Annotated in this window: 47 protein-coding genes (1 of these 47 running past the window's edge); 12 read left to right on the forward strand and 35 right to left on the reverse strand. The window is 40.2% G+C overall.

Annotated elements, in window-relative coordinates; genetic code table 11:
* Positions 1-14: 14 nt before the first annotated feature.
* The 4 genes from AN391_RS13955 to AN391_RS13970 all read right to left on the reverse strand — a co-directional run bounded on the left by AN391_RS13955 (position 15) and on the right by AN391_RS13970 (position 4,233).
* Positions 15-1,295 (reverse strand): hypothetical protein, encoded by a 1,281-nt coding sequence (locus AN391_RS13955; protein WP_152967904.1) that lies wholly within the window; start codon positions 1,293-1,295, stop codon positions 15-17.
* A 139-nt stretch (positions 1,296-1,434) separates the two neighbouring features.
* Positions 1,435-2,643 carry an ABC transporter permease gene (locus AN391_RS13960; protein WP_055015965.1) on the reverse strand — a complete coding sequence of 403 codons (1,209 nt, stop codon included), beginning with the start codon at positions 2,641-2,643 and terminating at the stop codon, positions 1,435-1,437.
* Complete coding sequence (locus AN391_RS13965; RefSeq protein ID WP_055015966.1) at positions 2,636-3,424, reverse strand: ABC transporter ATP-binding protein; 789 nt, start codon at positions 3,422-3,424, stop codon at positions 2,636-2,638. The genes AN391_RS13960 and AN391_RS13965 overlap by 8 nt, the downstream gene beginning before the upstream one ends.
* A complete protein-coding gene (locus tag AN391_RS13970; protein ID WP_055015967.1) occupies positions 3,424-4,233 on the reverse strand; it encodes a DUF3025 domain-containing protein in 810 nt (269 codons plus the stop codon). Before AN391_RS13970 ends, AN391_RS13965 begins: the two co-directional genes overlap by 1 nt.
* Positions 4,234-4,346: 113 nt before the next feature.
* Here AN391_RS13970 and AN391_RS13975 point away from each other — a divergent pair, with 113 nt between their 5' ends.
* A complete protein-coding gene (locus AN391_RS13975; RefSeq protein WP_055015968.1) occupies positions 4,347-5,972 on the forward strand; it encodes a M28 family metallopeptidase in 1,626 nt (541 codons plus the stop codon).
* A gap of 148 nt (positions 5,973-6,120) precedes the next feature.
* Complete coding sequence (locus AN391_RS13980; RefSeq protein WP_055015969.1) at positions 6,121-7,290, forward strand: putative manganese transporter; 1,170 nt, start codon at positions 6,121-6,123, stop codon at positions 7,288-7,290.
* Between the two features lie 68 nt (positions 7,291-7,358).
* On the opposite strand, the gene AN391_RS13985 is transcribed toward AN391_RS13980, so the two are convergent.
* From AN391_RS13985 to seqA, 7 genes are all read right to left on the reverse strand, one after another.
* A complete protein-coding gene (locus tag AN391_RS13985) occupies positions 7,359-7,724 on the reverse strand; it encodes a DUF805 domain-containing protein (protein ID WP_055015970.1) in 366 nt (121 codons plus the stop codon).
* Between the two features lie 139 nt (positions 7,725-7,863).
* Positions 7,864-9,450 carry a dihydrolipoyllysine-residue acetyltransferase gene (locus AN391_RS13990; protein ID WP_055015971.1) on the reverse strand — a complete coding sequence of 529 codons (1,587 nt, stop codon included), beginning with the start codon at positions 9,448-9,450 and terminating at the stop codon, positions 7,864-7,866.
* Between the two features lie 8 nt (positions 9,451-9,458).
* On the reverse strand, positions 9,459-10,436 hold the full coding sequence (locus AN391_RS13995) for an alpha-ketoacid dehydrogenase subunit beta (RefSeq protein ID WP_055015972.1): 978 nt from the start codon (positions 10,434-10,436) through the stop codon (positions 9,459-9,461).
* Positions 10,436-11,650: a thiamine pyrophosphate-dependent dehydrogenase E1 component subunit alpha gene (locus AN391_RS14000; protein WP_055015973.1), complete on the reverse strand. Its 1,215-nt coding sequence runs from the start codon at positions 11,648-11,650 to the stop codon at positions 10,436-10,438. The genes AN391_RS13995 and AN391_RS14000 overlap by 1 nt, the downstream gene beginning before the upstream one ends.
* A 265-nt stretch (positions 11,651-11,915) precedes the next feature.
* On the reverse strand, positions 11,916-12,968 hold the full coding sequence (gene astE / locus AN391_RS14005) for a succinylglutamate desuccinylase (RefSeq protein ID WP_055015974.1): 1,053 nt from the start codon (positions 12,966-12,968) through the stop codon (positions 11,916-11,918).
* Between the two features lie 79 nt (positions 12,969-13,047).
* Positions 13,048-14,685: a phosphoglucomutase (alpha-D-glucose-1,6-bisphosphate-dependent) gene (gene pgm, locus AN391_RS14010; RefSeq protein ID WP_055015975.1), complete on the reverse strand. Its 1,638-nt coding sequence runs from the start codon at positions 14,683-14,685 to the stop codon at positions 13,048-13,050.
* A 10-nt stretch (positions 14,686-14,695) separates the two neighbouring features.
* Positions 14,696-15,271, reverse strand: a complete 576-nt coding sequence (seqA, locus tag AN391_RS14015; RefSeq protein WP_055015976.1) for a replication initiation negative regulator SeqA — start codon at positions 15,269-15,271, stop codon at positions 14,696-14,698.
* 352 nt (positions 15,272-15,623) lie between these two features.
* Between seqA and AN391_RS14020 the strand changes: the two genes are divergently transcribed.
* The 5 genes from AN391_RS14020 (at position 15,624) to fur (ending at position 18,163) form a co-directional block, all read left to right on the forward strand.
* Positions 15,624-16,391, forward strand: coding sequence for an alpha/beta fold hydrolase (locus AN391_RS14020; protein ID WP_055015977.1), 768 nt, complete (start codon positions 15,624-15,626; stop codon positions 16,389-16,391).
* Between the two features lie 95 nt (positions 16,392-16,486).
* The gene (locus AN391_RS14025) at positions 16,487-16,708 is read left to right on the forward strand and encodes a DUF2788 domain-containing protein (protein ID WP_004586672.1); all 222 of its coding nucleotides are present in this window, start codon (positions 16,487-16,489) and stop codon (positions 16,706-16,708) included.
* A 2-nt stretch (positions 16,709-16,710) separates the two neighbouring features.
* Positions 16,711-16,989, forward strand: a complete 279-nt coding sequence (gene ybfE / locus AN391_RS14030) for a LexA regulated protein (RefSeq protein ID WP_004586673.1) — start codon at positions 16,711-16,713, stop codon at positions 16,987-16,989.
* Between the two features lie 14 nt (positions 16,990-17,003).
* The gene (gene fldA / locus AN391_RS14035; protein ID WP_055015978.1) at positions 17,004-17,531 is read left to right on the forward strand and encodes a flavodoxin FldA; all 528 of its coding nucleotides are present in this window, start codon (positions 17,004-17,006) and stop codon (positions 17,529-17,531) included.
* A 188-nt stretch (positions 17,532-17,719) separates the two neighbouring features.
* Positions 17,720-18,163: a ferric iron uptake transcriptional regulator gene (fur, locus tag AN391_RS14040; protein WP_055015979.1), complete on the forward strand. Its 444-nt coding sequence runs from the start codon at positions 17,720-17,722 to the stop codon at positions 18,161-18,163.
* A 131-nt stretch (positions 18,164-18,294) separates the two neighbouring features.
* Here fur and glnS read toward each other — a convergent pair whose 3' ends face one another.
* On the reverse strand, positions 18,295-19,959 hold the full coding sequence (glnS, locus tag AN391_RS14045) for a glutamine--tRNA ligase (protein ID WP_055015980.1): 1,665 nt from the start codon (positions 19,957-19,959) through the stop codon (positions 18,295-18,297).
* Between the two features lie 208 nt (positions 19,960-20,167).
* On the opposite strand from glnS, the gene AN391_RS14050 reads away from it, so the two are divergent.
* On the forward strand, positions 20,168-21,238 hold the full coding sequence (locus AN391_RS14050) for a DUF3083 family protein (RefSeq protein ID WP_055015981.1): 1,071 nt from the start codon (positions 20,168-20,170) through the stop codon (positions 21,236-21,238).
* A gap of 63 nt (positions 21,239-21,301) precedes the next feature.
* Here the strand turns inward: AN391_RS14050 and sucD are convergent, their stop codons facing one another.
* The 8 genes from sucD to sdhC all read right to left on the reverse strand — a co-directional run bounded on the left by sucD (position 21,302) and on the right by sdhC (position 31,169).
* Positions 21,302-22,174 (reverse strand): succinate--CoA ligase subunit alpha, encoded by an 873-nt coding sequence (gene sucD, locus AN391_RS14055; RefSeq protein ID WP_004586678.1) that lies wholly within the window; start codon positions 22,172-22,174, stop codon positions 21,302-21,304.
* Complete coding sequence (gene sucC / locus AN391_RS14060; protein ID WP_004586679.1) at positions 22,174-23,340, reverse strand: ADP-forming succinate--CoA ligase subunit beta; 1,167 nt, start codon at positions 23,338-23,340, stop codon at positions 22,174-22,176. The genes sucD and sucC overlap by 1 nt, the downstream gene beginning before the upstream one ends.
* Positions 23,341-23,517: 177 nt before the next feature.
* The gene (odhB, locus tag AN391_RS14065) at positions 23,518-25,041 is read right to left on the reverse strand and encodes a 2-oxoglutarate dehydrogenase complex dihydrolipoyllysine-residue succinyltransferase (RefSeq protein WP_055015982.1); all 1,524 of its coding nucleotides are present in this window, start codon (positions 25,039-25,041) and stop codon (positions 23,518-23,520) included.
* Between the two features lie 3 nt (positions 25,042-25,044).
* A complete protein-coding gene (gene sucA, locus AN391_RS14070; protein ID WP_055015983.1) occupies positions 25,045-27,864 on the reverse strand; it encodes a 2-oxoglutarate dehydrogenase E1 component in 2,820 nt (939 codons plus the stop codon).
* A gap of 89 nt (positions 27,865-27,953) precedes the next feature.
* Positions 27,954-28,670, reverse strand: a complete 717-nt coding sequence (locus tag AN391_RS14075; protein WP_004586682.1) for a succinate dehydrogenase iron-sulfur subunit — start codon at positions 28,668-28,670, stop codon at positions 27,954-27,956.
* Positions 28,671-28,680: 10 nt separating this feature from the next.
* Entirely contained in the window at positions 28,681-30,453 is a 1,773-nt protein-coding gene (gene sdhA / locus AN391_RS14080) for a succinate dehydrogenase flavoprotein subunit (protein WP_055015984.1), read from the reverse strand.
* A complete protein-coding gene (gene sdhD, locus AN391_RS14085) occupies positions 30,454-30,801 on the reverse strand; it encodes a succinate dehydrogenase, hydrophobic membrane anchor protein (RefSeq protein ID WP_055015985.1) in 348 nt (115 codons plus the stop codon).
* Positions 30,792-31,169, reverse strand: a complete 378-nt coding sequence (sdhC, locus tag AN391_RS14090) for a succinate dehydrogenase, cytochrome b556 subunit (RefSeq protein ID WP_082429331.1) — start codon at positions 31,167-31,169, stop codon at positions 30,792-30,794. Before sdhC ends, sdhD begins: the two co-directional genes overlap by 10 nt.
* A gap of 416 nt (positions 31,170-31,585) precedes the next feature.
* On the opposite strand from sdhC, the gene AN391_RS14095 reads away from it, so the two are divergent.
* The 3 genes from AN391_RS14095 to AN391_RS14105 all read left to right on the forward strand — a co-directional run bounded on the left by AN391_RS14095 (position 31,586) and on the right by AN391_RS14105 (position 34,639).
* Positions 31,586-32,872, forward strand: coding sequence for a citrate synthase (locus tag AN391_RS14095; RefSeq protein ID WP_055015987.1), 1,287 nt, complete (start codon positions 31,586-31,588; stop codon positions 32,870-32,872).
* Positions 32,873-32,982: 110 nt separating this feature from the next.
* On the forward strand, positions 32,983-34,209 hold the full coding sequence (locus tag AN391_RS14100; protein WP_055015988.1) for an aminotransferase class V-fold PLP-dependent enzyme: 1,227 nt from the start codon (positions 32,983-32,985) through the stop codon (positions 34,207-34,209).
* A gap of 13 nt (positions 34,210-34,222) precedes the next feature.
* A complete protein-coding gene (locus AN391_RS14105; protein ID WP_055015989.1) occupies positions 34,223-34,639 on the forward strand; it encodes a SufE family protein in 417 nt (138 codons plus the stop codon).
* 1 nt (position 34,640) lies between these two features.
* Here the strand turns inward: AN391_RS14105 and tcdA are convergent, their stop codons facing one another.
* The 7 genes from tcdA to AN391_RS14140 are packed head-to-tail and all read right to left on the reverse strand — an operon-like array spanning position 34,641 to position 42,102.
* The gene (gene tcdA, locus AN391_RS14110; protein WP_055015990.1) at positions 34,641-35,444 is read right to left on the reverse strand and encodes a tRNA cyclic N6-threonylcarbamoyladenosine(37) synthase TcdA; all 804 of its coding nucleotides are present in this window, start codon (positions 35,442-35,444) and stop codon (positions 34,641-34,643) included.
* The gene (locus AN391_RS14115; protein WP_055015991.1) at positions 35,445-36,116 is read right to left on the reverse strand and encodes a TIGR01621 family pseudouridine synthase; all 672 of its coding nucleotides are present in this window, start codon (positions 36,114-36,116) and stop codon (positions 35,445-35,447) included.
* 2 nt (positions 36,117-36,118) lie between these two features.
* Entirely contained in the window at positions 36,119-36,880 is a 762-nt protein-coding gene (gene kdsB, locus AN391_RS14120) for a 3-deoxy-manno-octulosonate cytidylyltransferase (protein WP_055015992.1), read from the reverse strand.
* Positions 36,868-37,065 (reverse strand): Trm112 family protein, encoded by a 198-nt coding sequence (locus AN391_RS14125; RefSeq protein ID WP_055015993.1) that lies wholly within the window; start codon positions 37,063-37,065, stop codon positions 36,868-36,870. The genes kdsB and AN391_RS14125 overlap by 13 nt, the downstream gene beginning before the upstream one ends.
* Complete coding sequence (gene lpxK / locus AN391_RS14130; protein WP_055015994.1) at positions 37,055-38,035, reverse strand: tetraacyldisaccharide 4'-kinase; 981 nt, start codon at positions 38,033-38,035, stop codon at positions 37,055-37,057. The genes AN391_RS14125 and lpxK overlap by 11 nt, the downstream gene beginning before the upstream one ends.
* Positions 38,032-39,777 (reverse strand): lipid A export permease/ATP-binding protein MsbA, encoded by a 1,746-nt coding sequence (gene msbA / locus AN391_RS14135; protein WP_055015995.1) that lies wholly within the window; start codon positions 39,775-39,777, stop codon positions 38,032-38,034. The genes lpxK and msbA overlap by 4 nt, the downstream gene beginning before the upstream one ends.
* Before the next feature lie 60 nt (positions 39,778-39,837).
* A complete protein-coding gene (locus AN391_RS14140; RefSeq protein WP_055015996.1) occupies positions 39,838-42,102 on the reverse strand; it encodes a DNA internalization-related competence protein ComEC/Rec2 in 2,265 nt (754 codons plus the stop codon).
* Here AN391_RS14140 and AN391_RS14145 point away from each other — a divergent pair.
* Positions 42,082-42,588 (forward strand): DUF2062 domain-containing protein, encoded by a 507-nt coding sequence (locus tag AN391_RS14145; RefSeq protein ID WP_055016018.1) that lies wholly within the window; start codon positions 42,082-42,084, stop codon positions 42,586-42,588. The two genes, AN391_RS14140 and AN391_RS14145, sit on opposite strands and share 21 nt — an antisense overlap.
* Positions 42,589-42,645: 57 nt before the next feature.
* On the opposite strand, the gene AN391_RS14150 is transcribed toward AN391_RS14145, so the two are convergent.
* From AN391_RS14150 to AN391_RS14185, 8 genes are all read right to left on the reverse strand, one after another.
* The gene (locus tag AN391_RS14150) at positions 42,646-44,382 is read right to left on the reverse strand and encodes a DUF3466 family protein (protein ID WP_055015997.1); all 1,737 of its coding nucleotides are present in this window, start codon (positions 44,380-44,382) and stop codon (positions 42,646-42,648) included.
* Between the two features lie 11 nt (positions 44,383-44,393).
* Complete coding sequence (locus tag AN391_RS14155; RefSeq protein WP_055015998.1) at positions 44,394-46,304, reverse strand: ABC transporter ATP-binding protein; 1,911 nt, start codon at positions 46,302-46,304, stop codon at positions 44,394-44,396.
* 13 nt (positions 46,305-46,317) lie between these two features.
* A complete protein-coding gene (locus AN391_RS14160; protein WP_055015999.1) occupies positions 46,318-46,554 on the reverse strand; it encodes a glutaredoxin family protein in 237 nt (78 codons plus the stop codon).
* Complete coding sequence (gene rlmKL, locus AN391_RS14165) at positions 46,547-48,664, reverse strand: bifunctional 23S rRNA (guanine(2069)-N(7))-methyltransferase RlmK/23S rRNA (guanine(2445)-N(2))-methyltransferase RlmL (RefSeq protein WP_055016000.1); 2,118 nt, start codon at positions 48,662-48,664, stop codon at positions 46,547-46,549. The genes AN391_RS14160 and rlmKL overlap by 8 nt, the downstream gene beginning before the upstream one ends.
* Before the next feature lie 89 nt (positions 48,665-48,753).
* On the reverse strand, positions 48,754-49,284 hold the full coding sequence (locus AN391_RS14170) for a cell division protein ZapC (protein WP_055016001.1): 531 nt from the start codon (positions 49,282-49,284) through the stop codon (positions 48,754-48,756).
* 130 nt (positions 49,285-49,414) lie between these two features.
* The gene (gene pyrD, locus AN391_RS14175; RefSeq protein ID WP_055016002.1) at positions 49,415-50,425 is read right to left on the reverse strand and encodes a quinone-dependent dihydroorotate dehydrogenase; all 1,011 of its coding nucleotides are present in this window, start codon (positions 50,423-50,425) and stop codon (positions 49,415-49,417) included.
* 117 nt (positions 50,426-50,542) lie between these two features.
* A complete protein-coding gene (locus AN391_RS14180; RefSeq protein ID WP_055016003.1) occupies positions 50,543-55,384 on the reverse strand; it encodes an NAD-glutamate dehydrogenase in 4,842 nt (1,613 codons plus the stop codon).
* 213 nt (positions 55,385-55,597) lie between these two features.
* Positions 55,598-57,671 carry the 3' portion of an RND family transporter gene (locus AN391_RS14185; RefSeq protein WP_055016004.1) on the reverse strand. Its footprint extends 248 nt past the window's final position, so 2,074 of the gene's 2,322 nt are visible here — the last part of the coding sequence; its start codon lies beyond the right edge, outside the window — the gene reads right to left on this strand; its stop codon occupies positions 55,598-55,600.

The raw sequence follows: 57,671 nt of genomic DNA on the forward strand, positions 1-57,671 counted from the left end.
AAGACTGCACTCAGCTAATAATGATCAGTCACCAGTAGAGTATGAAAATTCTTTAGGAAAAGTGTCCGGCTGGAGTTGACCAGAACAGGCAGTACAAAGGGGACACTTTGCATTGATGATACATTTTTATTTATTGGCGGTAAGTTTTTGGCCCTTTTGAATACGAGTATACCCTCGGTATCAAGCCCTTTACCCTTTACTTTGTGCGTCCCATTCTCTACAAAAAGCCCATTATACGACTGGCCCTTAAAAATATAATCTACAGTACTTATTTCTTTATAATCAGCTTCGCCAGGGAAAGTTGAATCGACTGTTTTTAATGGTTCAGAGTCATTTTCATCAAGTAACCCGTCGTTATCGTCATCAACATCGGCATAATTTGGTACTCTGTCTCCGTCAGTATCGGCAAGGAAAGAAGTAAGGATATCTTTAACTTCATTTTTATCTATATTTCCATTGCCGTCTGAGTCAAGGTCTACAAAATTACCCAAACCATCTTGATCTTGATCTGAAATGCCTTCGACTTTATCCGGTATGCCATCTGCATCACTATCATCATCGAGCCAATTAGGAATACCATCAGAGTCAACATCGTGTGAATATGTTTTACCATCTAAATAAACATAAAATTCTGTACCGTCAAAAATTCTATCTCTATCTGAGTCTATATTGTCCACAATTAAACCAAAAGCAGGCTCTAGACAATCATCTATGTAATCTATATCTACATCAAAAAAGAGTTTTGCTTTATATGAAAAATCCGTATTTCCTCGTGCATCATCATCCGTAATAGCTAAGTAATAAGTATCTGCAGCAGGAAGTGTAAAATTAGCTGCCGCTCCAATATTTCCAATAGCAGTAAAGTTTGATTTAATTTTTTCTACCGATGAACCATCTGAATTGAGTATAAAAATGTTTGGTCTAAAAATTGTGTTTGTCGTGTTTAGTACAACAGATACGCGCTCAGCCTTATTTGTTGTGAATTTAAATAAGTCTAAATCAGCTGTATTCTGCACTACACCTGAAACAAAGTATGGGATCTCTGAAGTCAGGCTTTCTGCTTTGGCTAAATTGTCGTTTAACTCCGTTTCTTGATAGTACTTCGCTTTAGCTAAGTTTGCATCAAACGGATAATCGTCCTTTTCGTCAACCACACCATCGCCGTCTTCATCTGTGTTTTGCCACGTGCCTACAGGTGATGGCGATTGGATTGCTTTTGCCGGAGTTGTATAACTTAACAAGCTGAAAGCGCTGCTTACGCTCAATAGAGAGAAGTAAATAAGGGGTATTTTCAAGAATCCATCCTTGTTATTTTAATCCGTAGTTCAGCTCATAAATCTAAACTATTTAATGACTTAATACAAACTGCTTTGAAACAAATAGCTTAGAAACAAAAAAGCACCACTACAGCGGTGCTTTTTATAATTAACAATTTTATCTAAAAAGAACGTCTTCTCTATTAAACCATTTAACACAAAATGCCAGTAGCGCACCTGCAATGAGTGCGGTAGCTAAAAATATTAGCCCTACAAAAGTGTAATCAACGGTGCCTTTTACTATTTCTTTTATAGCCAGTGCTACGTTAGTGACAGGTATAAATGCTGTTTTGGCTGTAAGCTCCATATTAGGTAATATTGAAATTATAATAGGAAAGAACACACCCATACTAAGCGGTGCCATATAATTTTGAGCTTCTTTAAACGTACGTGCATAGATAGATATAGCCAATGCTAATGATGAAAATATTGCAGCCAAAGGTAGCAGCAATACAAATATCATTAGTAAATCTGTTACTGCTAAAGAACTAAAAGCCGTTTTAATCACATCTAAATCTGCAAATGCTAATGCCACTGCAACCCAACAGCCCATACTGAGTACTGTTATAGTTGTGGACGCTATAGAAGTCGTTAACAACGTTATAAATTTACCAAGTACTAACTCAGTACGAGTAATAGGAGTGAGCAATAAGGTTTCTAATGTACCGCGCTCTTTTTCACCTGCACCTAAATCTATTGCTGGGTACGTAGCGCCCATAAGAACTATAGGAATAAGTAGGTAGGGCAAAAAGCCTCCTAGTTTTTCACCTAAGTTTTCACGTTTATCGGCGGTATCAACCTTTACTACTTCAATAGGGGTTAAAAGTGCTAAATGAGCTTCTTTTTCAATACCAAAACTTATTAATTTTTCTGTTTGTAATGCATCGCTATACTCTTTGGCGAGCTCTTTTACACGCTGAAATAAAAAGTTGATAGATTTAGCATCATTAAATACCACTTCCCACTTACTTTGCTGGGCATCATTTAAGGCTTGTTTAGCGTTAGTGGGTAAATATATACCCATGTCTATATCACCTGCGATTACCCCTTCTTTAAGCTCTTCAATGCTATTAAAGGTTTTAGCACCTTTATAAAGTTCAAAGCTTTTATGATAAAACACTTTTTCGGTAAACTCTGGCGCGTAGTCGCCATTAATAATGGCGTAGGTATGTACCTTTTGTTCAGCATCGAGTGCCGCTTGAGAGCTAATAAACGCCATAACGGCAAATAATAAGGGAAACACCGCAACGGGTAGAGCGACTACAAACAACAAGGTTTTTTTATCTCGTAGGAGTTCTGTTAGTTCCTTTTTAAAAACTTCAAACATCGTGTTTCTCCGTTAATATGTTCATAAACGCTTGGTTTAGCTCTTCACTATTACCTGCCTGTTTGAATTCAGCAAGCGTGCCATCAAAGCAGCTAATTCCTTCATTAATTACCGCAACACGGTCACATAAAAGGGCCACTTCACCTAAATGGTGCGTTGAAAAAATAACAGGCGTGCCTTGCGCCTTTAAGCCTTTTATAAAGTTGATCACTGTTTGCGTGGTCATGATATCAAGGCCTGTTGTTGGCTCATCGAGTACCACCACTTCTGGGTGATGTACCACAGCACGGGCAATATTAGCTTTTTGCTTCATGCCGGTAGATAAGTTTTCTGCACGTTTATCAATAAATTTATGCATGTCGAGCAAAGTAAAAAGCTCTTCACAACGAGCCGCTATTTGCTCTTTGTTCATGCGATGAAGCTTTGCAAAGTATTCAATATTTTCTTTAACGGTCAGGCGACCATACAAACCAGTTGAACCGGATAAAAAACCAATAGACTTGCGCCCTACTAACGGCTTTTTAATTATGTCGTTACCGGCAATAGTTATTGTGCCTTCATCGGGCTTAAGTGCAGTTGAGAGCATACGCAATGTAGTAGTTTTACCCGCGCCATTAGGGCCAAGTAACCCTAACACTTCACCTTTTGCACATTGAAAGCTGACATCTCTTACAGAATGAAAAAAATCTTTATCTTCACGCGGGTCTATATCATCAACTTTATTTTTTTTATGATCCTTGGTTAACTTAAACTTTTTTTTAAGCCCTGCGACTTCTATCATTATCGTATCCTTCGTTTAGCTCTAAAGTAATCGGTATTATCATAGAACGATTCATTCACATTTGCGTCATGCCATCCTGGTACACCTAATAATGGCAATGGAGAAAGCTGTTTGTTATCGGCTAAGCAATGCTCTATTTTTATCTTCTCATAAAGTACTTGGTCTAGGTACTGATATTGAGTAACTAAATCTTTACAAAATATTTCATCCGGTACACTTACAAATAACGCTTTACCCGTTAAACCAATATATGGCTTTGTCATCATTTCATAATTAGCGTGGCCAAACATAAAAGGTTGTATTGTTTTGCCCCACTCTTCTCGGTGAGTTATAAATGCAGTTTTCCATTGGTGGTCTGTTAAAAGTGTTTGCCACTTAGTATCACTAATAGCAAGCACCACGCCGCACTCATCAAATAATGTGAGTGCATTACGATGTTTAGTACGTTGCTTTAAGCCATGCTGCGCTATTTCTTGTACGTGGCGATGATTAATAAGCGCCTTCGTTTTTGGAAACAAACACCAAATAAAGCCACCAAATAGGTCGTGCCAATTTTCTGCGCGTGTTGGTACAACGCCAGTTTCAAAAATGACTTGTTCATAATAACGCTCAGCAAAATCTACTTTGGCATCATCTTCAAATACAATTGGAATATTATTGGCGTTAATGGCAGTTAAATAAGGTGAAAACCAATCAGGGCTTGGCCAATCTGTTTGCTTATCAATATTGAACAGTGTTCGTAAGTGCTCAAACGCACCGCTTTTTAAACTACTAACTTGCCATTGCTCGGGCGGAGTAAAGCGCTTCATTTATACCTTTAACAATTTATGCTGTTAATTTGCGGGCAGTTTACCGCAAAAACTGGTTCTAATTAATAGAAGTTAATATACTAATCAGATCTTAGAACAAGAATAGAGCGACTATGAAACGTTATTTTTCTCTCACACTGATTGCCGGCGCTGTATTAGCTGGCTGTGCAACAACAAGTATTACACCTACCGATGTAACAAATGGTTACAACAGTATTAAAGCCAATGAGCTTGCTAAACACATTAAGGTATTAGCTTCTGACGAATTTGGCGGCCGAGCGCCTTCATCTGAAGGGGAAAAGTTAACGCTTGATTACCTAACTACGCAATTTAAAGCATTAGGGTTTGAACCCGGTAATGGTGATAGCTTTTTACAAGAAGTACCGCTTGTTTCGTTAGAAGCTGATTCAAATATGGTATTAAGTATTGGTGGTAAAGACTATCAATATAAAAAAGATATGGTTATGGGCAGTAGCCGTATCAGTGAACAAGAAGGCATAGAAAATTCAGAGCTTGTATTTGTTGGTTACGGTGTAAATGCCCCTGAATATAACTGGAACGATTACGAAGGCCTAGACGTAAAAGGCAAAACTGTTGTAATGCTTGTTAACGATCCGGGTTTTGCTACAAAAGATCCTGCGTTATTTACCGGCGATGCAATGACCTACTACGGCCGTTGGACTTATAAATATGAAGAAGCGAGTCGTCAAGGTGCAGCCGGTGCTATTATCATTCACGAAACCGCCCCTGCGTCATACCCGTGGTCAGTTGTTGAAAACTCATGGAGCGGTGAGCAGTTTGGTTTTCAAAAAGAGAACAACAATATGGACCGCGTTGCGGTTGAAGGCTGGGTGACCACTGATGTAGCTAAAGAGTTATTTGCTAAAGCGGGTCTTGATTTTGAGACTGCAAAAGCCAATGCAGCTAAAGGTGCGTATAACGTTGACATGGGCGATTTAACTGCATCGGTTAATGTTAAAAATACAATTAAAAAATCGGTGTCGTATAACTTTATTGCCACGTTGCCGGGTAGCGAAAAAGCGGATGAACATGTTATTTATTCAGCGCATTGGGATCACTTAGGTACAGATACAACCCGTAAGGGCGACCAAATTTATAATGGGGCACACGATAACGCCACAGGCACTGCGGGGCTAATTGAGGTTGCAGAGGCATTTACTAAGCTGCCAAAGCACCCTACTCGCTCAATGACATTTTTAGCTGTTACGGCTGAAGAGCAAGGCTTACTTGGATCTAAATACTACGCTGCAAACCCAGTTATTGCGGCTGATAAAACTGTCGCCAATATAAACATGGATAGCCTAAACTTATTAGGTAAAGTAAAAGACATGAACGTAGTAGGTTTAGGAAAGTCGCAAATGGACGACCTACTAGCAAAAGCCGTAAAAGAGCAAGGTAGAACAATAGCGGGCGACCCTAAACCATCATCAGGTGGTTATTACCGCTCTGATCACTTTGCATTTGCAAACATGGGCATTCCGGCTATGTATGCAGGCGGCGGAACTGTTGCCGCTGATGAGGATACAGCAAATTATCGTAAACGTATGAGCTTAGTGCTACGTGGTTGCTACCATCAACCCTGTGACAGATACCGCGATGAGTGGGATTTATCGGGTGCGGTGCAAGACTTACAATTGTTTTATAAAGTAGGCTTTGATATTTCTGAGCAAGCACAATGGCCAGCATGGTACGAAAACTCAGAGTTTCAACGCAAATAATGTAATTCGCCTGAGCGCCTGAGCGTAGGTTATTTACCATCGAAAAACTCAAACTGAGCTATCGATTTAAATAGATACAAATGATATTGATTATCATTTGCAAAAATTATACAGTGTGTCCTAGTTAAACTAAAACTGGGGCACACTTATGATTTTACTCTCTCAAATAGGATTTATTACGCCAGCTTCCAAACGGTTTGTTAGCCAAAATAAACGCTTACTCCTACCACTTTTTTTATTGGTATGTTTAGCTGTTCCTAGTCTTCGCGAAATAACCATTACTGCTCTCAGTGATGCGTTTTTTCAGGTTAGTGTATTTGTAGCGGCTACGTTACTTATTTACTACTACGCAATAGAACATATCCCTCAGTTAGAAATGAGCTACTTAAGCGCTAAATCTAAGTCGCTTGAAGTGCTGTTTGCATCCGTCCTTGGCGCTTTACCCGGCTGTGGTGGTGCAATTATTGTGGTTACTCAATACACTAAAGGCCAAGCAAGCTTTGGGGCTATTGTTGCTGTACTTACCGCCACAATGGGCGATGCTGCTTTTTTACTGCTTGCTACGCGCCCTACTGAAGGCTTAACAATAATGGCTATAGGTTTAGTGGTAGGCACACTGTGTGGATTAATAGTTAATGCAATTCACAAACCTGATTTTTTACGCCCAAGCGCACAAGAGCAAAAACACCAAGTTAAAGTTTTGCCCACAAAAATAATAAAAATTAGCAAACCTGTGTGGATGTTTGCCATTATTCCAAGTTTAATCATTGCGCTTTTAATTGCATTTAATGTTGATTTTAGCCAATTTGGTCAGTATACCAGCACCGGAATTAGCTTATTTGGTGCAGCAATGGCCCTGTTTACGGTTGTTATTTGGGCCTACTCTTCTAAAGGTGAAACCTATAAAGAGATCACCTCAGAGGAGGATGAATGTAATCCGCCTTCAAAGCTTATAAAAGTACTTCAAGATACGCATTTTGTTACTGCGTGGGTGGTTGCTTCGTTCATGCTGTTTGAAATATTAGTCAGTGTGGTAGGCCTTGATTTAAAAACGTGGTTTATGCACTACGCCTATTTAGCACCATTGATTGCAGTCATCATTGGTTTTTTACCTGGCTGTGGGCCACAAATAATCGTAACCACACTTTATATACAAGGCATTATTCCTTTTAGTGCATTAGCTGCTAATGCAATTTCAAACGATGGCGATGCACTATTTCCGGCAATTGCAATGGCACCAAAAGCGGCTGTAATTGCTACCTTGTATACCTCTATACCTGCTTTAGTTGTTGGTTACGGACTCTACTTTTTAAGTTAACAGTTTTAAAAATCATAAGTACAAAAAAGCTCAGCAATTGCTGAGCTTTTTTAATACTCGCGTGTTATTTATACCGAAGCAGGTTCAGCCGATAACTCTTTAGGATTTGGACCAAAATCATTCTCACCTTCATGTGAGTCTTGCGCAAGGAACACAATTAAGACAATCCAACCAATAATTGGCACTAACCAAAGTAGCTGCCACCAGCCAGAACGGCCAGTATCGTGTAAACGGCGTGCGCCAGCGCTCAAACCTGGTATTAATAGCGCTAAACTATAAATAGAGCCAATAAACATAGTACCTAGTGCGCTATCAATCACATTGCAGATGATTGAAAAGATAGTATTAAACAATACAAACATCCAGTAAGCTTTGCGACGATTACGTCCTGAAAAATCTGCGTAGCTACGCAGTGCGTTCATATAATGTTCCATTACAATTCCTTAGTGTTAGTTTTTATATTCCCTAGCGGGTTTTAGTTATTACTTTTGAGTAACATTTGTATCTTAATTAAAAACACGGCGTTTTAAAACAAAAAAACCAGCAAATTGCTGATTTTTTACAAGGCTAATTTTAGCTCATTGCCATCATCATCACTGATGGGTTTTCTAAATACGACTTCCACAAATTATTGAAGCGCGCAATTGTACCGCCATCAATAACACGGTGATCGCCCGACCAACTTACTTGCATAATCGCTCTGCTTACAACTTCGCCGCTTTCATCAAAACGCGGTAAGTGTTGTAACTTTCCTAGGGCAACAATTGCAACCTCGGGCTTGTTAATGATTGGGGTCGCAATAGTGCCACCAATTGCACCAATATTTGAAATGCTAATGGTGCCCCCTTTTAGGTCATCGGGAGATACGCGCCCTTCGCGTGCAGCATCAGTTAAGCGAGTTAGGCTGTTTGCAACGTCAACAATACTCTTAGATTGGCACGATTTAATGTTAGGGACTAATAAACCCACCTTGGAGTCCACCGCTACCCCAATATTGTGTTCGTCATAGTAGGTAAGCTCAGTGCAGTCATCATTTACTTTAGAATTAAGCAATGGGTACTCTTTCATCGCAAGCGATAACGCTTTGATAAAAAATGGCATCATAGTGAGCTTTATGCCTTGCGCTTTATACTTCTCTTTTAAGCTGGCTCGCAGGGCAATTAATTGCGTTAAGTCTATCTCGTCACTAAAAGTAAAATGCGGGATTGTAGAGACCGAGGCCATCATTTGCTTTGCCATAGCCGCTTTAATGCCTTTAATTGGCTCTGTACGCATACCCCCGCTTTGTGTTTTTGGTTCTGTGCTTTGTGTCACACTATTTTTAGAACTAGCGCCGCTAAGTGCTGATGTATCTATTGTGTTAGGGACCTCACCTTTAATAAATTCTTCTATGTCTTGTTTATAAATACGGCCATTTTTTCCGCTGCCCGGCACGCATGTTAAATCAACATCTAACTCGCGTGCTTTTCGCCTTACAGCAGGTGAGGCAACCGCTTTTTTATTAACAATTTTATTTGCTGCTGTTTGTGGCTTTGCCACAGCTTTATCTGCCGCTTTGCTTTGAGCTTTTACAACGGCTTCGTTTACATCAACATTTGGTTTTGCTGAACTGCCAGCTATGCTCATTTGAAATAGCGGGCTGTGTACTTGAGCAATTTCACCTTTTTGATAGTAAAGCTTTTTCACTGTACCTGTATATTTAGCAGGAATTTGTACCAGCGCTTTATCGGTCATAACATCACACACAGCCTGATCTTCTTGTATTTCATCGCCTTCAGCTACCAGCCAATCGACAATTTCACACTCAACAATGCCTTCACCAATATCCGGTAGGATAAAATCTTCTAATTGTGCTGAGGATGAGGTATCACTTTGTGTATTTTTTACTTCATCTGTGGGAGTTTCCTCGCTTTGGCTTTCGCCAGCTACATCCATAGCAAACAAGGGGGCATGAACCTGCGCTATTTCCCCTTTTTGATAATACAGTTTAGTGATTACGCCATCGTGCACAGCCGGTATTTGTACGAGTGCTTTGTCTGTCATTACATCACAAATGGGTTGATCTTCTTTTACTGTGTCACCCTCTTGTATTAGCCACTCAACCACTTCGCACTCAACAATGCCTTCACCAATATCGGGTAATATAAAATCTTTAGCCATGGTATCCCCTAAAAATCCATTGATTGTTTAATTGCGGCCATTACTTTTAGCGCATCAGGTACATATTCTTTTTCAAGCGCAAGTGGATAAGGTGTATCTAAACCACAAACCCGCATAATGGGTGACTCTAGGTGTAAAAAGCATTCTTGCTGAATAGTCGCCGCAATTTCGGCGCCAAAACCATTGGTAATAGGCGCTTCGTGGCTTATCACTAAACGCCCTGTTTTAGTGACCGACTTCGCAATTGTCTCAACATCCCACGGTAATATGCTTCTAAGGTCAATCACCTCACAACTAATACCTTGTTCATTGGCTTGTTTTGCTGCGTTTTCAACAATTTCCATTTGCGCACCCCACGCAAGCACGGTGATATCTGTGCCTGCTTGTACTACTTCGGCTTTACCAAGCTCAATGCTGTAATCATCCTCTGGTACTTCGCCGGTAGAAGCGCGATATAAGCGTTTAGGCTCGAAGAAAATAACGGGGTTATCGTCTTTAATGCAAGCGCGTAGTAACCCTTTTGCTTGGTAAGGGTTACGCGGTACCACTATTTTTAGCCCTGGCGTATGGGCAAAGTAGGCCTCTGGTGATTGTGAGTGATATAAGCCCCCCGCTATACCGCCACCATACGGTGTGCGAATCGTTAAATTGCCCACATTAAATTCATTACCACTACGGTATCTAAATTTGGCAGACTCATTCACTATTTGGTCAAATGCCGGGAAAATATAATCAGCAAACTGTATTTCGGCAAGTGCAGGCGCGCCAAACGCGGCTAAGCCATTGGCAAAACCTAAAATACCTTGCTCTGTAAGCGGGGTGTTAAATACGCGGTGTTTACCGTACTTTTCTTGCAAACCTGAGGTCGCTCTAAAAACCCCCCCAAAATAGCCAACATCTTCACCAAAAATACACGCCTGAGGGTGCTCATTCATAGTGATATCAAGTGCAGAGTTAATTGCGTGTAGCATGTTCATTTTAGCCATTACTTAATTCTCCCTGCAGTGACTGGGTACGCGTCTGGGTGTTGCTTTATATGTGCTTTTAAATCATTATATTGGCGAGTAATCGAAGGAATTGGCGTATCGTAAACATCTGATATAAGCTCTTCAAGTGCTGGCTTTTGCACTTTTTCAGCACGTTTTAGGGCGGCTAAAATATCTTCTCGAATAACCTCTTTGGCCTTAGCATCGTCCTCTTCATTTAACCAATCTTGTTTAATTAACCATTTTTTAAATTTATCTATTGGGCAAACTTTATGTGTAGCTTCTTCATCTTTTGAGCGGTAACCACTTGGATCATCTGAGGTAGAATGAGCACCCAATCTATACGCTATTGACTCAATTAATACCGGCTCACCTTGCGTTGCTGCAATGTCGCGAGCCTTTTGTGTTGCTGCAAACACAGCTAATGCATCTGAACCGTCAACACGTATGGTTTTAATACCATAGCCCACGCCTCGAGAGGCTATGCCATCACCTTTAAATTGCTCATCAGCAGGCGTTGAAATAGCATAACCATTATTTCGTGCAAAAAATATCACAGGGGCTTTGTGCACCGCAGCCATATTTAACCCCGCATGAAAGTCACCTTCAGAGGCAGCGCCTTCACCAAAGTAACATATCGTTACATTATCTATGGTGCTTGCAAGCTCGCCGGTTTTTGCATCAATGTGTTTTACTTTTTGACCATAGGCATACCCTGTCGCTTGAGGGATTTGCGTACCGAGAGGCGATGATATGGTCATATAATTTAATTCTTTTGAACCATAATGAATCGGCATTTGGCGCCCTTTTCCTAAATCTAATTCATTAGAAAACATCTGATTCATAAATTGATCAAGCGTAAACCCGCGGTAATGCAAAGCTGCTTGTTCGCGGTATTGCGCCATAATCATGTCGTTTTGGTCAAGTGCAGCAGCAGACGCTGTAACAGCAGCCTCTTCGCCTAAACACTGCATGTAAAAACTCACGCGGCCTTGGCGCTGCGCGCCTTGCATACGCTCATCAAGTAAGCGAATAAAACGCATTGTTTCATAAAGTTTAAGTGCTGTGTGTTTAGAAATAGTCGGTGCGGTAGCACTAGGATGAATGTCGCCGTCCTCAGTTAAAATACTAAGGGTTGGAATAGTTAGCGCATGACCGTCTATAAACTCGAGGTCGTGGTTAATATTCAGCGATACGTTATTTGGATTACTCATAACCTACCTTCTCTTGTTGTCTGTGATACAGCACCCCTTTTAAGTTTTTGTTATGGGTGAGGCTTGCGAATAAACTTTGCAGCATCTGCGCTGTATTTAATTAAAGCTGCCACCACCTTACGTTAACGTAAGCTGTTATTCAACACGTGTAAGACGAAACAAAAGTAAAATACGATTAAAAAGCTGGAAAGTTAACTGTACGCATTTATTAAACCAATAAAAACATACAGTTAAACATATAAGAAAAGTGGTCTGATGAGTTTTATTAGACGAAATTACTATCTACTTGCATAGGAGTAACGGTAAGCAATGCCCTTTGCCCGAGCGCAACGTTTGCATTTGGAAAGATAATCGCTTCCCCTTCAACATCGGCATAATAAGGAGTATCGCCGTCTGTTGCTAGCAACTCACCTTTAGCAAACCCAGTGAAATTTTCTGCATCGTCTGAAAAAGGAAAGCTAAAATCTTCCTGGGTTCTATTAATGGTACGATGCACAGCAAACAACTCAAAGTCACTTGCATTAAAATGCGGGTATTGCACCTCTTTTTGACTAATTAATGCAGTTAGTGTTTGCTTGGTTTTTGCAAAGCGAGCCATGTCGTTTTCACCAAACGGTTTAACTTGACCTAATTCAACCGTAAATGAATCTGCGCCGTGCACATACGAAGAATAATAACTAAATGTGGTTGCAGGCGATTTCATCATCAATACGGTATTAACGCCGCAGCTAAGTAAAAATTGTAACTGCGATTTTTTCCATGGTTTACCATGAAGATATGGATACACAGCAAATTTCTCATTTTTTGAGCCACGAATAGCAGTATGCAAATCATAGTGGTATCGTGCACTGCCTTGCTGACCACGTGAAAAGAAGTCAGTTACATATTGTTCTAGTTTTGCCGCACGTTTGCGCTCGTCATTCATTGGCACACCTTCAACAGTGTGGTGCCCGTTAAACAAACGATTTAAGTTTTCTTCTACAAAACGCAGGCCAATATTTATTGATTTTGGATTACCAAAAATAAAGAGCACACGCTGATTTAATTCAAGCTCACCTTTTATTATTGTTTTTATTAAATCGTCACATATTTCTATGGGTGCGGTTTCGTTACCATGTACCGCACTTGACAGTACTATATCTTTTGTCGTTGTAACCTTTGGTTGAAACTCAATAACACCTGTATCGTGAACAGTAACGCCTGTGCCATTCTCTAACGTAAATTCACTTGGCTCTAAATGCCATTCATTATTACGACTAAGCGTTAAAAAATCACCGGTATTTTTTAAATCATTTAAATAATCTGGTTTGGCTAACATGATAAGCCCTTTTCTAATGTGAGAGATACAAACAAAAACGGCTGAATAAATCAGCCGTTTTAAACTAGTTTTACTTGTTTTAGCTGATCACAGAATCAACTAATTGTTTAGCTTCTTTTTCCAGTAGCGCCAAGTGTTCTTCACCTTTGAACGACTCAAGGTATATTTTATAAATATCTTCGGTTCCTGAAGGGCGAGCTGCAAACCAGCCATTTTCAGTCACTACTTTTAAGCCGCCGATCGCTGCATCATTACCTGGAGCATGTGTCAGTTTTTGTAAAATAGGTTCGCCAGCCAGCGTATCCGCTTTTACATCACTTGCACTAAGCGCTTTTAAGCGTGACTTTTGTTCACTGCTAGCAGGGGCATCTAAACGCTTGTATAGCGGAGAGCCAAATTCTTGCTCTAACTCTTTATAAAGCGCTGATGGTGTTTTACCCGTCACAGCTAGTATTTCAGCTGCAAGTAAACCCATAATAAAGCCGTCTTTGTCGGTACACCACACGCTACCATCGAAACGCAAAAATGCAGCGCCAGCACTTTCTTCGCCACCAAAAGCAAGTTTGCCTTTATTCAAGCCATCTACAAACCACTTAAAGCCAACCGGTACTTCTTTAACTTTGCGCTCATTGCGAGCAACAACACGGTCAATCATAGAGCTAGAAACCAGCGTTTTACCAATTTCTACACTGCTGTCCCAGTCGCGGTGCTTTAATAAATAATCAATCGCTACAGCTAAAAAATGATTAGGGTTCATTAATCCATCTGGCGTAACAATACCGTGGCGGTCATAATCTGGGTCATTGCCTATGGCAATATCAAAGTCGTCTTTTAACTTAATTAAATTTGCCATTGAATACGGTGATGAACAATCCATACGGATTTTGCCGTCTTTATCAAGGGGCATAAATGCAAAACGCGGATCAACACTGTCGTTTACTACGGTTAAATCTAAATTATATTTTTGCGCTATTAGCGGCCAAAAGTTAATACCAGAGCCACCAAGCGGGTCAATACCCACTTTAATATCCGCATCGCTAACAGCTTTCAAATTAACAATATTTTCTAAGTCGTTAATGTATGGCGTCATTAAGTCTTCGTATTTAATAAAGCCAGAGCGAGATGCTTTAGCAAATGGAAATAGCTCAACTTCGACTAAATCTTCTAATAGCAATTGATTTGCTCTATCTTCAATCCATTTAGTTACATCGGTATCAGCTGGGCCGCCGTTTGGTGGATTGTATTTAAAGCCACCGTCTTCAGGCGGGTTATGTGAAGGCGTTACCACAATACCATCGGCTAATTCGTTAGGGTTTAATTTGTTATGGCAAACAATCGCATGGCTAATAACAGGGGTCGGAGTGTAATCATGATTTTGCTGGGTGATTACTTGCACCTCATTAGCGACTAATACTTCTATGGCAGAGTTAAAAGCAGCTTCACTTAACGCATGTGTATCTTTACCTAAAAAAAGCGGACCAAAAATATCATTTTGCTTTCTGTAGTCACAAATAGCTTGTGTAATGGCTAAAATATGAGATTCGTTAAACTTAACATCGTAAGAGCAACCACGGTGACCCGACGTACCAAAAGCAACACAATGCGCTGGGTTTTGTTCTAAATCTGGCTCATTTAAGTAATAAGCCGATACCAATTTTGGTACGTTAACTAAAGATGATTGTGGCGCAGATTTCCCAGCACCTGAATGAATAGCCATGTTTATTTCCTTACAAGTAATCGCGAATTTCTTCTGCTTGCTCTGCTGAATAACCTAAGCACAGTGCAACCTCGTGTAGCATCATTTTTTTACGTGTTGTATTTGAATTCGTCATAACCCAGTACTCACTGTCAGTAATATTTTTAGGATTCATACTACTGCCACTATTAATTAAGTCTTCTTTGCTGGTGGCAAAGTAAACGCGGTCACGCCCTTTTATATCAAGCACAGCACTAAATTCTTTTTTATGTGTTCTATAAAAAGCACTTAAAATAAATAAAAACCTACCGACAACCCCTTTTTGCATTGCTAGTTCTTCTTTATTTAAGATATTAAATACATTAGCGTTTGTTTGCTTCACGGGTGTGACAACCTCTTGCTCTTGGCTGTCGTCGTTAGCTGGCGTGTCATCAAGTGGGGCTTGAGTCGTTGTTTGGTTGTTTTGATTGTTGTTAGCAACGGTCGTGTTGTCAGTGCCGTTTAGATTTAATAAACGACGTAAAATAGTGGATGCGCTTTCGCCAATACTTTGTGTATTACTAGCAATATACTGATATAACTCGTCGTCTATGTCGATTTGTTTCATGTTGTTCCTGTCATTACGGGCCACATTTTTCTTTCCCCGTGATTATACCCAAACCAAATATAAATGCGAGTTACAACAAGCACTCGCATAAATATATCCGTTAAGCGCGAAAATTAAAGTGTGTTGTTTATTTTTTCATAAACCCAATGTAGTAAATAGTCAGTCACTAAAAATTTAAAGTGTTTACTTTGTTTATTTATAAACCGCTTTGGACTGATATCTCTAAATAGCAAAAGTGGCGTAAAAATAAACTTTCTGTCGTTTAAAAACGCGTACAGCAAAGTTAGCCGCTATATTTTTTGCTTTTTAAAGCAATGCTCGGCAAACTAAGCCAAAATTTGAGGAGACGGTCATGCTTTTAAACTATAAACAATATGGTGAAGGCCCTGATGTAGTGATTATTCATGGTTTATTTGGGTCTTTAGAAAACCTAAATGTGATTGCAAAACCATTAAGCGAGCACTTTAGGGTAACTAATGTGGACTTACGTAACCATGGCGCGTCACCGCATAGTGAAGAAATGAACTACCCTGCAATGGCGGCGGATATTGTTGAGCTGATGAACGCATTAAATATTAATAATGCGCACCTGATTGGCCACTCAATGGGCGGTAAAGTGGCAATGGAAGTGGCGCTTATGCATAGCCAAAAAGTAAATAAACTGGTGGTACTTGATATAGCCCCTGTGAGTTACCCTGCCCGCCACACACAAATTATTAGCGCACTTAAAGACGTAGCAACCAGTCATATTACTGATAGAAAACAAGCCGATGCAATTATGAGCGAGTACATTAATGAGCTAGGTGTTAGGCAGTTTTTGTTAAAAAGCTTGGTTAAAAACGAAGATGGTGAGTACCGCTGGCGTTTTAATTTAGATGTACTTGATAAAAAATATTCGACAATCACCGCCAATGTTAATGAAAACAATTCTTGTTTGTGCGATACTTTATTTATCAAAGGGAATGACTCTGATTATATACTGCCAGAATACCGCGATGAAATAACAAAGCGCTTTAAAAATACTCGAGCAAAAATTATACACGGTGCAGGACATTGGCTTCATGCACAAAAACCTGTTGCGGTTAATAAAGCAATAAATGACTTTTTAACAGGGCTTTAATGCAATTTTAATCATGTGTTTTTGGTTATCCGCACTAAATTAATGCATATTTATATGCTATAGTACGCGCCGTTTAATTTAAAGGTTATACGTTGATGGTCAGTCAGTTTATTAACGAATTTGATACCCTAGGATTGTACTTTGGCTTAGCCGGTATTTTTGTATTCATCGGCTTGGCAATTAAAGACGTACTTAATAGTGGTAATGTACCTAAGTTTGGTCGCTACATTGTATGGGGCGTCCTCTTTTTAGGTTGTTCTGGCTTTATTGCGAAAGGGCTTATACAAGTTTTTTGGCAAGGTGCAGGTGTAGGTTAGGCATGGCGAAGTCAGAAACAGATAGAACAACTCCCGATTTATTTGAATACGAAAAGCGCCCTGGTAGGCCGAAAACAAACCCTTTACCAAGGGATATGCAGTTAAAGGTTAATAAACGTAATCAAATAAAACGAGATAAAGCACGTGGTTTAAAGCGTGTAGAATTTAAAGTTTCATCACAGTTATATCAGGCACTGAGTGATATGGCGGATGCACAAAATATTAGCCGTAGTGCGCTGATTGAAACAATTTTACAAGAAAGATTGGCTATTGATAGATAAAAGGTTTGAAGTCCATGGCAAGTGTAGGCATTTTTTTCGGAAGTGACACAGGTAATACAGAGCACGTAGCAAAAATGATCCAAAAAGAATTGGGTAAAAAGCTAGTGGCTGTTCACGACATTGCAAAAAGCTCTAAAGAAGAGATTGCAGAGTTCGATTTAATCTTATTTGGTATTCCTACTTGGTACTACGGTGAAGCACAATGTGATTGGGATGATTTTTTCCCTGAACTTGAAGAGATAGACTTTGAAGGTAAGCTAGTGGCTATTTTTGGCTGTGGCGACCAAGAAGACTACGCTGAATACTTCTTAGATGCTATGGGAATGATTAACGATATCGTCACCGAGCGTGGCGCTATTGTTGTTGGACATTGGTCAACTGAAGGATACGATTTCGAAGCATCTAAAGGCATGGCCGATGACACCCATTTTGTAGGTTTAGGCATTGATGAAGACCGCCAACCAGAACTGACAGAGCAACGTGTTAAAGCATGGTGCGCGCAAGTGTATGACGAAATGTGCTTAAGCGAACTAGCAGACTAACCTCCCCCCTTTTTATCGCTAACTGTTTAAATATTTATCAAACAGTTAGCGACTTTAGATTTAATAGCAAAATTGATCAATTGTTCTTTGCACTCAGTGCTTAGGCGCGTTATCCTTGTTATTGCTAATGTGTCGTGTGCATCTGTAAGAGATGTCTAGTATAACCAAACAAATTTGAGACAGATTTAATGACTGATCATAACTTGGAACTTAAAAAAGCCGGTCTAAAAGTAACTTTACCGCGTATTAAAATCTTAGAAATTTTACAATCTCCAGATAACCAACACATCAGCGCTGAAGATGTATACAAAATTCTATTAGATTTAGGTGAAGAAATTGGTCTTGCGACTGTTTACCGCGTACTAAACCAATTTGACGACGCAGGTATTGTAAGCCGTCACCATTTTGAAGGCGGAAAATCAGTATTCGAACTTTCTGGCAGCACTCACCACGACCACCTTGTGTGTTTGAAGTGTGGTAAGGTTGTTGAATTTGAAGATGACTTAATTGAGCGTCGTCAGTTAGAAATAGCCGAAGAAAACGGCATCACGTTGACGAACCACTCTTTATACCTATACGGTGAGTGTCAGGATAAAGTAGCGTGCAAAGCATTTAGCGATTCAAATAGCTAACAACAACGCTTAATGAATTATAAAAAAACCTGCAATTGCAGGTTTTTTTTATGTTCTAAATTAAGCATTTAAACTATGTTAAATACCAATTTGCAATAATGATATATTATGCAAATTGGTATTTTAAAGCGTTACTGCTTCTCGATTTTAGCCCAAGAATCTCTAAGGCCAACCGTTTGGTTGAATACTAAATGTTCTGACTTAGTATCACGTGAGAAATAGCCGGTACGCTCAAACTGAAAACCTTGTGCTGGTTCGGCTTTAGCAAGCGACGCTTCTAGTTTTGCATTTTCAAGTACAACTAACGAATCAGGGTTTAATGTTGATTCGAACTCTTCAGCCGCAGCTGGGTTTGGCACATTAAATAAACGGTCATACAATCTAACTTCTGCATTAACCGATTCAGGCGCTGAAACCCAATGAATAACCCCTTTTACTTTTCGGCCATCACTTGGGTTTTTACCTAAAGTTTCGCTGTCGTAAGTACAGTAAATAGTGGTAATTTCACCACTTTCGTCTTTTTCTACACGCTGAGCTTTAATTACATAAGCACCACGTAAGCGTACTTCTTTATCGAGTACTAAGCGTTTAAATTTATTATTTGCTTCTTCGCGGAAATCTTCACGCTCGATGTAAAGCTCACGAGTAAACGGTACTTCACGACGACCCATTTCTTCTTTATTAGGGTGGTTAGCTACCGACAATGTTTCTACTTTATCAGCGTCAAAGTTTTCTATTACCACTTTAACGGGATCGAGTACTGCCATTGCCCGTGGTGCGTTTTCATTTAAGTCTTCACGGATACATGCTTCAAGCATGCCCATTTCAACCATGTTTTCTTGCTTAGTCACACCTATACGTAAGCAAAACTCACGAATAGAAGCCGGTGTATAACCACGACGACGTAAACCAGCAATCGTTGGCATACGTGGGTCATCCCACCCTTCTACATAGTTATTCACAACTAAATCGTTTAGCTTACGCTTAGACATAATTGTGTATTCAAGATTTAAGCGCGAAAACTCAATTTGTTGTGGGTGGCATTCAAGGCTGATGTTATCAAGTACCCAATCGTATAAACGGCGGTTATCTTGAAACTCAAGCGTACACAATGAATGGGTTATGCCCTCAAGTGCATCAGAAATACAGTGCGTAAAGTCATACATTGGGTATATGCACCACTTGTCACCTGTTTGATGGTGGTGAGCAAAACGAACGCGATAAATAATTGGATCGCGAAGCACCATAAATGAGCTTGCCATATCAATCTTAGCGCGCAGGACACACTCGCCTTCTTTGAATTCACCCGCACGCATTTTTTCAAATAATGCCAGGTTTTCTTCTACTGAAGTGTCTCTGTATGGGCTGTTTTTACCTGGCTCTTTCAACGTACCGCGATACTCACGTGCTTGATCGGCAGTTAAAAAACACACATACGCTAAGCCTTTTTCAATAAGCTCAACTGCATAGCCGTATAGAGTATCAAAATAGTTTGACGAGTATTTTATCTCGCCACTCCAATTAAAGCCTAACCACTGTACGTCTTCTTTGATTGAATTAACGTAGTTAATATCTTCTTTTTCTGGATTTGTATCATCAAAGCGTAGGTTACATAAACCATCGTAATCTTTTGCAATGCCAAAATTCAAACAAATTGATTTTGCATGGCCAATATGTAAAAAGCCATTTGGTTCAGGTGGAAAACGTGTATGCGTAGTTGCATGTTTGCCACTTGCTAAATCTTCATCAATTCGAGTTCTTATAAAGTTACTTGGGCGATTCTCAATTTCCGCCATAGGAGTGCGATCCTCTGAATATTCGTGATAACAAAACTAATGCATTATTACAAAAACAAACACTAACATACAGCACTAGATGCGCCTTTATTCTAGTTATTATGGCAATGCTGCATTAGTTTATTATTTAAATTTGTTTTAGCGCAATATTTGAGTCATGAAAGCCATTTATAGTACCTAAACTTAAGCACCATAAAAGGATTCTAAAATGGCCAGTTCTACACAACACAGAGTTTATATTCCAACAAATGCGCGCGCTAATCACTATTTACTCGCTGAAATTACCCCCTCTGATGACTTTTATACTAGCTTTACAAACATTGATAGTTGCTATAACCGTATTGCTAAACAACTATTCGCAAGTTGTGATGAATACGAGCTGCATAATGTACACCTACTCGCTAACGACAAATTACCCGTTGTGAGATTTCATGATGAGTCGTATCAATTAGAAACAGCAAAGCAAATGTTGTTTTTTTACAACCCGCGTTACCACGAAGCGCATAAACTACACTACACCCCTACTTGTAAAAGTAAAAAAATTCGCTTGTTATTTTTAGCAACTGGTGATGATTTACGTGCAAGCTCGGCACAGTTTCACAGCAAAGTGCAAAAAGTGTTAGATAATTTACAATCCCAATTATTTATTGAACAACCTCAGTTTAAACTTCGCGATCATCAACATTTAACCTATGACTTGTTTGCTAAGAACAAAGGCTGCAACCAAAGTTACGGCTACAAGCTAAGAAGCCTGTATCCTCGCTATTTAGCTCGCCAATGTAAAATACCCGCAGAGCATGCAGAAATGACCTATGCAACATTTTCTGTACAGGTTTCTCGGGGCATTAAAACGCAGTTTCAAAGCTTAATAAATAAAAATAACTACACTGATTTTTACAATTACTTTGCCACATCTTTTAAAGACTGCTGTGAGCGATACGCTTTAACTCACGGTGCTATGGTTGCCAATGGTGCAAGGCCAATAGTGCGAAATAGCCAAATAGATAAAAATGATGGGAATGCAGAATTACAAAAAATAAGTTTTGATGTAAATGGTACAGCCACGCAAATACATATTTTTTTCAATGCTGAAAAGTTAGTCGAGTCTCTACATTTTGTGATTGTTGCCACTCATAAAGATAAACATGAAATGGGATATGGCCGCTTTATGAATCAAGTAGAGAAAACAATACACGCTATGTGCTCAGAATTGGCAATAAATAAAGAACGGCAAGATTTATCAGTACGATTTTTTCAACACATTAGTTACCCGTATTAATTTTTAAACTAATAACAAAAAGGCTCGCATTCGCGAGCCTTTTTTAAAGATTAAGCAAACTGATTACCAGCCTGTTTTCTCTTTAAGTGCTTTACCAATATCAGCAAGTGAACGTACAGTTTGTACGCCAGCAGCTTCTAGTGCAGCAAATTTTTCATCAGCAGTACCTTTACCGCCTGCGATGATTGCGCCAGCGTGACCCATACGCTTACCTTCAGGTGCAGTTACACCCGCAATGTAAGAAACAACAGGCTTAGTTACGTTAGCTTTAATGTACTCTGCAGCTTCTTCTTCTGCAGTACCACCGATTTCACCAATCATTACGATTGCTTCAGTTTGTGGATCTTTTTCGAACATTTCTAGCACGTCGATAAAGTTAGTACCTGGGATTGGGTCACCACCAATACCAACACACGTAGACTGACCAAAACCAGCGTCTGTAGTTTGTTTAACTGCTTCGTACGTTAAAGTACCAGAGCGAGAAACAATACCTACTTTACCAGGTTTGTGGATGTGACCAGGCATGATACCAATTTTAGTCTCGCCCGGAGTGATAACTCCTGGACAGTTAGGACCGATCATACGAACACCCGAGTTATCAAGCTTAACTTTAACGTCAACCATGTCGAGTGTTGGGATACCTTCAGTGATACAAACAATTAGCTCGATGCCCGCATCGATAGCTTCTAAGATTGCATCTTTACAGAACGGTGCTGGTACGTAGATCACTGACGCTGTTGCGCCTGTTTCTTTAACTGCATCGCGTACTGTGTTGAATACTGGAAGACCAAGGTGCGTTTGACCGCCTTTACCTGGGCTTACACCACCAACCATTTGTGTACCGTACTCAAGCGCTTGCTCAGAGTGGAAAGTACCTTGTCCACCAGTGAAACCTTGACAGATAACTTTTGTATCTTTATTGATTAATACAGACATTATTTGCCCTCCGCAGCAGCTACAACTTTCTCAGCAGCGTCTGTTAGTGATTCAGCAGCGATGATATCAAGGCCTGAGTTCTTAAGAACGTCACGACCTAGTTCAGCGTTAGTACCTTCTAAACGTACAACTACAGGCACGTTTACACCTACTTCTTTAACTGCGCCAATGATACCTTCAGCAATCATGTCACAACGTACGATACCACCAAAGATGTTAACTAAAACAGCTTTTACGTTATCGTCAGAAAGGATGATTTTGAATGCTTCAGAAACACGCTCTTTAGTTGCGCCGCCACCAACATCTAGGAAGTTAGCTGGCTTGCCGCCGTGTAGGTTTACGATGTCCATAGTACCCATCGCTAGGCCAGCACCGTTAACCATACAACCTACGTTACCGTCTAGTGCTACGTAGTTAAGCTCGAAGCTTGCTGCGTGTGCTTCACGAGCATCTTCTTGAGATGGATCGTGCATTTCACGGATTTTTGGTTGACGGTAAAGTGCATTTCCATCGATACCGATTTTGCCGTCAAGACAGTGAAGGTTACCTTCGTCTGTGATTACTAACGGGTTGATTTCAAGAAGTGCGAAATCAAAATCATTGAACATGTTGCCAAGACCCATAAAGATCTTAACGAACTGCTTCATTTGTGTAGGGTTAAGACCCAGTTTAAAACCTAACTCACGTGCTTGGTAAGCTTGAGGACCCACTAATGGATCGATCTCTGCTTTGTGGATAAGCTCTGGAGTTTCTTCAGCAACCGTTTCAATTTCAACACCGCCTTCAGTAGACGCCATGAAAACAACTTTGCGAGAAGCACGGTCAACAACTGCACCTAAGTACAATTCGTTAGCGATATCTGTACAGCTTTCTACTAAAATTTTAGCAACAGGCTGACCATTTTCGTCTGTTTGGTAAGTAACTAAGTTTTTACCTAACCAGTTAGCAGCGAATTCTTTTACTTCTTCGATTGTTTTAACTAGCTTAACACCGCCAGCTTTACCACGGCCACCTGCGTGAACCTGAGTTTTAACAACCCACATATCACCGCCAATTTTTTCGGCAGCTGCTGCAGCTTCTTCAGGTGTATCGCAAGCGAAACCCTGAGAAACTGGTAAACCATATTCGGCAAAAAGTTGTTTTGCCTGATACTCATGCAAATTCATGATGCTTTATCCAATTTTTTATACTAAAAGAGCTGAATATTTATGCAAATAAACAGCTATCCCAAATTGCGCACCTAGTATAGATCCCAAGGCTTAACATGAAAACCCCAGTAAGACCAAAGGCGCAAAAAAAAAGCTGTGAATTGTCATTCACAGCTTATATTTCATACTACTCGATTAAACATCCAGTAATAAGCGAGTTGGATCTTCAAGTAACTCTTTAATAGTCACTAGGAAACCAACTGATTCTTTACCATCGATTTGGCGGTGATCGTAAGATAGTGCCAAATACATCATTGGAAGAATTTCAACTTTACCATTTACAGCCATAGGACGCTCTTGGATTTTGTGCATACCCAAAATTGATGACTGTGGTAAGTTGATAATAGGCGTAGAAAGTAACGAGCCAAATACACCACCGTTAGTAATGGTAAAGTTACCACCTGTCATATCGTCAAGTGTTAGTTTACCGTCACGGCCTTTAAGGGCTAATTCACGAATACCTTTTTCGATTTCTGCAACAGACAGCTTGTCACAATCTTTAAGTACTGGTGTAACCAAACCACGTGGCGTAGATACAGCGATGCTGATATCAAAGTAATTGTGATAAACAATATCATCGCCATCAATTGATGCATTTACTTCAGGGAAGCGTTTAAGTGCTTCAGTTACTGCTTTCACATAGAAAGACATAAAGCCTAAACGAATACCGTGACGCTTTTCAAATACTTCTTGGTACTGCTTACGAAGGTCCATAATAGGTTTCATGTTTACTTCGTTAAACGTAGTTAACATTGCTGTTGAGTTTTTCGCTTCTAATAAACGATTAGCAATGGTTTTACGTAAGCGCGTCATTGGTACACGTTTTTGTGTACGGTCACCCATAGGTGCAGCTGGTGCTGAAGTATCTTCTTTCTTAGCCGCTGGAGCAGGCGCTTTCAAGAAAGTATCAACGTCTTCTTTCGTTACGCGGCCATTTTTACCTGTGCCTTTAATTTTAGACGCATCAAGACCTTTTTCAGCAATTAAACGACGTACAGAAGGCGTTAACACATCTGAGCTATCGTTAGACTCACTTGCAGCCGGCGCTTCTTCTGCTTTAGCTGCAGGTGCAGCTGGAGCACCGCCCGCTTTAACGTTACCAATAACTTGTTCACCAAGTACAGTATCGCCTTCTGCGTTTAGTTGCTCGCCCATGATACCGTCTTCTTGAGCTACTACTTCAAGAACAACTTTATCAGTTTCAATATCTACCAAGTTTTGGTCGCGAGTTACCGCTTCACCTGGTTGTACATGCCATGTAGCAATTGTTGCGTCTGCAACTGATTCTGGAAGTACAGGTACTTTAATGTCCACTTCTTTACCTTCTGATGCTGGAGCTGATTGCGCCGCAGGCGCGTCTTCTGATTTTTCAGGTGCGGCTTCTTCTTTTGCCGGAGCACTGTCACTTGCTGGTGCTGCATCAGCATCACCAAGTAAACCGATAACTTGGTCACCAAGTACCGTTGCACCTTCTTCTTGTGATATTTCAGTAATTACACCATCGTTTTGTGCAACCACTTCTAAAACCACTTTATCTGTTTCAATGTCTACTAAGTTTTGGTCACGGCTTACTTTGTCGCCTACACTTACATGCCATGTAGCAACGGTAGCATCTGCAACCGACTCAGGAAGAACAGGAACTTTAATTTCTGTGCTCATTGCTTATCCTTTCTTTTGTATAGTAAGCGCGTCTGCAACGAGCGCTTGTTGTTCTTTAGTATGTACTGACATGTAACCACACGCTGGAGATGCTGATGCCTTACGTCCCGCGTAAGTTAATTTAGCACCTTGTGGGATTGCATCAATAAAGTGATGTTGCGAACAGTACCAAGCACCTTGGTTTTGTGGCTCTTCTTGACACCAAACAAAATCAGTAACGTGCTGGTAACGCTCCATAATCGTGTCCATTTCTGCATGTGGGAACGGGTAAAGTTGCTCCACACGTACAATAGCAATGTTGTCTTGCTCAAGCTTACGACGCTCTTGTAATAGTTCGTAATAAACCTTACCACTACAAAATACCACGCGCTCTACTTTCTCAGGATTAATATCATCGATTTCGTCGATCATATTATGGAATACACCCTGTGAAAGTTCTTCAAGCGAAGATACCGCAAGTGGATGACGAAGTAATGATTTTGGTGTCATTACAATCAGTGGTCGACGAAGTGGTCGAACAGATTGACGACGAAGCATAGCGTAAACTTGTGCAGGTGTTGAAGGAACACACACTTGCATGTTGTGATCAGCACATAGTTGTAAAAAACGCTCTAAACGTGCAGAGCTATGCTCTGGACCTTGTCCCTCGTAGCCATGCGGCAGTAAACACGTTAGACCACATAAACGCCCCCACTTTTGTTCGCCAGAACTTAAGAATTGGTCAAATACTACCTGTGCACCATTAGCAAAGTCACCAAATTGGGCTTCCCAAAGTACTAATGAAGTAGGTTCAGCTGTTGCATAACCATACTCAAAAGCAAGCACGGCTTCTTCAGATAATACTGAATCGTATACTTCAAACGTACCTTGTTCTTCACTTAAGTGCTGAAGAGGTAAGTACGTTGAACCATCTGATTGACTATGAACTACAGCATGGCGGTGGAAGAAAGTTCCACGGCCTGAATCTTGACCCGTTAGACGAATATCAGTGCCTTCAGAGGCAATTGTTGCATATGCAAGTGTTTCTGCCATACCCCAATCTAGTGGTTTTTCGCCACTGGCCATAAGCTTACGGTCATCGTAAATCTTTTTAACACGAGACTGTGCTTTATATTCTTCAGGGAACTGCGCAACTTGTTCGCCAAGTGCTTTTAGCTTGTCTACCGGTACGCTTGCGTCGTAGTCAACATTCCACTCGTGTCCTACATACTTAGCCCAATCAGATGAGTGTGAAGTCTCTGGCTGGATTTCTTCAACAACACAGTTACCTTCATCTAAGCCGTTACGATATTCATCGGCTAAAGCTTTCACCTCATTCTCTGTGAATGAACCTTCAGAAATAAGTTGATCAGCGTAGATAAGGCGAGGTACCGCATGTTTTTTAATTTTTTGATACATAAGAGGCTGTGTAGCATTAGGCTCATCAGCTTCGTTATGGCCGTGGCGGCGGTAACATACTAAATCGATTACTACGTCACGTTTAAACTGATTTCTGAAATCAAGTGCAAGTTGAGTAACAAATGCAACGGCTTCAGGATCATCAGAATTAACGTGGAAGATTGGCGACTGAACCATTTTTGCAATGTCAGTACAATAATCAGTAGAACGTACGTCATCTTGTTTTGAGGTTGTAAAACCAACTTGGTTATTTACAACTATACGGATACTACCACCACATGAGAAGGCGTTTGTTTGTGACAAGTTAAATGTTTCTTGTACAACACCTTGGCCTGTAATTGCCGAGTCACCGTGGATGGTAATTGGTAATGCTTTACTACCTGAGCTGTCACCTAAGCGGTCTAAACGAGCTCTTACAGAACCCATAACCACAGGATTAACAATTTCTAGGTGAGATGGGTTGAACGCAAGCGCCATGTGAACATTGCCACCTTTGGTCGCAAAGTCAGAAGAATAACCCATATGGTATTTAACATCACCCGAGCCTAACGTATCGTTGTGTTTGCCAGCAAACTCATCAAACAACTCAGATGGGTTTTTACCTAACACGTTAACTAGTACGTTTAGACGCCCGCGGTGAGCCATACCAATAACAGCTTCTTTTTGCCCGCTTTCGCCAGCACGGTGAATAAGTTCTTTAAGCATAGGAACTAACGCATCACCACCTTCAAGTGAGAAACGTTTAGCACCAGGGAACTTTGCACCTAAATATTTTTCAAGACCATCTGCTGCGGTTAATCCTTTAAGGATACGCAATTTTTCTTCTTTAGAAAAAGTAGGTCGTGATTGAACAGACTCTAAACGCTGTTGTAACCAACGCTTTTCTTCTGTTGATGTGATGTGCATATACTCAGCACCGATAGAACCACAATAAGTAGTTTTTAGTGCTTGGTATAGTTCACCTAAAGGCATAGTATCGCGGCCTACGGCAAACGATCCTACATTAAATTCGCGGTCAAAATCAGCTTTAGATAAGTCGTGGTACTCTAGCTCTAAATCTCGAACACGCTCTCGTTGCCAAATGCCTAGCGGATCTAGGTTAGCATTTTGGTGTCCTCGAAAGCGGAAAGCATTAATAAGTTGTAGTACTTTGACCTGTTTAAGATCACCGCCACTACCCTCAGCTACCACTACCTCTCTATGCTTGTTTTTAGCAAGCGCCGCAAACTGTGAACGAACTTCTGAATGCTTTACTTCAACATCCACACCATCTACTTTTGGTAATTGTTCGAACACTTCTCGCCATTCTTCTGGCACAGAAGTCGCATCATCTAAATACGCTTCATAAAGCTCTTCTACATAAGCAACGTTGCCGCCGTTTAAATGTGAAGATTCTAGCCATGCCTTCATCACACCTTCGTGCATTTATAAGCCCTTTTCTTTAGCGCAGAAATTAATAGTTGTTATAACAAGATGGCTAATAAAAATATTAGCCATCTTACGTTACTAAGTGATTAAACCGCGCGGTTTAATAACATAGATTTGATTTGTCCAATTGCTTTGGTCGGGTTAAGACCCTTAGGACAAACGCTAACACAGTTCATGATACTGTGGCAACGGAACACACTGAACGCATCGTCTAAGTCTGCTAAACGCTCTTCAGTTGCCGTATCGCGGCTATCAGCCAAGAAACGGTAAGCATGAAGAAGGCCTGCTGGACCAATGAACTTGTCTGGATTCCACCAGAACGAAGGACACGATGTAGAACAACATGCACATAAAATACACTCGTAAAGCCCATCTAATTTATCACGTTCTTCAATAGATTGAAGACGTTCACCAGCCGCTGGCTGATCGTTAATTAGGTATGGTTTAACTTTTTCGTACTGAGTGTAGAACTGACTCATGTCAATAACAAGGTCACGTACCACAGGTAAGCCAGGTAAAGGACGAATTACAATAGTACCTTTGCCACCTTTTTGCAGCGTAGATAATGGTGTAATACATGCTAAACCATTTTTACCATTCATGTTAACACCATCAGAACCACACACGCCTTCACGACATGAGCGACGGAATGATAAAGTAGGATCTTGCTCTTTTAATAATAAAAGTGCGTCCAATACCATCATGTCCTGACCTTCCTCTGTTTGCAAAGTGTATTCTTGCATTCGAGGTGCGTTATCAACGTCCGGATTGTAACGATAAACTGAAAATTGTACTTGTGCCATCGTCTCGCTCCTAGTAGGTACGTGCTTTAGGTGGGAACGCTTCACGCGTCTTAGGCGCGTAGTTTACTTCACGCTTGCTCATTTCATCCGTAACAGGATTGAATACTGAGTGACATAACCAGTTTTCGTCATCACGATCTGGGTAGTCAAAGCGAGAGTGTGCACCACGGCTTTCAGTACGGAAGTTTGCAGCAACTGCAGTTGAGTATGCTGTTTCCATAAGGTTATCTAGTTCAAGACATTCGATACGCTGCGTATTAAAGTCAGATGATTTATCATCAAGACGCGCATGTTGTAGACGTTCACGAATCTCTTTAAGCTCTTTAAGACCTGTCGCCATAGAGTCACCTTCACGGAATACCGAGAAGTTAAGCTGCATACATTGTTGTAAGTCTTTTTTGATTTGTACTGGGTCTTCACCTTGACCAGCCGTTGAATTTTCCCAACGATTAAAGCGAGCAAGCGAAGCATCTATGTCAGATGCAGAAGGCGCTTTAGTAATTTCAACTTCGTTTAGGTATTTACCTAAGAAGTTACCAGCAGCACGACCAAATACAACTAAATCAAGTAATGAGTTACCACCTAGGCGGTTTGCACCATGTACAGATACACAGGCAATCTCACCAACTGCAAACAAGCCTTCTACTACTTTTTCGTTACCATTGGCATCGATTTGTAGCGCTTGACCATTTACGTTAGTTGGAACACCACCCATCATGTAATGACACGTAGGTATTACCGGAATTGGCTCTTTAGCAGGGTCAACGTGAGCGAATGTTTTAGCAAGATCACAAACACCTGGTAGGCGTAGATTAAGTGTCTCTTCACCTAAGTGGTCAAGTTTCAACTTAATATGTGGACCCCATGGACCATCACAACCACGACCTTCACGGATTTCAGTCATCATTGAACGTGCAACTACATCACGAGACGCTAAGTCTTTTGCGTTTGGTGCATAACGTTCCATGAAGCGTTCGCCATCTTTATTTAAAAGATAACCCCCTTCGCCACGACAACCTTCTGTTACAAGTGTACCAGCACCTGCTATACCCGTTGGGTGGAATTGCCACATTTCCATATCTTGCATAGCAACGCCAGCGCGGGCTGCCATACCAACACCATCACCCGTATTAATGTGGGCATTCGTTGTCGATGCGAAAATACGACCAGCACCGCCGGTTGCAAGCACAACAGCTTTTGATTTGAAGAAAGTGATTTCACCTGTTTCAATCTCAATTGCTGTACAACCTACTACATCACCGTTATCGTTTTTAACTAAATCAAGTGCATACCATTCAGAGAATACATTGGTTTGGTTTTTTACGTTTTGTTGGTATAGAAGGTGTAATAAAGCATGACCAGTACGGTCAGCTGCTGCTGCAGTACGTGCAGCTTGTTCACCACCAAAGTTTTTCGATTGACCACCGAAAGGACGTTGGTAAACACGGCCATTTTCAAAACGCGAAAATGGTAAACCCATGTTTTCTAATTCAGTAATAGCTTCTGGGCCAGTTTGACACATGTATTCGATAGCGTCTTGGTCGCCGATAAAATCGGAACCTTTAACGGTATCGTACATATGCCATTCCCAGTTATCTTCGTGCGAATTACCTAGCGCTACTGTAATACCACCCTGTGCAGATACAGTGTGAGAGCGTGTTGGGAATACTTTAGATATCAACGCACACGTTTTGCCTGATTCTGTAATGGCAAGAGCGGCGCGCATACCTGCACCACCTGCACCAATTACAACGGCGTCAAATTCACGAACAGAATATTTCACTTAAACACCCCATAAAACGATTAGACCAATAGCTACGTAAGCAACGGCCATCAGGTTTAATACAAAGCCTAAAACAGCGCGTAGTTTAGCGTTTTTAACGTAATCCGTTAAAACTTGCCAAAGGCCAATGCGGGTATGAACCATCATGCATACTAGGGTAATTAGCGTAAACCCCTTCATAGCAAGATTAGAGAATAGGCCTGTCCAGGCTTCGAAAGTGACTTCTGGCATTGCTAAAAAATAGCCGATAATAAAAATCGCATATGCGGTAATTACTAGAGCCGTGGTACGTAAAGATACGAAATCTTGTACACCATCACGTTTAAGAGTTGCTTGATTTAAGACCATATCCACACCCCTGCCAGTACGGCAAATACAACGCCAAGTGCCATTGCAACTTTAGCGCTCAGGTTACCCGATTCAAGTTCTTCCCAGTGGCCCATATCCATAATGATGTGACGGATACCACCAATAAGGTGATAACCCAATACAGAAAGTGTGCCCCAAGCTATGAATTTGGCAATGAATCCGCTAAACAGACCCTTGACGAATTCAAAACCTTCAGCTGAAGAAAGAGACTCAGACCAAGCCCAAATGACAAACGTTAAAGCAAAAAATAATGCAACACCGGTGACGCGGTGAAAAATTGATGCTTTAGCCGTTGCCGGCATAGATATAGTTGTTAGATCTAGATTTACAGGTCTTTGCTTTTTCACAGTTACTTGCCCATCTTGCTCACATTGGAGCTCATCTACTTGTTTTTCTAAAACCCACCAAAATTTCTGGTGGAACTATCAAAGTAAACGTGTCAATACAGCAAAAGTTCACAAATCTGCAAAAATTACGCTGTAAAAATATGTTTACCTAAATACAAAGCGGTTTAAAACCTCCGATAGTATATATACCCAAAGGTTGTTTTACAATTCTTGTTTAGTTAGAGACGTTTGCGAATTAGCCGATAGTATAATATTTAATTGATGGCGAATATTTATTATACATATGTGCATAATGTTTATAAAAATTGACTTTAACCCCCTCTTTCACGTTAAAATGCGAAGATGTGCTTAAAACAAGATTTCAGAACTTTAAAAATCTAAAAATCAGAATAGATATCTTAATAGGAGATACATAGATGGCAGATAAAAAAGCCACAGTCCATATTGATGGACTAGATCCAATCGAACTTCCAATTTATCAAGGCACTGCTGGCCAAGATGTAATCGACGTACGTACGCTCGGTTCACATGGTCACTTTACTTATGACCCAGGTTTCATGTCGACTGGCTCTTGTGAATCTGCAATCACCTACATTGATGGTGGTAAAGGCGTATTATTACACCGTGGTTACCCAATTGAGCAATTAGCTGAAGACTCTAACTACATCGAGCTTTGTTACTTACTATTAAACGGTGAGTTACCAACTCAGGCGCAATACGATGCATTTGCAAAAGAAATCACGCATAACACTATGCTTGATGAAAAAATTGCTAACTTTTTCCAAGGTTTCCGCTTCGATGCTCACCCAATGGCCATGCTATGTGGTGTAGTAGGAGCATTATCTTCTTTTTACCACGAAGATCTTGATATTACTGATGCAAGCCAACGTAAAACAAGCGCGATTAAACTTGTTGCTAAATTACCAACTATTGCAGCTATGGCGTACAAAACAAACATTGGTCAACCGTTTGTTTACCCACGTAACGACTTAAGCTATGCAGAAAACTTCTTACACATGATGTTCTCTGTACCGGCTGAAGAATACAAAGTTAACCCTGTTACAGCCAAAGCAATGGATAAAATCTTCATGCTTCATGCTGATCACGAGCAAAACGCTTCAACGTCAACAGTACGTTTAGCGGGTTCTTCAGGCGCTAACCCATATGCTTGTATTGCTGCTGGTATCGCGTCTCTTTGGGGTCCTGCTCACGGCGGTGCTAACGAAGCATGTTTAAACATGTTAGAAGAAATTGGCTCTGTTGATCGTATTGATGAGTACGTTGCAAAAGCAAAAGATAAGTCTGACCCGTTCCGTCTTATGGGCTTTGGCCACCGTGTTTACAAAAACTTCGACCCACGCGCTACGGTAATGCGTCAAACATGTCATGAAGTTTTAGCAGAGCTTAACATTCAAGATCCACTTCTTGATATCGCTATGAAGCTTGAACAAATTGCCCTTGAAGATCCATACTTTGTAGAGAAGAAACTTTACCCTAACGTTGATTTCTACTCAGGTATTATCTTAAAAGCGATTGGTATTCCAACAAGCATGTTCACTGTAATTTTTGCTATGGCACGTACAGTTGGTTGGATCACTCACTGGGATGAGATGCTATCTCAACCTGGTCATAAGATCAGCCGCCCTCGTCAAATGTATACTGGTTACACGCAACGTGACTTCGTATCAACTGACAAGCGCTAAACTTAGTTAGTTAAAAAAGGCCGCTTTTGCGGCCTTTTTTGTGCGCTTTGCTTGTCAATTTTATGAAACCGATTACAATTCCTGCCTAAATTTATAGATGTTGAATAGCCATGCCTTCTCAAGAGTTTGATATAACAAAAATTCGCAATGACTTCCCTACTTTAAACCAAACCCTTAATGGCAACCCTTTAGTTTATTTAGACTCTGGCGCAACGTCGCAAAAGCCACAAAGCGTGATTGATGCAACCACTCGTTTTTATAATTTAGGCAACGCAAACGTTCACAGAGGCCGTCACACCTTAAGCGAGCGCGCTACTGAGCAGTATGAAGCAGCAAGATTAAAAATAGCAGATTACTTTAACGTAAAGGCTAATGAAATAGTCTGGACAAAAGGTGCAACAGAGGCGCTAAACTTACTTGCTCATGGCCTACAAAGTCAAATTACTCACGAAGATACGGTATTAATTACGCCACTTGAGCACCATGCTAATATCGTTCCTTGGCAGGTATTAACGCAAAATACGGGGGCAACACTATCTGTAGTCCCCCTAGAGCAAAACGCGACGTTTAATATAGCGCGTTGCATAGACTTTATCACTCACACTAAAGCAAAGGTGCTGTGTATCAGTCAGGCCTCTAACACATTAGGTAATATTACCAATTTAGCCCCACTAATAGCTGCAGCGAAAGCAGTCGGCACGTTAGTTGTTGTCGATGGCGCACAAGGAGCTATGCATTTACGCCCTAATTTAAAACAGCTCGGGTGCGATTTTTATGTTTTCTCAGCACATAAAATGCTTGGCCCTACGGGTGTTGGGGGCTTATATGGACGCTATGAATTACTCAATGCGCTTACCCCGTACCAAACGGGTGGTGAGATGATTGATACCGTTACCCTTGAAAAAAGCACCTATCGAGACGCTCCTGCAAAATTTGAGACTGGCACCCCAAACATAGCCGGAGTAATTGGCTTTAGTGCAGCAATTGATTATTTATCAGCCCTAAACATACAACAATTACAGCGATATGAGCGGACAATTTTTAATTATGCAGCGACACAGCTAAGCAAAATTGATGGGGTTACTATCTATAGTGACCTAAACAATAATATTGGTACCCTTAGTTTCAATTATAAAGCTGAACACCCTTACGATTTGGCAACTTTGCTTGACGGATTTGGCGTTGCAGTGCGTAGCGGTCACCATTGTACGCAACCATTAATGCATCATTTAGGGGTAAAAGGCACAGTTAGAGCAAGCTTTGCATTTTACAATACTCATCAAGATGTAGATAATTTCATCCATGCCTTGAAAGAATCGATTGATTTATTAGACTAATTTAGGATAACTCATGACAAATACGTTTAACAGCGTAATTAAACCTATACAACATGCGCAATCTTGGCAGCAAAAATATCGCGAAATAATGCTTTTGGGCAAAACACTTCCCGCTTTAGCGGATGTACTTAGAACCGATGACGCACTTGTTCCTGGGTGTGAGAGCAAAGTGTGGATGTTTATGGAGTTTGACGATAGCGAGAATCGTTTAGTGGTTATTGGCGATTCAGACACCCGCATTGTAAAAGGCTTATTAGCGATAATTTTAGCGCTTTATAATGGCTTAACACCTGAAGAAGTCGTGAATATTAATGCGTATGACGAATTTGAAAAGTTAGGCTTGATTAAACACCTTAGTGCATCTCGTGGGAACGGAATAAAAGCCATGGTAGAAGCAATTCAAAGCATGGCAGCAAACAAGCTCAATTAAACTATTGAGCTTGTTGTAAACGCTGTTTTTTATCTAAATATTTACGTACCGCTTTAGCCGCTACAAAAAAGCCAAAACTTCCTGTGATCATAGTGACCGAGCCAAACCCGTTATTACAATCCATATTCATTGTACCATCGGCATTTTGTTTAGCATGGCATACACTGCCATCACTGCCTGGGTAAACTAGTTGCTCAGTTGAGTACACACAATCAATATTAAATTTGCGTTTTGGGTTGTTACTAAAATTATATTGTTTGCGTAAAATATAACGCACTTTAGCAAGTAGCGGATCTTGCGTGGTTTTAGCCACATCGCCAAATGTTATTTGGCTAGGATCAGTTTGCCCGCCCGCGCCGCCTGTAGTAATAATAGGCATTTTATTACGCTTACAATGAGCAATAAGCGCTGCTTTTTCCTTAACTGCATCAATACAGTCAATAACGTAATCAAAACCTTGAATATGCTCACGAATATTTTCAAGAGTAATAAAGTCATCTATCACAGTTACTTTACACTCTGGGTTTATCAGTTCGCAGCGACTTTTCATTGCATCTACTTTGGCTTGGCCAATACTGCCGCTAAGCGCATGAATTTGCCTATTTACGTTCGTCGCGCAAATATCATCTAAGTCAATTAAAGTGATCTTACCCACGCCTGTACGTGCTAAAGCTTCGGCGGTCCAACTTCCTACACCGCCTATTCCCACTACACAAAAATGGGCTTGTTGTAGCCAATCAAATTGTTGGTTACCGTATAGGCGTTTAATTCCGCCAAAACGAATATCTGTTACTTGTTCGCTCATTTACCAATCCAGTTCCCACGGCGATTGCCATGCTTGAAATTCTTGCTGATTAATTAATTGCTGGTACTCATCACCCGTAGCAGGCAGCAAAGTGCAATTAATTTGCTCCCCATGCCATACAAAACTTAACGCATAGGCATGAAGATACGCTCTCTCAGCTGCGCTACCGCTATAGAGTGAATCGCCTAAAATTGGCGCCCCTAAACTTTTTAATGCCACTCTAAGTTGGTGAGTTTTACCCGAATATGGCTTTAATATATACGCCCTAAACCCCGGCTTATAACTAAAAGAATAAAAGCGGGTAATGGCTGGGTTTTGCATGGTCGGTAAAAGCTTAAACATGCCCCTACGAGACTTAGCCATATCACCTTTTATCCACCCTTGCTTTTTTTTAGGTTTAGTATTGCTTATTGCTAAATAAAACTTGTTTATTGCATGCTCAGTAAAAAGAGACGTAAATTTAGCAGCGGCTTCTTTATTGCGACTAAGAATAATAAGGCCAGAGGTCACTTTATCAAGGCGATGAACAGCAAATAATTTTTCGCCCGTTTGCTGCTCAGCTAACACCACAAACCCTTTTTCACCTTCTGAGTGAAAATTAAGCCCCGCTGGTTTTTCAAATATGTAAAAATCAGCGTGGCTAAACACTATGGGTAATTCTCTTTTTACCATTATTAAGCTTGCTTAGCTTTTAGGTAGGCAATCACTTTTTCTAGATCCTCGGGCGTATCAACCCCAGCATGTGGCGTTACTTTAGCCTGCTCAATTTTGATAGCGTAACCATGGTATAACACCCTAAGTTGCTCTAGCGACTCAAGTACTTCAAGCGGCGATACACTTAGCTCAATATACTGCTTAATGAAGCCCGCGCGATAAGCATATATACCCACATGACGTTGAAAAGGCGTTATATCTAACACACTGTCGTTATTTAACATTGCGCTTCTGTCAAACGGAATACTGGCACGTGAAAAGTACAACGCATTTTTATTAATATCACTAACTACTTTCACTGCATTAGGATTAAATACTTCATCTTGTTCTTCAATGGCTACACTTAATGTTGCCATTGGCGCGCTCGAATTATTAAGTAAAGTGGCAACTTGAGATACGTTTTCGCTTGCAAGTAATGGCTCATCACCTTGTACATTTACCACCACGGTTTCAGCATCTAGCTTAAGTAAGTCAACCACCTCGGCCAAGCGTTCAGTACCCGATTGATGATCTTCTCTCGTCATGAGCACATCATTTGTGAACGATTTAACAGCATCAAACACTTTTTGATGATCGGTTGCAATAACCACTTTACTTGCACCTGACAAACACGCTTTTTCATACACATGTTGAATCATAGGCTTACCGCAAATGTCGGCTAATGGTTTGCCAGGTAAACGGGTAGACGCGTAACGTGCAGGTATTACAACTACGAATTCCACTTATCAACCTCATCTTGAGATAGCTCACGTGCTTCATTTTCTAAAAGTACTGGTATATCGTCGCGTACAGGGTATGCAAGTTTGGCTGCGGTGCTGATAAGTTCTGCATTGTCTTTATCAAAACGAAGCTTTCCTTTACACACAGGGCAAGCAATTATTTCAAGTAATTTTGTATCAAAGGCCATTGAGGATCCCTTTTTGTTTTAATAATAAATCTAATTTATGTATAACAGCATCTGTAGGTTTTGCATTAACAGGTAGGTAGTACCAATTATCTTTTGCAAAGTCTCTACATTTTACCGCATCTTTTTCTGTCATTAATACGCTGTCGTCATTAAATTGAGTAAAATCAGCCAAGCTATAAGCATAGTGATCTCTAAAATGATGCGTTGAAAGCAGCTGAATATTTTGATCTTCTAGTGTATTTTCAAAACGCTTCGGGTTACCAATAGCACTAACCGCATGGCCTTGTTCAATTGTTTTGTTCACTGGAGTATTGTCAGCAACGTGCCTAAGCCCACTCGTTTTTAAAACGTAGCTATGTGGTGCGCCCCCACCATTTTCAATCACTAAATCAACGCTATTTAATCTGTGTTTTGTTTCACGTAATGGTCCTGCGGGCATAACAAAGCCATTGCCAAACTGCCTTTGGCTATCAACAATGCAACACTCTATATCGCGCGCCATTTTATAATGTTGCATACCATCATCAGAAATAATGACATCCACACAAAATTGCTGCTCTAATAATGTAATATTGGCTTCTCTATCCGGCCCAACAACTAGAGGACACTTTAAACGATTAAATAAAAGTATTGGCTCATCACCGGCTTGCGCACTTGTTACACCGCGCTCTACCACCAGCGGGTAGCTTTTTACTTTACCGCCGTAGCCACGGCTAATAATACCCACTTTTAGGCCTTGCTCTGACAAGTATTCGTACAGCCATAATACAAATGGGGTTTTGCCATTTCCACCTACACTTATATTGCCCACCACAATCACTTTAGATTTAGCTTTAAAAGATTTAGCAATACCACATTGATAAAACCCTTTTCTAATACTGGCAATTAACCAAAAAAGTGCAGCTAACGGCAATAAAAGTAGTGTTATAAAACCAAATGGTTTATACCAGCTTTGCTCGATTTTACTCACCCGTGTTCACCAAATTGCATTTTGCAAAGCGCAGAATACGTGCCGTCTTTGGCAAGTAAACTTTGGTGATCACCACTTTCAATCACCCGACCGCCGTCGATAACGTATATTTTGTCGCTGTTTTCAATTGTTGATAAACGATGCGCAATAACAATCGACGTTTTATCTTGCATTAACGTGTCTAGTGCGTGCTGAATGAGCTTTTCTGACTCGGTGTCTAGTGCTGATGTTGCTTCATCTAAAATTAAAATAGGCGCATCTTTTAATATAGCGCGCGCAATTGCGATACGTTGACGTTGACCACCAGAGAGCATCACCCCGTTTTCACCAACCATGGTATTGAGCTGTTCAGGTAAATCTTTAACAAATTCCCATACGTGGGCTTGTTTGACCACCTCTTCTAACTGCTGCGGTGTTATTTTACGGGTTAGTCCATAACAAATATTGTTGGCAATTGTGTCATTAAATAACACCACTTGCTGAGATACCAAAGCAAACTGGCGGCGTAAATCTGCCAGTTTATATTTATCAAGCGCAACGCCGTCGAGTAAAATTTCACTGGGTGCTTCTAAGTCATAATAACGTGGTAATAAATTAGAAATAGTTGACTTACCCGAGCCTGAACGCCCTACAAGCGCGATGCTTTCACCGGCCTTTATACTTATTGATAGGTTATTTAAAACAGCTTCATCTTTAGTGGGGTATTTAAAGGTCACATTTTTAACCTCAATTTCACCCTTCACTTTATCTACGCTGTAAGTACCTTTATCTTTTTCTATTTCTTCATCTAAAACTAAAAAAATACTTTGCGCTGCAGAAATACCACGCTGCATATCACTGTTCACGTTTGCTAATTGTTTAAGCGGACGTAAAAGCATCATCATAGATGAAATAAGTACAACAAAATCGCCGGAGCTTATCGTATCTATCATTGAAGGCATAGAAACAACCCATAAAATAACAGCCATTGCACTGGCCGCTAGTACTTGAATGACCGACACGCTTAACGCTTTAGTGGCATCCATTTTTATACGTTGCTGGCGATTATGATTATTGATTTTTGAAAACTGGTCGATTTCCTGTTGTTGGCCACCAAACCCATGTATAACCTTATGGCCACTTAACATTTGCTCAGAGCTTCGGGTAACCTGGCCCATGGCCGACTGTATGTTCTTCGAAATATGGCGAAAACGTTTAGATACAAACGTAACAATAATTGCCACTAAAGGAATGATCACTAAAAATATCAGTGAAAGCTTCCAGCTGGTATAAAACATAACGCCAAGTAAAAAAACCACAAAAGCGCCTTCACGTACTACAATTAGTAATGCTTTAGTAATTGCTTGCTGAACTTGTTCTGTGTTAAAGGTGATTTTTGAAATTAAATCACCTGTAGAGTTTTTATCATGAAACGACACAGGCAAATGTAATATGTGTTCAAATAACTGCTGGCGTAAAGCGCGTACTACTTGCGAGCCTACATAGCTTAAGCAATAAGAAGACATAAAATTAAACAGGCCACGCCCTATAACTAACGCAATAACTACAAAAGGAGCATAAGCTAACACTTCGTTATTTCGTTGATTTAAGCCTTCATCAATAAAAGGTTTCATTAATTGAATAAATAAAGCATCCATACCTGAGTAGCCGATCATTCCAATAATAGCAACGAAGGCAACGCTTTTATAATCACCGACGTAAGAAATCAACCGCTTATAGATTTGTGTAGTACTTTGACTCATATTACTCTCGTTATACAATTTCAGCCCTTATTGTATCCTTCAAACAGCCAAAACTAAACGTCAATCTTCTATAAACCAATAACTTTCGTGTTTGCGAGCCGTTGTCACTTCAAAGCCATCTTTATATATACTCACAGTAATTTGCCCATCACGTGCAGTCACATATTGTTTAGCATTTATTGCTTTGTAGCGTGAAACTACACTTTCACTGGGAAATTGCCACTGTCCTTCAAAGGCTGTTGAATGAATAACGGTGTGCGGATTAACATGGTCGATAAATTCCATGCTAGAAGACGTATCACTACCGTGATGAGGGCTTAAAACCACATCGGCTTGCAATGAATGAGTTTTAATAAGACTCAGCTCACGCGCTTTAGAAATGTCACCTGTTAATAGCATCGTAAGTTGTGGCGATTTAACTAATAACACACAGGAGTTATCGTTTTCATTATCATATTTATCACTCGAAAAACTACTGATATGCAAGTCATTAAAGTTATAGTCCAAAGAGTTACATCGCGTGGTAATGCCATGTGGATGAAACCGTTTAAAGCTATCACCAAACCCTGCTTTAATAAAATGAGCAGCCCCTCCTGCATGGTCATTATCTTGATGGCTTATTATGGAATCACTAACAGTTAAATTGTGGGCTTTTAAATACGGAATTAACACACTGTATGTACGGCTAAATCGGTTGAAGTAGCTAGGTCCAAAGTCATAAACCAATGCTTGATTATCTTTTTCTAGTAATGTCATTAGCCCGTGCCCCACATCAAACACATGTAACTGCCAAAGCGGTTTAGGTAAAAACATGTAATCAACCAATGCGACGAACAAGGGAATAATTGCCAAGCGTTTAAACGGGCTAAACCACGCTATTAAAATAAATATATAAGCCGCAATTAAATACAGCGTGCGTGGTTTCGCTATATCTAACCACCTGTATTGCCAAGGTATAGCATCCATATAATCAAGTAAAATGCGCAGCATATTATCGAACAACACTATAACCGGCGTTATATCTACCACCGTGCTAATAATCGTAATTAGCAGCAAACATGGCATAATTACTACGCTCAATAATGGAATGGCTACTAGGTTAATAATAAGCCCTACAATACTCACACCACTAAAATAAATAAGGGTAATAGGCATAAGCGCAATAAACAAAGCAACCTGAATAATACACAGCGCCAATAGTACGCTAAGCCAATTATATTTCGTTTTAGGAAGTCGTTTTATAACTAGATAAATAATTGCAACAGCAATAAAAGAAAAATATAACCCGGGGTTTAAAACATTAAAGGGGTTAATAAGTAATACCGCGACTAGGGCATATAATATGCTTCGCCATCTTAATGGCTGTTTAGCCACAAAGTACAGCACCCAAGCGCATGTTAACATTATAAAAGCGCGAGTGGCTGAGAGTAAAAAATCACTTAAATACACATAAATAAATGCAGCTAACCAACCGGTAAAACTATAAAAAAATGTTAAGTTGATGGACTGTGCTACTCTAACTTTCAAAATGTATACTGTGTACTTACATAATAAATAAAAACAGCTGAATATAAGCCCTATATGTAACCCTGAAATTGCTAATAAATGGCTCAAGCCTAAGCTTTGCATCGTTTGCTTATTTTCAAAGGACATAAGAGACTTGTCACCACTTAATAGCGCATAATAAAGCCAATTAAGTGATGTTTTTTGAAATGTGCGTTTTAAAAATTCTCTATACTTAATAATTATTGAAGGAGAAGCCCCATGCAAAATACTGAGTTGTTTATTCAGTACTTTCCCTTTGAATAGTATGCGTTTTTTAAATGCATGCACGTTGTTATCAAACACGTTGATATTTTTTATTGTTCTAAATTCTTTCAACGCTATTGCTGCATCAAAGGTATCACCGTGCTTAATAAGTTGCTCAGAATCGACACTTAACATCGCTTTTGGCGCTTTAAATTTATGTATTTCATCCCCATTAAGCTTTAATAACGTTGCTTTTATATACTGGGGTTGCTTTGCTGAGATGACTTCATCGACATAGATTGTGGCTGGATAAGCGTAGTTATTTTCAACATTTGGCAACTTATAGCTATAAAACAGGTAAAAGTGCACAACAATGCAGCAAATAGCTAAAATAAACCCTAACAAAACATTTAAAAACGGCTTAAAATAGGCGCTCGCAATAAGGACAGATATTGTGATGACTGTAAACTCAAGGGTTTGATAATAAAATACGGTTGAAATACAGCCAATTACAAATCCAAGACTAATCCACACTGAAGTAAATGGTTGCTTGAAATGCCTAAGAAAACGATTCAACGATTTTTACCTGATCCTAATAAAATTAGGCATCATAAAACACTTAGAATATTCGGCCGCCTATTACAAGACGCCAATCTATGGCATTTGAACAGACGCTCTGCAAGAGGCGCATTTGCAGTAGGTTTATTTTTTGCGTTCATCCCTGTTCCTTTTCAGATGGTTTTAGCAGCCGCAGCAGCCATTGTTTTTAGAGTAAACTTACCTATTTCTGTTGCATTAGTATGGCTTACCAATCCACTAACAATGCCGCCAATATTTTATGGCTCATACCTTGTAGGTACGCTCGTTTTAAACCAACCAGAGCAGCATTTTGCATTTGAAGCCAGTTGGGCATGGTTTTTAGAAAGTCTTTCTACCATAGGCCCTGCATTTTTAATTGGCTCATTGGTTTGCGCTTCTATCGCTTCTGTTATTGCTTATTTTAGTATTGATATTATTTGGCGCCGCTCTGTGCGAAAAGCATGGCTTGCGCGTAATCAGTAAATTATAGACGAAAAAAAACCAACTTTTATAAGTTGGTTTTTTATCAACAGACTTAAGCTAAAATCTAAATACTCTTCGCAAGCCAACAAGCGGTAACAACAGTAGTGTATACCACGGGAAGCTTGCAGAGCTTCTTTCATAAAGCTCTTTTTCAATAGCGGCACAGTCTTCTACTTCGCCATCAATAGGTGTAAGTTTTACTGCAACAGCGACACTCTCGTACTCAATATTACCTTCAATATCGGTTTCTACATTACCAAAGGTATCGCGCTTTTCAACGGTTTTAGTAGCTACACCAAAGATTTCATTATCTTCATTAATAACCTTGGCTTCTGCCATCGTGTAGGCGTAGTCTGTTTCACCATCTGCTTCGTAACAAGGGAGCAAATCGTTTAGGTTGGTAATTTTATCGTCACCAATTTTATAGATAAACGCTTCTTTACGGCGGCTGTTTTCAGATGTACCCACTTCGCCTTCACCAACAACATATCCTTGGTTATTAATGTCATTGCCATAAGCACTTGAGCTATTAAAGTAACCAGTAGGGAAAACGGTATTGCCCGTACTTATATCATGATAGAAAAACTGATCACGAAGTGTGGTTTCAATACGCTTTGAAGCATAACCAACAATTATATCGTTGTCGTTTACTGCAAGTGCTTTACCCGAAAGCCAATCGTCTTCTTGGTCTATAAAATTAAACACGTCACCATTTTTAAAATACACAGGCATTGTTAAAATCGTGTCGTCGTTTTTATAGTAGCGAGCGTTAGACGAGCCTACAATTGTGCCATTGTTATTAAGTGCAAGCGCAGTGCTTGTAAAGGCAAAATCGTCATCATCTTCTGGTGTTAAGGCCAAGCCCAGTATTTCAGTAGAAGTGATATTAAATGCTTCATCAAGCTCCCACTTTACCGCACGCTCATCAAATACGCCTGTAGTAACACTCGAATTTAATAATTGTACACATGTAGAGGTTGGTTCGTCTTCGTTATCACAGTTATCTTCAATATTATCAAGACGATCTTCAGGAATACCTGTAGAAACATAGCCAACTACCGTATAGCCGTCGTTTGTTTTTATAATATCGTTAGCGCGGCTAGTACCGCCGTAATCGTCAAAATCAGGAACTAGCTCAACCTTTTGCGTGCCATCTTCAGAAATAACAATACCGCGTTCTATAAAGTCATGAGTAAACCATGTTTCTTCTTCATCTTCACCATCTGGGGTAAATGAAACTTTATCGTATGGTGCTGCACTCCAGCCAACACTCACGCCATCTTCGCTTACCGCGTTATAAAAGTTACTAATAGAACGTGTTAAACCATCGTAATCAACCGACTCTTCGTCAAATAAAACTTGCTCAGTAACATTGCCATCGTCAAATTTAATACCCACTACCGCACTTAGTTTTTGGTATTCAAAATCAGTGGGTCTGCCAGCTAAAAAGCTGACCATAAATGAATGTGCATCGGCGTTATTAAAAACAGCATCGTTATTTTCTATATCATCAAGTGTAAACGTGATTTCTTTATCACTTAATTCAAAATTGTACTCTTCACTGTCGTATGCATTTTCAATCACGCTTTCGGTAAAGTCGATATAGCTTATATCGATTGGTAAATTATACAATCCGTTGGCAGTACCAATAATGTGCCCGCTTTCGCTTACGTCAGTTACGTAAGAATGTTTAGCGCCGTCAAGAGTACCTAGTTCTGTTAACTCATAGGTTGCACTTAATGCAGATGTACTCAATGTCGCTAAAATACTGGCAGCGAGTAATTTATATTTCATTTTAATCCTTACTACTGATTCTGTAATTCTTCAAGTTCTTCCCAGCGCTCAAACGCGGCTTCAAGGTCAGACTCAAGTTTTGCTAAATGGTTCAATGCATTAGTGGTAACGTCACTATCTTGTTTGAAAAAGTCAGGATCGCTCACTACAGCTTGCTGCGCTTCTACAGCGGCTTCAAGTTGTTCCATTTTATTGGGTAGCTGCTCTAATTCAAGTTTTAATTTGTAAGAAAGCTTAGTACTTTTGTTTTCAGGTTTTTTAACAGAAACAGGCGCAGGTTTTACGTCTTTTTTTGGTGCTTGATGCTGTTTTTCTTGCTCGGCTAAATAACTTAAATAAGCTTGGTAATCGGTATACCCCCCCACCATATCAGTTATTTTACCATCCCCTTCAAACGCCCATACACTGCTACATGTATTATCAATAAACTCACGGTCATGGCTTACTATAAGCACAGTTCCTTGATACTGATTAATAATTTCTTCGAGTAACTCTAATGTTTCAATATCCAAATCATTGGTTGGCTCATCGAGTACTAAAATATTGGATGGTTTTAAAAATAATTTCGCGAGTAAAAGCCTATTTTTTTCACCACCAGAGAGTGCTTTTACAGGTGTACGCGCACGTGCCGGGGGAAATAAAAAGTCTTGCAAGTAACCAAGTACATGACGAGAGCGCCCGCCCATCATTACCTCTTGTTTACCCTCGGCAACGTTATCTTGAACAGTAGCCTCTTCATCAAGCTTTTGTCTGTATTGGTCAAAGTAAGCAAATTCAAGGTTCACACCTTGCTTAACATGCCCACTATCAGCTTCTAACTCACCAAACAGCAGCTTGAGTAGTGTTGTTTTACCAATACCATTTGGGCCGACTAAACCAATGCGATCTCCCCGCATAACAAGGGTAGAGAAATCATCAGAAATCACTTTATCTTTAAATGCATGATTCAAGTGCTTTGCTTCAAATACTAACTTGCCTGATCTGTCTGCCGTTTCAATATTAAAATCAGTTTTACCTACTTGCTCTACACGGGCTTTGCGTTCAACACGTAGCTGTTTTAGTTCACGTACACGGCCTTCGTTGCGTGTACGACGCGCTTTAACCCCTTGACGGATCCATGCTTCTTCTTCAGCTAAACGCTTATCAAAAAGCGCATTTTGTGTTTCTTCTACTTTTAAGTCGTGCGCTTTTTGTTCAAGGTAGGTTGCATAATCTCCAGGGTAAGATATAAGTTTACCGCGGTCTAAATCTAAAATACGCGTTGCAACAGCACGAATGAACGCACGGTCATGGGATATAAATACAATACCGCCTTTAAACTCTTTTAAAAACTGCTCTAACCATTTAACGCTGTCTACATCTAAATGGTTAGTTGGCTCATCGAGCAACAGTAAATCAGGCTCGCTGACTAATGCCCGAGCTAAAGCAACTTTACGCAACCACCCACCCGATAGTGATTCTAACTTAGCATCTGGGCTAAGCTCTAAACGCGTTAATACTAGTTGAATTCGCGAATCAAAGCGCCAACCGTCACACGCTTCTAATTCGTTAGATAATCGCTCAAGTTTATTTAGTAATTTGTCGGTACAATCAGTTTGTAGTTGCGTGCTCACATGATGATAATCAATTAATAAATTGGCTATATCAGGCATGCCTTGCGCTACGTAATCAAATACTGAGCCGTTTGCCCCTTTAGGTGGATCTTGCTCTAAACGAGAGATTTTAATGCCACCTAATTGGTTAATTTCGCCATCATCTAAAATTACTTGGCCATCAAGTACTTTTAAAAGTGTTGATTTACCTGCGCCGTTTCGCCCTACAATACAGACGCGCTCGCCACTTTCAATAACCGCATCGGCATTATCTAATAATGGGTGGGTGCCATAAGCTAACTGCGCTTTTTGTATTCTTATTAAATCCATAAATACTGCTCTTTTATTCTTGCGCTAAAAATTCATGCACTGTTTGTGCATCAAACGGCCAATACAAAAGTTGGCCAGTTTTGCTTTCAAATACAGGAATACTTAACTGAAAACGCGCTAATAATTGCTCATCAGTCATAATATCGGTTAATTGAAGTGTGTTTTTATTACCTAAAACTGATAATAAAACCTGCTCCGCTTGCTCACATAAGTGACAGCCATCAGTGTGGTACAAAACAAAACTAGCCATGGGTAATCAACCAGCTGTTGTGTATTTTTTTATTCCGTTTGAAGTCAGGTGATAACGTTTTGTCTGAAATATTTTCAGCTTTTAACCCCAAGCCCATTAAACCTACTTCATCCATTACAAAACCACGTTTGTTATTAGAAAAAATTAATGTACCCGACGGGCTCAAGATTTTTTTAACCCAAGTAAGTAATTTAATATGATCGGTTTGCACATCAAACGCATCTTTCATTCGTTTAGAATTAGAAAACGTTGGAGGATCTAAAAATATTAAATCGTATTGGCCTTGAGCGTATTCTAGCCATTTTAAACAATCAGCCTGCTCAAAACGGTAACGAGTATTGCTAATATCATTTAACGCAAAGTTATCTTGGGCCCACTTGAGGTAGGTTTTTGATAAATCAACAGTGGTAATTGCTTTTGCACCACCGAGTGCCGCGTGCACAGAGGCTGTACCTGTGTAGGCGAATAAGTTTAAAAAGCGTTTGTCTTTTGCATTTTGCTGAATATAACGACGCGCTAAACGATGGTCTAAAAATAGCCCTGTATCGAGGTAATCAAACAAGTTTACTTTAAACTTAGCGCCAAACTCTTCCACCACCATAGTACGGTTTTGTTTAGCCATTGGGGTATACTGCTCTTCCCCTTTTTGTTTTTTACGCACTTTAACGGCTATGTTTTCAGGCGCAATGTTTAGCTGCTGTGCAGTTAAGCTAATCACATCTTGAAGACGCTTTTCTGATGTTTTTTCATCAATTTCTTTCGGCGCTGCGTATTCAAAAATAACAGCAGAGTCGCCATAAATATCAACCGCTACGTTGTACTCAGGAATATCAGCATCATAAACGCGATAAGCTTGTACTTCGTTTTGTTTAAGCCAATTTTTGAGGCTCTGCTTATTCTTTTTTAGACGATTAGCAAACGACATTGAGCCTTCAAAATTAAGCGCCGGTTTGTCGTCACTTGTCAGGCTTACTTGTTTATCATCTAACTGATATAAATTTAGTTCTACATCTAATGGGCCATTTTTAAATTTATAACGCTTTTGTTTAACCAGTTTTAACAGCTTAAATAGGCTTTCATCCATGCCTAGTAACGCAAGCTTCCAATGATTAAAGTGCTTTTTAAAACCCACTCCCATGCTTCGGTGTAAATTTACCAGCTCGGCCATAGAACCAATACGCTCACCGTACGGTAAGTTAGAAATTACCACGCCAGGTAATTTAGCGACAGAGGTAAGCTTAGTCGCATCACTTTGCTTAAACTTAATAACATTACCCAGCTCTGCTCGCTCAGCATTGGCAATGGCTTTATCAAGAACTTGCGCATCGTAATCATGGCCAATTAACCACAATTTAGGATCGGTAATTTGTGCAATTAATTCCTCACGCAGTTGTTTAAATTTAGCCGCTCTAAAACTGGGTAGACGCTCAAACGCAAACCCTTCTCTAAATAAACCAGGTGCTTCGTTACGAGCCATGCCCGCCGCTTCTATTAAAATAGTGCCGGCACCACAACATGGATCAAATAAAGGTTGATTTACATTTTCAAGCCAACCACTGCGTTTAATAATCGCTGCCGCTAAATGCTCTTTAATTGGGGCTTTACCTTGGCCTTGGCGATAACCACGCTCAGATAAACGAGGACCCGAGTAATCAATATACAGAGCAACACCATGACGGTTTAAACGCGCAACAACACGCACGTTGGCATCTTGCTTATCCACATTTGGGCGCTGTTCGTATAAATCATTAAAATAGTCAACAATTGCATCTTTAATTACCAAGCCTGAGAACTGGGTATTTTTTAAAGCGTCGTTGGTACCAGTAAAATCAACAGCAAATGTTTGTGTTGGTCCAAACCATTCTTGCCATGGCTGAAATCGAGCAAATTTATACAGGCTATCTTTATCATTAACGCCTTCTTTTTCTTCAATAAGCATCAGCACACGTGTTGCATAACGAGTTGATAGACAAACCTTTTGCGCCAATGTTGAATCTGCCTCAAAGCGAACAGAACCCACAGTTTGTTTAGACACGGCAGCGCCTAGTTCTGTTAGTTCATCAACAAGTAAATTTTCGATTCCGATAGAAGTAAGTGCGATAAATTGCAAAGTAATAACCCTTAATAGCTAATTGCGCAGGATTATAACATAGGTTGGCTGACAAACACTTGATAAACGCAGCTCGATTTATAAATTTGCTAAGCTGATTTACTCTGGTATTGCTCAAGTAATAGAGGGTGAACGCGGTTGTTTAAAACGCGGATAACTTCAAATTGCTCAAGAGACAAATTATCATCAAGTTTGAATGTTTCATTAAGGTTTAGGCAAATTGACGCATCAGGGCAATGTTCAACAATTAAAAACTCACCAGTTTGTGCTTTTGAGGTAAGTTTAACGATGGCTTCTGTACTTGGCTGGGTGCCAGTGTACTCTTCAAAAAACCAACTTTTAGCCAGTACCGGTTTTAAGTGAAATTTTACAGCAGTGGCATTGAGCGCAATTTGGCAAATTTGTGCAGGCTTATACAGCTCAAAACCATCTAAGTAATTGTATACTTGCTCATAAAAAGCAGCATCTTCTAAGCTAAAACGCGGGTTTTCAAATACACAGTCGGTGAGCTGTCTTAATTTATACGGTGTGCATAATTGCATATCATCATTTAAATCAAGTAGTAAGCGGTTTTTATTTGCACATGCAATCCACTGCCATTGTTTTGTTGCTTGTAACATTTGCCTCCTCCTTGTTTAAAAATTTATTTTTAATTAAGACATTAATATTAGATTATAACGGCTTTTGACCATTTTTAAAACATTTGTTTAGAACATTTATTGAACGATCAAAAGCTTACATAACTGATCCTTATAAGGAATCAACGATCGATTTTACCAATTGTGGCCCTTTGTAGATGAACCCAGTATAAACCTGCACTAAATTTGCCCCAGCATTTAACTTTTCTTGAGCGGATTGCGCATCATCAATACCGCCTACACCAATGATGGGTAATTTACCTTGTGTTAAACGTTTCAGTTCGCTAATTACCTGCGTAGAGCGCGCTCTTACAGGGCTGCCAGATAAACCACCGGCCTCATCGGCGTATTGCTGACCCATTACTGCACTGCGTTCAAGCGTAGTATTTGTGGCAATAACACCATCAATTTTATTATTTAAAAGTGACTCGCTTACCTGCTCAATTTGTATTTCATCAAGATCTGGCGCTATTTTAACCAGCATAGGTACTTGCTTATTATGTTTGGCAATTAAATCGAGCTGCTCATTTTTTAAACTTTTCAATAGATCATCAAGTGCAGCGCCATATTGTAAATCACGCAGACCTGGCGTATTAGGAGAGGATATATTGACAGTAATATACGAAGCATGCTCAAACACTTTACGCATACAATGAATGTAGTCGTCTTTGCCTTGCTCATTTGGAGTATCTTTATTTTTACCAATATTAATACCTAAAATACCGGTGTATTTGGCATTTTTTACGTTATTAACTAAATTATCAACCCCTTTGTTATTAAAGCCCATTCGGTTAATAATGGCATTTGACTGAGGTAACCTAAAAATACGCGGCTTATCATTGCCTGCTTGCGGGCGCGGGGTAACTGTGCCGACTTCTACAAAACCAAAACCCATTTGGCTAAAGGCATCAATACATTCAGCGTTTTTATCTAAACCTGCAGCTAAACCTACAGGGTTTTTAAACTCAAGGCCTAAAAAGTTGACTGGTTTATCTTGTAATTGTTGAGACCAAGCTGCGTTTAAAGGGGTGTGAGCAAAACGGCGTAAGTTATTAAGTGCAAACTCATGTGCCCATTCAGCATCTCGGGTGAACATAAAACGGCGGGCTAGATCGTAAAACATGAATTGTTCCTCTTAAAATTACAGACAAAAAAATACCTCAGACTAGGCTGAGGTATTGTATAACAATTTTAACAATTAACTGATTATTTACTGAATAAATAACCCATTAAAGCTAAATTATTTTCCTGAAGTATCACAGTTGTGGCTTAACAACATCAATTCGCGCAGTGCAACTGAGAACTTAGCAAAGTCATGGCTTTGTGACGTTTTAAACTCAGCTAACATTTGCTTCCAACGCTGTAACAATAGATCTTGGCTTGCCATCCACTGATCAATTTGATTATCAACATCGTTTTCGTCACCTTCAAAGCTGTTTAGCACAACATGAGAAAGTGTACGTTGTTGCCAATCAAGCTCTTCACGGTACGACGCTCGAGCTAGTGCTTGCCAATGGTTAGAGACAGGCTGATTAGTAATTTGGTCTAAGAACCAGTGTAAGCCCATACGCGAGCCAAGTTTAAAGTAGGTATTAGATACCATCGCCACGCTGCGGCCAGAATTATGCGCTATTTCAGCAATATCCATAACAGAAAACAGGCTAGAAAGGTCAATAATACGCTTAGCGATTTGCTTAGGCACACCTTTCTCTGCTAGCTCGTTAGCCTTACCCGCAAGGCATTCGTGCTCTTTATCTTGCATGTACGTATTTAAGTTTTCGCTTAAATCTTTAAACGTGGGTGCAAAGAACTCGATTGCTTGTTCAATTGTTTGTGATTTATTACGATGACGTAAGAACCAGCGTGTTGCACGGCGAACAGTACGACGTAGTTGGTACAACATTTCTGTTTGAACTGCAGCTGGGATTTTATTATCTAGCGCGCTGATTGATGACCAGGTTTCACGCATTTCAAAAATCTCACTCGCAATTGAATAACACATTGCGATTTCCGCTTCGTTAGCACCGGTCTCTTCGTTCATGCGTACCATGAAGTTTAAGCCCATATCATTAACGATATTGTTCGCCAGTTTTGTCGCAATGATTTCTTTACGCAGTGGGTGATTATCCATCGCGTCGTTAAATTTTTCACGCAGTGGACGCGGGAAAGACTTAACTAGTAGCTGACGGTAATAAGGGTTTTCAGTAATTTCATCTGTTACTAACGACTCTTTAAGCACCATTTTTGCGTACGAAACTAATACTGAAAGCTCTGGACGTGTTAGATCTTTTCCTGCTGCCGCGCGCTCTGCCAGCTCTTCATCAGTTGGTAAAAACTCAATGGCACGGTTTAGGTTACCTTCTTTTTCAAGGGCATGAATAAAGCGGATCTTTTCTTTAAGCGTTGATGCACCTTTAGACTGTGTAATCGACAATGTATGTGTTTGACGGTAACAATCTTTAAGTACAAGCTCAGACACTTCGTCGGTCATAGAGTAAAGTAATTCATCACGTTGTTTACGTGTTAAATCACCTTCTGAAACTAAGCCGTTAAGTAAAATTTTAATATTTACTTCGTTATCTGAACACGCAACACCGCCTACGTTATCAATAAAGTCGGTATTTACACGCCCGCCTTTGGCTGCAAACTCGATACGCCCTAATTGGGTTGCACCTAAGTTACCACCCTCACCTAAAATTTTAGCGCCAAGGTCTTTACCGTTTATGCGCAGCGCATCGTTTGCCCGATCGCCTACATCAGCGTCTGTTTCGTGGCTATTTTTAATGTAAGTACCAATACCACCGTTCCACAGTAAATCAAATTCCATCATTAATGAGGCTTTGATTAACTCGTTCGGTGTCATGCTTGCTTTTTTAGTGCCCAACATTTTTTTCATTTCTGGGCTTAAAGAAATCGACTTAGCTGCGCGCGAGAAAATCCCACCACCCGCTGAAATCAGATCTTTATTGTAATCTTCCCACGATGAACGAGGCAGGTTAAACAAGCGCTCACGTTCTGGGTAAGACGTTGCTGCATCTGGTGTTGGGTCTACAAATATATGCATGTGGTTAAACGCAACTTGCAAGCGAATGTGCTTAGACAATAGCATGCCGTTACCAAATACATCGCCGGCCATATCACCAATCGCAACCACAGTGAAGTCAGTAGTTTGACAGTCAATATCCATTTCACGGAAGTGACGTTTAACAGACTCCCATGCACCTTTTGCTGTTATGCCCATTTTCTTGTGGTCATAACCTACTGAACCACCTGATGCAAACGCATCACCTAGCCAGAAGTTGTATTCGTTAGCAATACCATTAGCAATATCAGAGAAGGTAGCTGTGCCTTTATCGGCTGCAACTACTAGGTATGGGTCGTCTTCATCGTGACGAGTTACATTAGCTGGCGGTACAATTTCACCTCGCTCAATGTTATCGGTAATGTCTAATAAACCACGGATGAAAATTTTGTAACACTCTTGACCTTCTTTAATAAAAGCTTCGCGTTCACTTGGTAGTTGCTTACATACAAAACCACCTTTAGAACCTACAGGAACAATTACAGTGTTTTTAACTTGTTGCGCTTTTACTAAGCCCAGTACCTCAGTACGGAAATCTTCACGACGGTCTGACCAACGAAGACCACCACGCGCAACTTTACCACCACGTAAATGCACCCCTTCTACACGCGGAGAGTATACAAAAATCTCAAATGCTGGCAGCGGAAGCGGCATATCAGGAATTAAGCTAGGCTGTACTTTAAACGACACGTAAGATTTAAACTGACCTGTTTCATCTTTTTGGAAGTAGTTTGTACGCAGTGTTGCCACAATCATATCTACATATAAACGTATAATACGGTCATCATCAAGGTTCGCTACGTTTTCAAGCTCTAAGTAAATTTGTGCACTTAATTTCTCAAGTGTTTTAGGGCTTGCAGGGCTTTTAACCGAGAATTTTTTAGCAAATAAGTTAACTATTTGCGCAGCAATATGCGGGTAGTTTGCAAACGTGCTCTCAATATAAGTTTGCGAGAAGGTAACCCCAATTTGGCGCATGTATTTTGCGTAGGCACGTAATATAGAGGCTTCACGACCTGTTAACCCCCCCATTAATACTAATCGGTTAAAGCCGTCGTTTTCAAGGCGGTTGCCCCATACATTAGTTAATGCAGCGCGAAAACGAGCGGAAATTTTATCAAAGTCGGCCATTCCTTTGCTGTCAATCAGCATAGAGAAGTCCATGATCCAATTGATACGACCATCACTTGTTTTAACAGAATATGGCGTTTCACCAACAACACGTAAACCAAAGTTTTCTAGCATTGGCATAACATCAGATAAGTGAATTGGCTCATCTTTATGGAACAAGCTTAGGCGTACAATATTGCTGTTAGCCTCTTCTTGCGGACGATAAAACAGCATTTCGAGCTTGTTTTCGTCTGTTAGCAACTCTAGCTTTTCAATATCAACTACCGCAGCACTAGGAAGCACTTCATCTTTGTATGAACGTGCAAAAGCGTTGCAGTATTTACGATTTAAATCATTACCGCGGGCTTCACCTGCAGACTCTAACAGTGCAGATTGTAATTTATCTTCCCATGTACGGGCTGCTTCTACTAAGTTGTTTTCGATGTCTTTCACGTTATATTCGATATTGTTATCTGTCACACGAACGGTGTAATGAGTACGCGCCAGTGTTGACTCAGAGAAATAGGTAGTAAATTCGACTTTTTCGTCAGAATTAAAGGCGTTAGCTAAAATGTCTTGTGTTTCTCGGCGCAGCGCTGTGTTATATCGCTCACGCGGGACATACACCATGCAAGAGAAGAAGCGTCCGTAGGCATCTTTGCGAACAAATAAGCGACACATGTCACGTTCTTGTATTTGTAAAACACCCATTGCAACTTCAAGTAACTCGCTCTCGCGAGCTTGAACTAATTCATCACGTGGGTAAGTTTCTAAAATATTAAGTACCGCTTTGTATGCATGGGTGCCTTTAGCAAAGTCACACATATCCATAATGCGGTTAATTTTAGTTTTTAGAACGGGCACATCAGCTGCACTGTTGTTATAAAAGCTTGATGAGAATAAACCGATAAACCGGTCTTCACCAATCACATTACCTTCATCATCAAAGCGTTTAATACCTACGTAATCTATGTACGCTGGGCGATGAACGCGCGATACTGAGTTAGTTTTTGTTAATACTAGTAAGTTGCTACTAAGGGCCTCTTGGCGCGCAAATTCAGGTAATTCAGATAATAAACGCGTATGCTCATCAGTTGAGTTTTTCATCAAACCAAGGCTTGTGTCCATTTTACCTTTTAACTGGTAATCACCTTGTACAGGGGTAAGCTCGTACTCGCGATAGCCCATTAACGTAAAGTTATCTTTAGCCAGCCAATCTAAAAACTCTACGGCTTCAGATACTTCGTTTTTGTTTTTATTATGCTTACGTTTTGGTACTTCTTTAGTAACAGAGACTAGTTTTTCGCGAATTGGCTGCCAATCATCTACTGCAATAGAAACATCAACCAATACAGATTCGAGTTCTTTTTTAAAAGAGGCAATAACAGATGCATCAGTTTGGCGGTCAATCTCTATAAAGAATACTGTTTTAGTCGAGGTTGATTCTTGCTCTGCTTTTAAATTCGATAAGCCAGAGATTTTCGCGTTATCACCGCGCTGAATTTTTAGTGGGCAGTGAAGTAATAAGTGAGAAGCTATATTTTCACGAGTCATAGCCATACGAACAGAATCTACTAAAAATGGCATATCTTTAGCAATAATTTCTACAATTGTATGTGATGACTGCCAGCCATCTTTTGCTACTTCAGGATTGAAAACGCGAATTACTGCGTCGTCCGTGGTGTTTTTTTCTAGTGCATTCCAAAGGCTGAGTGCAGCACCGTATAGGTCACTATCATTGCGATTTGCCAAATCCTCTTTAGACATGTTGCTGTACAAGGCTTTGGCGAATTTCTCAACGAGTAACACATTATCAGCGTGAACTTTTTTCTGGATAAGCTTACAGACATTATCTAGGATAACCGAGGCTTGGCCTTCATTTCGTGTCATTGTATGTTCCTTAATCTATTACTGCTTTTAGTTAAGCAGAATATTTGTACAGCCATTTATTAGCGTGGAGTCAGTTAAATTCTAACCCTTTTAGCGCTAATAAACAGCCTTTTCGATGAAAACATTTTAAGCATTTCAGCTATTTGGTCATCTATTCACAAAATATAGATATAAATGACCATTACTGGTCATTTAGGAGCACAATTATTCACTTTATTTTTTCTGGTCGGTCCACAGTAAACTACCAATTGCAGGCAATAACAGCACTGCACCTAGCATATTTACTAAAAACATGAAGGTAAGTAGTATTCCCATGTCAACCTGAAACTTAAGATCAGAGAATATCCACGTACTAACACCTATCGCCAGAGTAATACCCGTAAACAAAACAGCGCTGCCACGCTCAACAAGTGCATTACGGTACGCCACACTCAGCGGCACGTTTTGCTTGAGTTGGCCCATCATTGACGAAAGTATATAGATACCGTAGTCAACACCAATACCCACACCCAGAGCTATAACAGGTAAAGTAGATACCGTTAAGCCAATTTCTAATTGCACCATAAGCGCTTGTGCTAGCGTTGATACGATATAAAGTGGTAATACCACTGCTATAGTCGCTTTTACGCTCTTAAAGCTTAACAAACACAAAATGATAACCGCGCCATAAACGTATAGCATCATCGGAATTTGCGCCGCAGAAACAGACTCGTTTGTTGCCGCCATTACTCCAACAGGACCCGAGGCTAATTTAAAGGCTAACTTATCTGTGCCTTCTTCTTGCGCAAATTGCTTAACACGTTGAATAACGGTATCGATTGTATTTGCTTTGTGATCATCTAAAAATATAATCACTGGCATAACTGAACAATCGCCATTAAGTAAGCCTGTGCTTGTTTCTACACGGGCAGTTGATTGTACTAAGCTGGCTGAATTACGCGGTAAGCTTTGCCATTTTAAGTTACCTTCGTTGTAACCTGCGTTAACCGATTGCGCCACAGAGCTTAAGCTCACAGCCGATTGCACGCCAGGCACATTTTCTACCTTGTACTGAAAACGGCTAATACGCGCCATCACATCGTGCTCTGTACACGCTGCAGGGTAAGCCTCAACTATCACTTTTAATATATCTGATGAAATAGTGTATTTGTCCGATATTAAAAAAGTATCCTGATTGTAGCGAGCATCTTGGTGCAGTGAAGGCGCACCTGCATGTAAATCACCTATACGCATTTTATCGGCTTGCCAGTAACCTATTGCAAATAACACTAGCGTAAACCCGATAATAATTTTTGCGGTTTTAGGGTTTGTGGCTTTTACCAGTAAATCGCGTATCGCATCTAGCATATTAGGCTTTTGCGAATCGCCAGATTGAATATGCACAGTATTGGCAAAATTCATATACGAAGCCCACACAGGCAATAAAATCAGATTAGTAAATATAATTACTGCTACACCTAAACTAGCTGTTATAGCAAGTTCACGAATAATACCAATATCAATAGTAAGTAGGGTTAAAAAACCCACCGTGTCAGAAAGTAGCGCAATACCACCGGGTACAAGTAATGCTCTAAAGCTTGACTGACAGCAAATACGGGTACTTTTGCCCTCGCCTACTTTTTTACCAATGGCGTTTATCATCTGCACGCCGTGGCTTACACCAATCGCAAATACTAAAAACGGTACTAATATAGACATAGGATCGAGCCCAAAACCTAAACTCGACAACAAACCCATTTGCCAAATTACGGCAATAATTGAACACGCTATAGGTAAAATGGTGAGCTTTAAACTGCCACAAAATAGCCATACCATAATAAAGGTAAAACCAATGGCAATAGCAAAAAACAGTACAACCCCTTTTGCACCTTGAGCGATATCGCCGGCCATTTTGGCAAATCCAATAATATGAATACTGACTTTATCTGTACTTAAAGGCTCTCTAACTTGCGTTTCTAACTTTTCTGCAAATGCAAGAGTATCTAGTTTTTGCTGTGTTTGAGGGTCTGTTTCAAGTAGTTGAGCGGTCACCATTGCACACGAGTAATCGCTGGCAATCATTCGCCCTACTACTTTTGCTTTTTCAATGTTTTCTTTTACAACCGCTAAGCCTTTTTGATCAGCTTTAAAGTTTGCAGGAATAATGGGGCCGCCAGCAAAGCCATCTTCAACCACTTCGACAAAACGCGCACTAGGCGCAAAAATAGAGTTAACTAATGGACGGTTTACACCAGGAATAAAATACAGTTGATCGTGTACTGCTTTTAATTGGGTGAAAAATTCGGGA

The sequence above is a fragment of the Pseudoalteromonas sp. P1-13-1a genome (assembly GCF_001401875.1).
Taxonomy (GTDB): Bacteria; Pseudomonadota; Gammaproteobacteria; order Enterobacterales; family Alteromonadaceae; genus Pseudoalteromonas.

Excerpts from the sequence above, each read along its gene's own strand:
- AN391_RS13960 (WP_055015965.1), bottom strand. The coding sequence starts at position 2,643 with ATGTTTGAAGTTTTTAAAAAGGAACTAACAGAACTCCTACGAGATAAA.
- AN391_RS13965 (WP_055015966.1), bottom strand. The coding sequence starts at position 3,424 with ATGATAGAAGTCGCAGGGCTTAAAAAAAAGTTTAAGTTAACCAAGGAT.
- AN391_RS13970 (WP_055015967.1), bottom strand. The coding sequence starts at position 4,233 with ATGAAGCGCTTTACTCCGCCCGAGCAATGGCAAGTTAGTAGTTTAAAA.
- AN391_RS13975 (WP_055015968.1), top strand. The coding sequence starts at position 4,347 with ATGAAACGTTATTTTTCTCTCACACTGATTGCCGGCGCTGTATTAGCT.
- AN391_RS13980 (WP_055015969.1), top strand. The coding sequence starts at position 6,121 with ATGATTTTACTCTCTCAAATAGGATTTATTACGCCAGCTTCCAAACGG.
- AN391_RS13985 (WP_055015970.1), bottom strand. The coding sequence starts at position 7,724 with ATGGAACATTATATGAACGCACTGCGTAGCTACGCAGATTTTTCAGGA.
- AN391_RS13990 (WP_055015971.1), bottom strand. The coding sequence starts at position 9,450 with ATGGCTAAAGATTTTATATTACCCGATATTGGTGAAGGCATTGTTGAG.
- AN391_RS13995 (WP_055015972.1), bottom strand. The coding sequence starts at position 10,436 with ATGGCTAAAATGAACATGCTACACGCAATTAACTCTGCACTTGATATC.
- AN391_RS14000 (WP_055015973.1), bottom strand. The coding sequence starts at position 11,650 with ATGAGTAATCCAAATAACGTATCGCTGAATATTAACCACGACCTCGAG.
- astE (WP_055015974.1), bottom strand. The coding sequence starts at position 12,968 with ATGTTAGCCAAACCAGATTATTTAAATGATTTAAAAAATACCGGTGAT.
- pgm (WP_055015975.1), bottom strand. The coding sequence starts at position 14,685 with ATGGCTATTCATTCAGGTGCTGGGAAATCTGCGCCACAATCATCTTTA.
- seqA (WP_055015976.1), bottom strand. The coding sequence starts at position 15,271 with ATGAAACAAATCGACATAGACGACGAGTTATATCAGTATATTGCTAGT.
- AN391_RS14020 (WP_055015977.1), top strand. The coding sequence starts at position 15,624 with ATGCTTTTAAACTATAAACAATATGGTGAAGGCCCTGATGTAGTGATT.
- AN391_RS14025 (WP_004586672.1), top strand. The coding sequence starts at position 16,487 with ATGGTCAGTCAGTTTATTAACGAATTTGATACCCTAGGATTGTACTTT.
- ybfE (WP_004586673.1), top strand. The coding sequence starts at position 16,711 with ATGGCGAAGTCAGAAACAGATAGAACAACTCCCGATTTATTTGAATAC.
- fldA (WP_055015978.1), top strand. The coding sequence starts at position 17,004 with ATGGCAAGTGTAGGCATTTTTTTCGGAAGTGACACAGGTAATACAGAG.
- fur (WP_055015979.1), top strand. The coding sequence starts at position 17,720 with ATGACTGATCATAACTTGGAACTTAAAAAAGCCGGTCTAAAAGTAACT.
- glnS (WP_055015980.1), bottom strand. The coding sequence starts at position 19,959 with ATGGCGGAAATTGAGAATCGCCCAAGTAACTTTATAAGAACTCGAATT.
- AN391_RS14050 (WP_055015981.1), top strand. The coding sequence starts at position 20,168 with ATGGCCAGTTCTACACAACACAGAGTTTATATTCCAACAAATGCGCGC.
- sucD (WP_004586678.1), bottom strand. The coding sequence starts at position 22,174 with ATGTCTGTATTAATCAATAAAGATACAAAAGTTATCTGTCAAGGTTTC.
- sucC (WP_004586679.1), bottom strand. The coding sequence starts at position 23,340 with ATGAATTTGCATGAGTATCAGGCAAAACAACTTTTTGCCGAATATGGT.
- odhB (WP_055015982.1), bottom strand. The coding sequence starts at position 25,041 with ATGAGCACAGAAATTAAAGTTCCTGTTCTTCCTGAGTCGGTTGCAGAT.
- sucA (WP_055015983.1), bottom strand. The coding sequence starts at position 27,864 with ATGCACGAAGGTGTGATGAAGGCATGGCTAGAATCTTCACATTTAAAC.
- AN391_RS14075 (WP_004586682.1), bottom strand. The coding sequence starts at position 28,670 with ATGGCACAAGTACAATTTTCAGTTTATCGTTACAATCCGGACGTTGAT.
- sdhD (WP_055015985.1), bottom strand. The coding sequence starts at position 30,801 with ATGGTCTTAAATCAAGCAACTCTTAAACGTGATGGTGTACAAGATTTC.
- AN391_RS14095 (WP_055015987.1), top strand. The coding sequence starts at position 31,586 with ATGGCAGATAAAAAAGCCACAGTCCATATTGATGGACTAGATCCAATC.
- AN391_RS14100 (WP_055015988.1), top strand. The coding sequence starts at position 32,983 with ATGCCTTCTCAAGAGTTTGATATAACAAAAATTCGCAATGACTTCCCT.
- AN391_RS14105 (WP_055015989.1), top strand. The coding sequence starts at position 34,223 with ATGACAAATACGTTTAACAGCGTAATTAAACCTATACAACATGCGCAA.
- tcdA (WP_055015990.1), bottom strand. The coding sequence starts at position 35,444 with ATGAGCGAACAAGTAACAGATATTCGTTTTGGCGGAATTAAACGCCTA.
- AN391_RS14115 (WP_055015991.1), bottom strand. The coding sequence starts at position 36,116 with ATGGTAAAAAGAGAATTACCCATAGTGTTTAGCCACGCTGATTTTTAC.
- AN391_RS14125 (WP_055015993.1), bottom strand. The coding sequence starts at position 37,065 with ATGGCCTTTGATACAAAATTACTTGAAATAATTGCTTGCCCTGTGTGT.
- msbA (WP_055015995.1), bottom strand. The coding sequence starts at position 39,777 with ATGAGTCAAAGTACTACACAAATCTATAAGCGGTTGATTTCTTACGTC.
- AN391_RS14145 (WP_055016018.1), top strand. The coding sequence starts at position 42,082 with ATGCCTAAGAAAACGATTCAACGATTTTTACCTGATCCTAATAAAATT.
- AN391_RS14150 (WP_055015997.1), bottom strand. The coding sequence starts at position 44,382 with ATGAAATATAAATTACTCGCTGCCAGTATTTTAGCGACATTGAGTACA.
- AN391_RS14155 (WP_055015998.1), bottom strand. The coding sequence starts at position 46,304 with ATGGATTTAATAAGAATACAAAAAGCGCAGTTAGCTTATGGCACCCAC.
- AN391_RS14160 (WP_055015999.1), bottom strand. The coding sequence starts at position 46,554 with ATGGCTAGTTTTGTTTTGTACCACACTGATGGCTGTCACTTATGTGAG.
- AN391_RS14170 (WP_055016001.1), bottom strand. The coding sequence starts at position 49,284 with ATGTTACAAGCAACAAAACAATGGCAGTGGATTGCATGTGCAAATAAA.
- pyrD (WP_055016002.1), bottom strand. The coding sequence starts at position 50,425 with ATGTTTTACGATCTAGCCCGCCGTTTTATGTTCACCCGAGATGCTGAA.
- AN391_RS14180 (WP_055016003.1), bottom strand. The coding sequence starts at position 55,384 with ATGACACGAAATGAAGGCCAAGCCTCGGTTATCCTAGATAATGTCTGT.